This window comes from Aeromonas sp. FDAARGOS 1402 (assembly GCF_019046925.1).
Lineage (GTDB): Bacteria > Pseudomonadota > Gammaproteobacteria > Enterobacterales > Aeromonadaceae > Aeromonas > Aeromonas caviae.
The window spans coordinates 1-57671 of record NZ_CP077202.1; the positions used below are offsets into that span (position 1 = coordinate 1).

53 protein-coding genes and 1 pseudogene (1 of these 54 running past the window's edge) are annotated in these 57671 nt (G+C 50.8%); 23 read left to right on the forward strand and 31 right to left on the reverse strand.

The features are described from left to right. Positions 1–181: 181 nt before the first annotated feature. Positions 182–694: a transposase gene (locus tag I6L32_RS21435; protein ID WP_254203908.1), complete on the reverse strand. Its 513-nt coding sequence runs from the start codon at positions 692–694 to the stop codon at positions 182–184. An 80-nt stretch (positions 695–774) separates the two neighbouring features. Here I6L32_RS21435 and I6L32_RS21440 point away from each other — a divergent pair. The 5 genes and pseudogenes from I6L32_RS21440 (at position 775) to I6L32_RS23560 (ending at position 5438) form a co-directional block, all read left to right on the forward strand. Beyond that, positions 775–1805 (forward strand): annotated as a pseudogene (locus I6L32_RS21440) (IS630-like element ISAhy2 family transposase). A gap of 275 nt (positions 1806–2080) precedes the next feature. Then, positions 2081–3060 (forward strand): IS5-like element IS5 family transposase gene (locus I6L32_RS21445; protein WP_026141915.1). Its coding sequence is split into 2 segments (ribosomal slippage): positions 2081–2816 and positions 2816–3060, totalling 981 coding nucleotides; the frame shifts between segments, so codons are not numbered across the junction. Between the two features lie 385 nt (positions 3061–3445). Then, the gene (locus I6L32_RS23240) at positions 3446–3685 is read left to right on the forward strand and encodes a HAMP domain-containing protein (protein ID WP_254203911.1); all 240 of its coding nucleotides are present in this window, start codon (positions 3446–3448) and stop codon (positions 3683–3685) included. A 77-nt stretch (positions 3686–3762) separates the two neighbouring features. Beyond that, positions 3763–4476: a methyl-accepting chemotaxis protein gene (locus I6L32_RS23245; RefSeq protein WP_234922909.1), complete on the forward strand. Its 714-nt coding sequence runs from the start codon at positions 3763–3765 to the stop codon at positions 4474–4476. A gap of 176 nt (positions 4477–4652) precedes the next feature. Beyond that, positions 4653–5438 carry a hypothetical protein gene (locus I6L32_RS23560; RefSeq protein WP_302056400.1) on the forward strand — a complete coding sequence of 262 codons (786 nt, stop codon included), beginning with the start codon at positions 4653–4655 and terminating at the stop codon, positions 5436–5438. A 161-nt stretch (positions 5439–5599) separates the two neighbouring features. Here the strand turns inward: I6L32_RS23560 and I6L32_RS21460 are convergent, their stop codons facing one another. Further along, complete coding sequence (locus I6L32_RS21460; RefSeq protein WP_216945315.1) at positions 5600–6385, reverse strand: hypothetical protein; 786 nt, start codon at positions 6383–6385, stop codon at positions 5600–5602. A 301-nt stretch (positions 6386–6686) separates the two neighbouring features. Here I6L32_RS21460 and I6L32_RS21465 point away from each other — a divergent pair, with 301 nt between their 5' ends. The 9 genes from I6L32_RS21465 to I6L32_RS23565 all read left to right on the forward strand — a co-directional run bounded on the left by I6L32_RS21465 (position 6687) and on the right by I6L32_RS23565 (position 15554). After that, positions 6687–7562 carry a hypothetical protein gene (locus I6L32_RS21465; protein ID WP_210538245.1) on the forward strand — a complete coding sequence of 292 codons (876 nt, stop codon included), beginning with the start codon at positions 6687–6689 and terminating at the stop codon, positions 7560–7562. 590 nt (positions 7563–8152) lie between these two features. After that, the gene (locus tag I6L32_RS21470; RefSeq protein ID WP_246876657.1) at positions 8153–9049 is read left to right on the forward strand and encodes a hypothetical protein; all 897 of its coding nucleotides are present in this window, start codon (positions 8153–8155) and stop codon (positions 9047–9049) included. A gap of 177 nt (positions 9050–9226) precedes the next feature. Then, complete coding sequence (locus I6L32_RS21475) at positions 9227–10084, forward strand: hypothetical protein (protein ID WP_210538246.1); 858 nt, start codon at positions 9227–9229, stop codon at positions 10082–10084. 570 nt (positions 10085–10654) lie between these two features. After that, positions 10655–11545 carry a hypothetical protein gene (locus tag I6L32_RS21480; protein WP_210538247.1) on the forward strand — a complete coding sequence of 297 codons (891 nt, stop codon included), beginning with the start codon at positions 10655–10657 and terminating at the stop codon, positions 11543–11545. 342 nt (positions 11546–11887) lie between these two features. After that, positions 11888–12490, forward strand: a complete 603-nt coding sequence (locus tag I6L32_RS21485) for a hypothetical protein (protein WP_210538248.1) — start codon at positions 11888–11890, stop codon at positions 12488–12490. A gap of 117 nt (positions 12491–12607) precedes the next feature. Continuing rightward, on the forward strand, positions 12608–12982 hold the full coding sequence (locus I6L32_RS21490) for a hypothetical protein (protein ID WP_210538249.1): 375 nt from the start codon (positions 12608–12610) through the stop codon (positions 12980–12982). A 496-nt stretch (positions 12983–13478) separates the two neighbouring features. Continuing rightward, complete coding sequence (locus I6L32_RS21495) at positions 13479–14387, forward strand: DNA replication terminus site-binding protein (RefSeq protein ID WP_210538250.1); 909 nt, start codon at positions 13479–13481, stop codon at positions 14385–14387. A 6-nt stretch (positions 14388–14393) separates the two neighbouring features. Then, a complete protein-coding gene (locus I6L32_RS21500; protein WP_210538251.1) occupies positions 14394–15107 on the forward strand; it encodes a hypothetical protein in 714 nt (237 codons plus the stop codon). Positions 15108–15422: 315 nt separating this feature from the next. Beyond that, a complete protein-coding gene (locus tag I6L32_RS23565; RefSeq protein ID WP_265216449.1) occupies positions 15423–15554 on the forward strand; it encodes a hypothetical protein in 132 nt (43 codons plus the stop codon). A gap of 47 nt (positions 15555–15601) precedes the next feature. On the opposite strand, the gene I6L32_RS21505 is transcribed toward I6L32_RS23565, so the two are convergent. Continuing rightward, a complete protein-coding gene (locus tag I6L32_RS21505; protein WP_216945317.1) occupies positions 15602–15835 on the reverse strand; it encodes a hypothetical protein in 234 nt (77 codons plus the stop codon). 200 nt (positions 15836–16035) lie between these two features. On the opposite strand from I6L32_RS21505, the gene istA (I6L32_RS21510) reads away from it, so the two are divergent. The 4 genes from istA (I6L32_RS21510) (at position 16036) to I6L32_RS21525 (ending at position 20976) form a co-directional block, all read left to right on the forward strand. Further along, positions 16036–17589, forward strand: coding sequence for an IS21 family transposase (gene istA / locus I6L32_RS21510; RefSeq protein WP_216944339.1), 1554 nt, complete (start codon positions 16036–16038; stop codon positions 17587–17589). 9 nt (positions 17590–17598) lie between these two features. Next, a complete protein-coding gene (gene istB / locus I6L32_RS21515) occupies positions 17599–18345 on the forward strand; it encodes an IS21-like element helper ATPase IstB (protein WP_008950208.1) in 747 nt (248 codons plus the stop codon). A gap of 215 nt (positions 18346–18560) precedes the next feature. Continuing rightward, a complete protein-coding gene (msr(E), locus tag I6L32_RS21520; protein WP_000052512.1) occupies positions 18561–20036 on the forward strand; it encodes an ABC-F type ribosomal protection protein Msr(E) in 1476 nt (491 codons plus the stop codon). Positions 20037–20091: 55 nt separating this feature from the next. Then, positions 20092–20976, forward strand: a complete 885-nt coding sequence (locus I6L32_RS21525) for an Mph(E) family macrolide 2'-phosphotransferase (RefSeq protein WP_000155092.1) — start codon at positions 20092–20094, stop codon at positions 20974–20976. Positions 20977–21334: 358 nt separating this feature from the next. Here the strand turns inward: I6L32_RS21525 and I6L32_RS21530 are convergent, their stop codons facing one another. Then, positions 21335–21817, reverse strand: a complete 483-nt coding sequence (locus I6L32_RS21530) for a plasmid replication DNA-binding protein (RefSeq protein ID WP_254203910.1) — start codon at positions 21815–21817, stop codon at positions 21335–21337. 31 nt (positions 21818–21848) lie between these two features. Here I6L32_RS21530 and istA (I6L32_RS21535) point away from each other — a divergent pair, with 31 nt between their 5' ends. The 4 genes from istA (I6L32_RS21535) to I6L32_RS21550 are packed head-to-tail and all read left to right on the forward strand — an operon-like array spanning position 21849 to position 24751. Beyond that, positions 21849–23402 (forward strand): IS21 family transposase, encoded by a 1554-nt coding sequence (gene istA / locus I6L32_RS21535; protein ID WP_216944339.1) that lies wholly within the window; start codon positions 21849–21851, stop codon positions 23400–23402. 9 nt (positions 23403–23411) lie between these two features. Beyond that, positions 23412–24158 (forward strand): IS21-like element helper ATPase IstB, encoded by a 747-nt coding sequence (istB, locus tag I6L32_RS21540; protein WP_008950208.1) that lies wholly within the window; start codon positions 23412–23414, stop codon positions 24156–24158. Between the two features lie 27 nt (positions 24159–24185). Continuing rightward, positions 24186–24470: a hypothetical protein gene (locus tag I6L32_RS21545; RefSeq protein WP_216945319.1), complete on the forward strand. Its 285-nt coding sequence runs from the start codon at positions 24186–24188 to the stop codon at positions 24468–24470. Continuing rightward, a complete protein-coding gene (locus tag I6L32_RS21550) occupies positions 24467–24751 on the forward strand; it encodes a hypothetical protein (protein WP_216945321.1) in 285 nt (94 codons plus the stop codon). Before I6L32_RS21545 ends, I6L32_RS21550 begins: the two co-directional genes overlap by 4 nt. Before the next feature lie 28 nt (positions 24752–24779). Here I6L32_RS21550 and I6L32_RS21555 read toward each other — a convergent pair whose 3' ends face one another. The 27 genes from I6L32_RS21555 to I6L32_RS21685 all read right to left on the reverse strand — a co-directional run bounded on the left by I6L32_RS21555 (position 24780) and on the right by I6L32_RS21685 (position 49999). After that, a complete protein-coding gene (locus tag I6L32_RS21555) occupies positions 24780–25784 on the reverse strand; it encodes a TraU family protein (RefSeq protein WP_210537792.1) in 1005 nt (334 codons plus the stop codon). A gap of 64 nt (positions 25785–25848) precedes the next feature. Continuing rightward, entirely contained in the window at positions 25849–26502 is a 654-nt protein-coding gene (locus I6L32_RS21560) for a DUF1525 domain-containing protein (RefSeq protein WP_210537794.1), read from the reverse strand. Further along, on the reverse strand, positions 26502–29471 hold the full coding sequence (locus tag I6L32_RS21565) for a conjugative transfer ATPase (RefSeq protein ID WP_210537796.1): 2970 nt from the start codon (positions 29469–29471) through the stop codon (positions 26502–26504). The genes I6L32_RS21560 and I6L32_RS21565 overlap by 1 nt, the downstream gene beginning before the upstream one ends. Positions 29472–29480: 9 nt before the next feature. Further along, positions 29481–29927, reverse strand: a complete 447-nt coding sequence (locus tag I6L32_RS21570) for a hypothetical protein (RefSeq protein WP_210537804.1) — start codon at positions 29925–29927, stop codon at positions 29481–29483. Continuing rightward, a complete protein-coding gene (locus tag I6L32_RS21575; protein WP_210537806.1) occupies positions 29881–31401 on the reverse strand; it encodes a TIGR03752 family integrating conjugative element protein in 1521 nt (506 codons plus the stop codon). The genes I6L32_RS21570 and I6L32_RS21575 overlap by 47 nt, the downstream gene beginning before the upstream one ends. Next, the gene (locus I6L32_RS21580) at positions 31398–32330 is read right to left on the reverse strand and encodes a TIGR03749 family integrating conjugative element protein (RefSeq protein ID WP_210537808.1); all 933 of its coding nucleotides are present in this window, start codon (positions 32328–32330) and stop codon (positions 31398–31400) included. The genes I6L32_RS21575 and I6L32_RS21580 overlap by 4 nt, the downstream gene beginning before the upstream one ends. Next, positions 32330–32983 (reverse strand): DUF2895 family protein, encoded by a 654-nt coding sequence (locus I6L32_RS21585; RefSeq protein ID WP_210537810.1) that lies wholly within the window; start codon positions 32981–32983, stop codon positions 32330–32332. The genes I6L32_RS21580 and I6L32_RS21585 overlap by 1 nt, the downstream gene beginning before the upstream one ends. Positions 32984–32985: 2 nt before the next feature. Continuing rightward, positions 32986–33384, reverse strand: a complete 399-nt coding sequence (locus I6L32_RS23695) for a DUF3487 family protein (RefSeq protein ID WP_210537813.1) — start codon at positions 33382–33384, stop codon at positions 32986–32988. Between the two features lie 10 nt (positions 33385–33394). Further along, the gene (locus I6L32_RS21595) at positions 33395–33736 is read right to left on the reverse strand and encodes a DUF2976 domain-containing protein (protein WP_216945323.1); all 342 of its coding nucleotides are present in this window, start codon (positions 33734–33736) and stop codon (positions 33395–33397) included. Positions 33737–33790: 54 nt separating this feature from the next. Continuing rightward, positions 33791–34165 carry a DUF2976 domain-containing protein gene (locus I6L32_RS21600; RefSeq protein ID WP_210538633.1) on the reverse strand — a complete coding sequence of 125 codons (375 nt, stop codon included), beginning with the start codon at positions 34163–34165 and terminating at the stop codon, positions 33791–33793. A 281-nt stretch (positions 34166–34446) separates the two neighbouring features. Continuing rightward, on the reverse strand, positions 34447–34824 hold the full coding sequence (locus I6L32_RS21605) for an RAQPRD family integrative conjugative element protein (protein ID WP_210538634.1): 378 nt from the start codon (positions 34822–34824) through the stop codon (positions 34447–34449). Between the two features lie 267 nt (positions 34825–35091). Further along, entirely contained in the window at positions 35092–36111 is a 1020-nt protein-coding gene (locus tag I6L32_RS21610) for a trypsin-like serine protease (RefSeq protein WP_210538635.1), read from the reverse strand. Between the two features lies 1 nt (position 36112). Beyond that, positions 36113–36367 (reverse strand): hypothetical protein, encoded by a 255-nt coding sequence (locus tag I6L32_RS21615; RefSeq protein WP_210538636.1) that lies wholly within the window; start codon positions 36365–36367, stop codon positions 36113–36115. 1878 nt (positions 36368–38245) lie between these two features. Next, a complete protein-coding gene (locus I6L32_RS21620; RefSeq protein ID WP_210538352.1) occupies positions 38246–38734 on the reverse strand; it encodes a hypothetical protein in 489 nt (162 codons plus the stop codon). Positions 38735–38767: 33 nt separating this feature from the next. Next, on the reverse strand, positions 38768–39688 hold the full coding sequence (locus tag I6L32_RS21625) for a type II secretion system protein (RefSeq protein ID WP_210538353.1): 921 nt from the start codon (positions 39686–39688) through the stop codon (positions 38768–38770). Further along, a complete protein-coding gene (locus I6L32_RS21630; protein ID WP_210538354.1) occupies positions 39688–40194 on the reverse strand; it encodes a prepilin-type N-terminal cleavage/methylation domain-containing protein in 507 nt (168 codons plus the stop codon). Before I6L32_RS21630 ends, I6L32_RS21625 begins: the two co-directional genes overlap by 1 nt. 63 nt (positions 40195–40257) lie before the next feature. Further along, the gene (locus tag I6L32_RS21635; RefSeq protein WP_216945327.1) at positions 40258–40776 is read right to left on the reverse strand and encodes a prepilin-type N-terminal cleavage/methylation domain-containing protein; all 519 of its coding nucleotides are present in this window, start codon (positions 40774–40776) and stop codon (positions 40258–40260) included. 14 nt (positions 40777–40790) lie between these two features. Next, the gene (locus I6L32_RS21640; protein WP_210538356.1) at positions 40791–41828 is read right to left on the reverse strand and encodes a type II secretion system F family protein; all 1038 of its coding nucleotides are present in this window, start codon (positions 41826–41828) and stop codon (positions 40791–40793) included. Continuing rightward, positions 41825–43423 carry a GspE/PulE family protein gene (locus tag I6L32_RS21645; RefSeq protein WP_210538357.1) on the reverse strand — a complete coding sequence of 533 codons (1599 nt, stop codon included), beginning with the start codon at positions 43421–43423 and terminating at the stop codon, positions 41825–41827. The genes I6L32_RS21640 and I6L32_RS21645 overlap by 4 nt, the downstream gene beginning before the upstream one ends. After that, positions 43362–44090 carry a hypothetical protein gene (locus I6L32_RS21650; RefSeq protein ID WP_210538358.1) on the reverse strand — a complete coding sequence of 243 codons (729 nt, stop codon included), beginning with the start codon at positions 44088–44090 and terminating at the stop codon, positions 43362–43364. Before I6L32_RS21650 ends, I6L32_RS21645 begins: the two co-directional genes overlap by 62 nt. Continuing rightward, on the reverse strand, positions 44087–45211 hold the full coding sequence (locus I6L32_RS21655) for a hypothetical protein (RefSeq protein WP_210538359.1): 1125 nt from the start codon (positions 45209–45211) through the stop codon (positions 44087–44089). Before I6L32_RS21655 ends, I6L32_RS21650 begins: the two co-directional genes overlap by 4 nt. A 4-nt stretch (positions 45212–45215) precedes the next feature. Continuing rightward, the gene (locus tag I6L32_RS21660) at positions 45216–46721 is read right to left on the reverse strand and encodes a hypothetical protein (protein ID WP_210538360.1); all 1506 of its coding nucleotides are present in this window, start codon (positions 46719–46721) and stop codon (positions 45216–45218) included. A gap of 2 nt (positions 46722–46723) precedes the next feature. Further along, positions 46724–47629: a hypothetical protein gene (locus I6L32_RS21665; protein WP_210538361.1), complete on the reverse strand. Its 906-nt coding sequence runs from the start codon at positions 47627–47629 to the stop codon at positions 46724–46726. Continuing rightward, positions 47620–48189 (reverse strand): hypothetical protein, encoded by a 570-nt coding sequence (locus I6L32_RS21670; protein ID WP_210538362.1) that lies wholly within the window; start codon positions 48187–48189, stop codon positions 47620–47622. The genes I6L32_RS21665 and I6L32_RS21670 overlap by 10 nt, the downstream gene beginning before the upstream one ends. Positions 48190–48334: 145 nt before the next feature. Then, positions 48335–48661 carry a hypothetical protein gene (locus I6L32_RS21675; RefSeq protein ID WP_210538363.1) on the reverse strand — a complete coding sequence of 109 codons (327 nt, stop codon included), beginning with the start codon at positions 48659–48661 and terminating at the stop codon, positions 48335–48337. 313 nt (positions 48662–48974) lie between these two features. After that, entirely contained in the window at positions 48975–49244 is a 270-nt protein-coding gene (locus I6L32_RS21680) for a hypothetical protein (RefSeq protein ID WP_216945329.1), read from the reverse strand. A gap of 353 nt (positions 49245–49597) precedes the next feature. Continuing rightward, positions 49598–49999 (reverse strand): H-NS family nucleoid-associated regulatory protein, encoded by a 402-nt coding sequence (locus tag I6L32_RS21685; RefSeq protein WP_210538364.1) that lies wholly within the window; start codon positions 49997–49999, stop codon positions 49598–49600. A gap of 3452 nt (positions 50000–53451) precedes the next feature. Here I6L32_RS21685 and I6L32_RS21690 point away from each other — a divergent pair. Beyond that, positions 53452–57671, forward strand: the 5' portion of a protein-coding gene (locus I6L32_RS21690) for a helicase-related protein (RefSeq protein ID WP_210538610.1). Its footprint extends 787 nt past the window's final position; only the first 4220 of its 5007 coding nucleotides appear in the window; its start codon is at positions 53452–53454; its stop codon lies off the right edge, out of view.

Consider the following 57671-nt stretch of genomic DNA (forward strand, 5'->3'; position numbering starts at 1 on the left):
CAATCAGAATTTTCCGGCAACGCCGACTCCAAGAAGTGTAATTCCAGTCTATTTCTGCCGTCAACCCCTGATTCGCGTTAATGCGACAAAGCTCAAACACATAACTCCCCACGAAGCCATATAAACTCCGATTTCGAGGTGTTATCCTGTTCCGCATAAACTTCGTTTTTGGGTATTATACCTACACCAAAGCAAGCTCAGGAGGTGAACGAGCACAGACGGCCACTGGCTGCTCCCGTTCCTGCTGCTTTGCCCAGTTAATAATCTTGGCAAGCTCCTTGGGATCCTCGATTATCGCCACAACCGACATTGTTCCCTGGCATTTTGGGCAAACAAACGGGTCAACTTCATAGACTTTCTGTAACAACCGTGCCCAACTTTGTTTGCGCAACTTGGACCAGGCATCGGAAACTTGGACAGTTTCCGGTTTCTCCTGAGGTATGGCTGGAACAATTTTGGATTCGCGTGGATGACCTTTTTGCCAACTTTCTGGGGCCAGGCTATAAATATTGGGGCGCTCTTGCCACTGCTTGCGGACTTTGCCCGCATATACGCCATAGCGACGAAGCAATTGAACCCGCCTTGGTGGTAAATGGGCCACAAGCTGGTCGACGAATTCAAAGCCTTTGAAGGTCTCTGTTTTTCCTTTGTAGAATCCCTTTGGGCTAAATAGCTGTTCCGAATAGTAGATCACCGGAGGAAGGGAACTCAGTCCAGTTTGTGCGATCTGATTAGTCGCTAAACAAAACAAGCCACACCCAAAGGACTGAGTTGATGCCTATCCTACCACCTCTGCCACGACCACAACGGCGCCGCATTCACAAAATCATCCATGCCACCCGTGATAAAGGACATGCTCGTCGCTTGATGGCCATCTTGCTGTTACATGAAGGACGCACGATCACCGATGTTCATCACCTTACCGGCGCTGCGCGCTCGACCATCGGTCGTTGGCTTCGGTGGTATCGAGATGAAGGCATAGATGCGCTAGAAGCCTTACCGGCTGGCCGTGCCCCAGTCTTACCTATCGCCAAGATTGTCACCTTACTGGTGCTGCTCATGCAGTTTTCTCCGCAAGATTTTGGTTATCAGCGCAGCCGTTGGTGTACCGAACTATTGGCTATAAAAATCAATCGGTTAACAGGGCTCAATGTGGCAGCCTCCACGCTCCGCCGATGGTTACCTCGTATGGGCATTGTCTGGCGCAGGCCCGTGCCGACCTTGCGGATAAAAGACCCAGCCTATCAGGAAAAAATGGCGAATATCGACGCCGCGCTGGCCCGCTGTGATGCCGATAATCCGGTGTTTTATGAGGATGAAGTCGATATAGACCTCAATCCCAAATTAGGAGCCGACTGGATGTTCAGAGCGCAGCAAAAGCGGGTTGTCACACCGGGGCAGAATGCCAAGCATTATCTGGCAGGCGTTCTCCACGCAGGCAACGGAAGGGTACTTTACGTCAGCGGGATCAAGAAAAACTCATCGCTGTTTATTGCCATGCTGGAAAAGCTGCGCCACCACTACCGACGAGCCAAAACCATCACGTTGATCCTCGATAACTACATCATTCACAAAAGCAAACAGACCGAGCGATGGTTGAAGAAGAATCCCAAGTTCTGCCTGGTGTTCCAGCCAGTTTACAGCCCTTGGGTTAATCACATAGAACGGCTATGGCACAAGTTACATGAAACCATCACGCGCAATCATCAATGCATAGGGATGGCAAACCTGCTGGCCCGAGTGAAACACTTCATGGATACCGTGTCTCTTTCCCGGGGAATGGCTATGGCACAGCGAAGGTGTAGCACTATTGGGATCAGTTATTTAGCTGTCCAGATTATCGTGTCGGAAGCTGGATCATACTGAATTTTTTCTGCACAGGTAGCGCCGCGAACGACATACTGGCCGAGGGCTTCTCGATCGGCCTTGTTGAATAGTCTGGTTTCGCTCTCGATGCTAAAGCCGGAATGCTTCCAGTCTCTGAGCATGTTCACTCGGGCTTGATCTATTAGGGAAGGTGCGAACAAGTCCCTGATATGAGATCATGTTTGTCATCTGGAGCCATGGAACAGGGTTCATCATGAGTCATCAACTTACCTTCGCCGACAGTGAATTCAGCAGTAAGCGCCGTCAGACCAGAAAAGAGATTTTCTTGTCCCGCATGGAGCAGATTCTGCCATGGCAAAACATGGTGGAAGTCATCGAGCCGTTTTACCCCAAGGCTGGTAATGGCCGGCGACCTTATCCGCTGGAAACCATGTTACGCATTCACTGCATGCAGCATTGGTACAACCTGAGCGATGGCGCGATGGAAGATGCTCTGTACGAAATCGCCTCCATGCGTCTGTTTGCCCGGTTATCCCTGGATAGCGCCTTGCCGGACCGCACCACCATCATGAATTTCCGCCACCTGCTGGAGCAGCATCAACTGGCCCGCCAATTGTTCAAGACCATCAATCGCTGGCTGGCCGAAGCAGGCGTCATGATGACTCAAGGCACCTTGGTCGATGCCACCATCATTGAGGCTCCCAGCTCGACCAAGAACAAAGAGCAGCAACGCGATCCGCAGATGCATCAGACCAAGAAAGGCAATCAGTGGCACTTTGGCATGAAGGCCCACATTGGTGTCGATGCCAAGAGTGGCCTGACCCACAGCCTAGTCACCACCGCGGCCAACGAGCATGACCTCAATCAGCTGGGTAATCTGCTGCATGGAGAGGAGCAATTTGTCTCAGCCGATGCCGGCTACCAAGGGGCGCCACAGCGCGAGGAGCTGGCCGAGGTGGATGTGGACTGGCTGATCGCCGAGCGCCCGGCAAGGTAAGAACCTTGAAACAGCATCCACGCAAGAACAAAACGGCCATCAACATCGAATACATGAAAGCCAGCATCCGGGCCAAGGTGGAGCACCCATTTCGCATCATCAAGCGACAGTTCGGCTTCGTAAAAGCCAGATACAAGGGGTTGCTGAAAAACGATAACCAACTGGCGATGTTATTCACGCTGGCCAACCTGTTTCGGGCGGACCAAATGATACGTCAGTGGGAGAGATCTCACTAAAAACTGGGGATAACGCCTTAAATGGCGAAGAAACGGTCTAAATAGGCTGATTCAAGGCATTTACGGGAGAAAAAATCGGCTCAAACATGAAGAAATGAAATGACTGAGTCAGCCGAGAAGAATTTCCCCGCTTATTCGCACCTTCCCTAAGAATGGTTCGATTGTTGAATACCAGTCTGTAAGGACCAAGCCTGAACCTGAGCAGGTTTTGGCTGCGGAAAAATTATATGCTCAATTGAGAAGCGGGAAGGCCGCGAGGCCGAAATTGGCTGCTAGCTTTTCCGTGAAAATACTCTTGCTCATATGGGGTAGTATTATATCAAGCGCAATGGCTGCCGGCATGCTTACTGATACATCAATAAGCAGCTTATTGTTAGCCACTTTAATGTCAGGAAGCTTAAGCTCTGTTAGTGTTTTGGCTATTCTCTCTCCTCTTGGAAGACTGGTTGAAAGAGCCAGGAATATTTCCAATAACCCATTAAGTCAATCCCTCTACACTGGGCGCACCGATGAGTTTGGCCAAATAGAGTTTGCTTTACGAATGATGCAAGCTGAAACAGGCGCCATAGTAGGTCGCATAGGTGATGCATCAAATCGGCTTAGCGAACACACCGAGGCCTACTAAAGGATATTGAGTCAAGCAATGTACTTACAGTTGAGCAGCAGGCAGAGACAGATCAAATAGCAACGGCAGTAAACCAAATGGTGGCAAGCATTCAAGAGGTTGCGAGCAATGCACAGCATGCTGCAGATGCGGCCGGAAGAGCAGACACTGAGACGGCATCTGGCCAGCGTCTGGTAGCCCACACAAGCCAGTCAATCACTGCCCTTGAAGGTGAAATTAGGCAAGCCGCTCAGGTTATTCATGAGCTTGAAGGTCAAAGTAACGAGATATCAAAAGTTCTTGACGTTATACGAGGGATCGCCGAGCAAACGAATTTGTTGGCACTCAACGCAGCAATTGAGGCCGCGCGTGCTGGTGAGCAGGGGCGTGGTTTTGCTGTTGTCGCCGATGAGGTTCGCAGTCTTGCTGCTCGCACACAGCAATCGACAACGGATATTCAAAGCATGATCAGCGCTCTACAAGAGCGAGCGCAATCCGCTGTTACAGTCATGGAGCAAAGTAGTCGGCAAGCGCACACGAGTGTAGCTCACGCAGAGGAAGCAGCTACAGCTCTTGATGGAATTGGCCAACGCGTTAACGAAATTACCGACATGAACGCGCAAATAGCGACTGCGGTCGAGCAGCAGGGAGCAGTAAGTGAAGACATAAACCGCAGTATTATCAATATACGCGATGCTGCTGATACCAATGTACAGACCGGGCAGAATAATTTGCAAAGTGCGAAATCTGTCGCTCAGTTAACTAGCGCTCTGAGCGAACTGGCAAAACAGTTTTGGGAAAAACGAGGATAACGCTTTTCAGTATCTCGACAGGGATAACTTACTTTACCATCGGTTATCCCTTTTAGCCGCACAAATTTTAGCCATGGCTTTTCAGGAAGTCAGGGCTATCAGAATGGCCTTAGAAAGCCTAGTCAAAGAGCTGTCACGAGAACACCGTTAGCTTAGCGTACGATTTTTTCCGAATTCTGCGGTTCCCCCTAGTGGCGGCCCACCGCCTGCAGTTGCCCGAGTGGGTTACCTGGCTTGGACACGAGCTCAATGGATACGGGCCGGATGATGCCATCCCAGTCTATCGGCATGTGCAAGGAGAAGTCCTGATCGATGGGCACCATGGGCTGAAGGGGGTGGTCTTTCCGTCTGCAGAGGCTGCATTTCGATGGCAACTCTGCCACTTTGACACGCCTGTTGACGAGATTGAGGGGTGGTGCGCTGAATCTGACGATATTCATATGCAATTTTCCCCGCGCGAAGCTGATGCTTTGCGGGCGGCATGTGATACGAACTGTACCCCTCTTCGTCGGTTCACGTTGGCCAGCATGAACCGGATCTTGGGGGCGGTCAGAAATCAGGTCTTGAATTGGGCACTGCAGCTTGAAAAGGAGGGGATCTTGGGGGAAGGTATGAGCTTCACTTCCCAAGAGCGGCAGCAAGCCCAGCAGGTGGCGCCGGTGACCCACATTCACATCAATGGAGATGCTCATGGTCTTCAGGTGATGCAAAACTCGCCCGGCGGTCAGCAACAGCAGACTGTGACCAGTGAACAGAAGGAAGCTGCCCTGGCGGCCTTGTTGCCGTGGCTACAACAGGTGATCGCGCAAGGGCAACTGCAGGGAGAAGCGTGTGCGGAGCTGCAGGCCGAGCTGGATACCCTCAAGGCCCAGGCCGCCTCCCCTAAGCCCAAGTGGCCGGTGATCGGCGCCGTGGCCAACAGTGTGCGGGCGATCCTGGAAGGGCCGGCAGCGGGGTACTGACGGAAACAGTGTTGGGCAGGCTGGCCGCCTTGAGCGGCAACTGAGCGATATCCGGGGGGTGGGCGGCCGCCCCGGCATTTGCGGTTTTCTGCTGGGTGAACACGGCTCACCCCCCACGCGAACGCGACCTCCATCGAGCCGTGCTATTGGCTCTCGCTCGCTCACCTTCTGTCGAACGCTACTTGATGAATTCGGCTGTCGACCCAGGCAGTCTGGCAACGAGCTCTGAGCTCCCGTTCCGGCTGGATGCCCTGGCGCCTGTCAGACAGTCTGCGTTTGGCTGGAAGTTCGCCGCCGAGTGCGTAGTCATCGAGTTTTGCTTGGAACGCGCGAAGGACGTCGTACTGTGATGGCTTTCTAGATGAGGTGCCAGCCTCCGTTTCCGCATCGTGGGCATACACCTCCGATTGTTCCGCATCGCTTGCGAGCTCACTGAGCAGGTCTTCGATACTCGGCCAATACTTGTGCTCGTATCTGTGCGTAAGGCGTATAAATTCATCCTGGGGGTACAGGGTATAGAGCGGGTTGTGCTCACCCGCACGATCAAATAGCGCCGCCAGACCGGTTTCTCTTTCACACCCAAATCCCGCTCGATTACAGATGTCCTCTCTCTCCCTCAGCAAATCACCCAAGCGAGTTGCGAGATCCGCTATGTCCTCGTTGATTTGGATGAGCCTGCCACGTTCTTCCCTAGCCTTGCGCATGTCATCTTCATCCCAGAAGGTGAATGTGCTGATCAGCGCATCCAAAAAACTCGTCACGTACCGTTCTAGGGGGAGCAGCTCGCAGAGTTCTTCATAAACGGGGGCCATGGTCCGGCTTTGCCGGAGCAGTACCCTGACCGTGGCGTTGATGGAAGGCCATATGTTGTTCTTCTCGTTGTTTTCTATCTCCTTTCTGAGAATACCTTCGCACACTTCGACGGCATCGATTCTTCTCTTGGTCATTGGGCAAGTCTCCTTCATTGAGTCCATGCCTATGGTACTTATGGCAGGAGCCATGTCGGTATCTATAAGAAAAAACAATCAGAAGAAATAGATACCAGCCTGCCAGCTACTATGATCAGTTGCATAGCCAGCTTGACGCGCTGACCTGCTCTCCGACCCGTTTTGCACTATTGGTCAGTGGCCAAAGCCCGCCCCCAATCGGGTCAGCGAGGGCGAGCGGGGTCCGCCCCGCTTGCAGCGCTGCAAGCGAGCAGGCCAAATCGGGTACACTGGGGCTCTTTTGTCGCCTAGGAGCGCCTCGATGCCTGCCCTACTCCCTGAACTCATCGCCCAGGCCAGCGATCCAGCCGTCAAGACCGCCGATCTGCTGCGCAAGGCCAAGGTGATCGCCCACCGGTGCCAGCTATCCGACCAGTTAGCCTGGATCGACCTGGAGCTGCGGGGCTACCGTGAGTCAGATCCTCTTCCTCTATACCGTTTTATCCGTGCCCCGGTGTACCTGCGGGATGTCCAGACAGGCAAATTGACTGATCTGTTTACGTTCCAAGCTGACGGTGAGATTCCCGCTCAGGCTCACCTCTGTTTTGATTCGATCAGCAAGTTGGAGGTTCTGGGGTCACAAGGCTCCCTCTATGTGCAACTCCCCTCTGGGCATCGCGTTTACGATGGCTTGTCAGCGAAAGCCCGCGATCAGTACCAGGTCGTGCATCAACTGGACGCATCACAACTGCATGCCGTCGTAGTTCAAGTCCGTGACAAGGTGTTGGACTGGGCACTCGAGCTGACCAAGGCCGGGATCGAGGGGGACGAGATGCCCTCCCTACCCCAGCCGTTGGTACCGGTGACCGTTCACATCGAGGGCGGAGTCCACGGTGGCCAAGTCATGGTGAGCTCGCCGGGAGGCCAGCAACAGCAAACCGTCACCGGCGAGCAGAAGGCCGCTTGCCCGTCCGGGTTGGCGCAGGGGAACGCGGATGCACCACTGCAGCCGGCAGACCGCGACACGCGGCAGAACGAGCAGGACACCCTCAAGCCCCAGGCCGCCACCGCCAAACGGAAATGGCCGCTGATCGTCGTGCTGGCCGGTAGTAGCGTGCTGGCCGTGCTGCAAGGCGCCGGCGGCGGGGTGCTGAGCGAGCTGGTGCTGAAGTGGCTGGCCAGCTTGAGCGGCGGCTGATCGCTATCGGTCGGGGTATGAACGGGGCTGCGGCCCCGCTTTGTTTTCTGGGCCAACGGCCAAAGTGCCTGGGAAAATGGAAGCTGCCGCGCTGCTGAAATGATGGCATCTGTTCTGCGTCGTGATCGTAGCATTTCGGTGAGTTGAACATCACGTGATAGCGAGGTTTGTATGTTCGTATCAAAGCAGGACTGGATCGCGATAGACGGTGAAGTGGTTGCCGTGTCGCTGCAAGGCAAAGGATCTTCAGTGAAAGTGGTCGGTCTGTTCAGAGGACACTGGATCACCGGCACAGGCTGCACAGAGTCAGCCGCCAAATCATGTTGGAAAAGGAAAGCCGAGTACGAGGCAAATCGTTAAGGGTGAATATCCCTGACCGTCCAGTGCAGATCTGGAGCGCCGATCATATACCTTACTTTAAACGGGTTATGTGATCCGTTATTGAATGACCAAGCCCCGCGTTTGCGGGGCTTAGTTTTCTTGGTCAGCGGCCAAAGCCCGCCCTCAAACCAGCCAGCGAGGGCAAGCGGGATCCTCACCGCTTGCAGGGCGGCTAAACTAGAGACTCTATCGTCGCCCAGGAGCACTCTATGCCCGCCCTCATCCCCGAACTGATTACCCTGGCCAGCGATCCGGGGGGGGCCACCTCTGATCTGGTGCGCCGCGCCCTGGTGGCCGCCAGCCGACTGCAGCAGACCGAGGCGGCCGCTTGGCTACAGCACGAGCTCGATGGCTACGACACCTTTGATGAGCTGCCGGCCTACCGGCGCCCCCGTGGCGTCTTGTATGCCATCCACCCAGGCGGGGACACCACTCCCTTGCTGGTCGAGGATGGAGGGGTAGCAGAACGCCTGTCGATTACCCCCTTGAACAACCCGCTGCGGGAGCTCGAAACATTGATGGCCGCCGGCGCGTCTGTGCGTTTTCGGCGGCCGCCTGATGAGGTACTGCATATCCAGCAGATACTGAGCACTAACTTGGAGCCGGTGATTGCACTGACTCATGGCCAACTTGCCGGCTGCCTCGATGCGATAAAGAACCGGGTGTTGAACTGGGCGTTAGCCTTGGAGGCGGCTGGGATCCAGGGGGAAGGGATGACATTCACCGCCCAGGAGCAGCAACAGGCGCAGCAGGTGCCCTCGATGAGCATTCACATTGGGGGGAATGCCACCGGTGTACAAGTCCAGCTGAACTCGCCTTGGGGCCAGCAACAGCAGACGGTGACCGGCGAGCATAAAACCGAGGCGCTGGCTGCCTTGTTGCCGTGGCTGCAGCAGGTGATAGACGAGGGGAAACTCTCGCCACCGGTGCAGGCCGAGCTGCAGGCCAACCTGACTGCCCTACAGGCGCTGGCCAATGCCTCTACGCAGAGCTGGCCGGTGATTGGGACGCTGACCAACAGTGTGCGGGGGATCTTGGAAGGGGCTGGCGGCGGGGTGCTGGCTGCGCAGGCACTGGGGTGGCTGGCCACCTTGAGCGGCAGCTGATCGATATCGGAGGGCATGGGCGGGGCTGCAGCCCCGCTTTGTTTTCTGGGCCAACGGCCAAAGCCAAACTGAAATCCAGTCAGAGCGGACCGGCTGGATCCGACCCGCTTGCAGCGTTGCAACTAACCGGGCCAGATCGGGTACACTGGGCCTCCCTCGTCGCCCAGGAGCACCTCGATGTCCACCTCGCTATCTGACCTGATTGCCCTGGTCGGTGATCCGGCAGTTAAGACCACCGATCTGCTCCGCAAGGCCAAGGTGGTCGCCCGTATGCTAAAACAGGCTGAGTGGGCTACCTGGATCGACCATGAGCTGCGGGGCTATCCGGATGATGCCAAGCTGCCCTCCTATCGTGTCATACGTTGTGAGTTGAAAGCTCGGAATCCCTTTCGAGGGCTGATCCCAATCATCATCAACCACCCTGAATTCGCAGAAGTTGTCTCGACATGCAGCATTGGTCAGCCCATCAGCGGGTTGGAGGACGTGGCTATTCCCGGGAAAAATGTGAGCATGGTTCTCCCGCCGGAGATGATGGCCATGCTGATGCAAGACCTGAATATCTCAATGGAGCCAGTACGGGTGGTTGGCGGCAATCAGATCCGCGCACTTGTTGATGCGGTCCGGGACCAACTGTTGACCTGGGCGCTCGACCTGGTTGAGGCCGGGATCGAGGGGGATGAAATGCCCTCCTCACCCCAGCCGCTGGCGCCGGTTACCATTCGCATCGAGGGCGGGTTCAACGGTGGTCAACTGATGGTGAGCTCGCCCGGGGGCCAGCAACAGCAAACCATCACCGGCGAGCAGCAGGCTACGGACCAGCCTGGGGTGGCGCAGGAGATGCCACTGCAGCTGGCAAACGGCAATGTGCTTCAGAGCGAGCTGGATACTACTAAGGCCCAGACCGCCGCCCCCAAGTGGAAATGGCCGGTGATCGCTGCGGTGGCCAGCACTGTTGTGGCGATTCTGGAAGGCGCCGGCGGCGGAGTTCTGAGCGAACTGGTGCTGAAGTGGCTGGCAACCCTTAACGGCCACTGAGCAAGTCCGGCAGAGGCAGCAGGCCACGTTTTCTTCGTGCGGCGGGTGGCGTTGCGAGATACAAGCCAGATCAACTGGTGCCGCCCATATTGTGGGCGCGGGGAATACTTCGTAGATAAACAGGGCTGGTCAAGTATTGGGGGGCGAGTGATGTGATACCAGCGTGAGAATTATATTTTATCTGCATGATTTATCTGTAATTTATGAAAAATGTTGGGGGGCATGGCGTATAATGTCAACACGGGCACAAGAGCGAGTCTTTATGGCTAGCCAAGAGGCCAATAACCCACAGGTGAACGGATTCGCCTGATTTGATATGGAGATCTATATGCTATCAAGCATGATTATCGCTAGCGGTTTGATGCTGATCTGCGTGTATCAAGTGAAGATTTCTCTTCACTTTCACCTACACGTAGGCCAGTGAAACTGGTTCAAAAAGTGACTTTTTGGAGGGAGGCTTCGGCCTCCCTTTTTTTTGACTCGGAGCGGATCCTCTCCGCTTGTAGCACTACAACCCGCACGACCGAACCCGGGTATAATGAGGACCCAATATCGCCCAGGAACGCATTGATGCCCGCCCTTATCCCTCAACTAATCACCATGGCCAGTAATCCCGAAGTCAAGACAACCGATCTACTGCGAAACGCACTGGTGGCCGCACGTAAGCTCAAGCAGCCTGACTGGATTAGCTGGATCAAAAACGAACTTGATGGCTACCCAGAGTCGGCTGTTATCCCTCCGTACCGGATTTTGACGGGGCAACTCTACGCCATTAACCCGGGGAAAGGTCTTGTACTGCTACCGGTCATGAATGCAGAGCTTCACGAGGTGATGACAACATGTCCCTTCTATTACCCCATCGATGGAGTGGAACCATTGGCTTCAGGGACAGAATACGTAGTGTTGCCCATGGACCCGTCTCAATCGAAGATGGTAGCGGCTCTCTATAAAATGCCAATCGCACCACAAGTTCGATTTGGAGCAAACCAGGTCCAGCGTTTGATCGGCGCGGTGCGTACTAAGGTCCTTGAATGGGCACTCGATCTGGATGAGTTGGGGATCCAGGGTGAAGGGATGAGCTTTACAACCCAGGAGCAGAAGCAGGCGGAATCGGTGACCAATATTTTCATTGGGGGGGATGTCATCGGAGGTCAAATGATGTTGGGCTCGCCCGGCGGCCAACAAAAACAGACGGTGACAGGCGAGCAGAAGACCGAGGCGCTGGCGGCTTTGTTGCCGTGGCTGCAGCAGGTGATCGCGCAAGGGCAGCTGCAGGGAGAGGCGTGTGCAGAGCTGCAGGCCGATCTGGACACCCTCAAGGCCCAGGCCGCCTCCCCTAACCCCAAATGGCCAGTGATCGGCGCCGTGGTCGGCAGTTTGCGGACGCTCCTGGAGAGCGCCGGCGGAGGGATACTGACGGCGCAGGCACAGAGTTGGATGGCAACCTTGAGGGGTGGCTAATTCGATCAGGAAACTCTGCACATTTGTAGGGGGGCAGTGCCCCCCCATACATTGCTGCTTTGCCTCGCTTAGGGCAACCTAAGTTGATGTTGATGCTGTTGCTCCTGTTCATGATATTCGGTATCCTGCAGTTGTCCTCGGTGCCCACGTGGGGACAGGCCGCCCGGCCAGGCACCAACTTCAACTCTCCCTGCATTCTGCAGGTACCCCACCTGTCATATATCACCCAAGCCCTAGTTGGCTGATTCTGCATGTCCGTTCACCGGAATTTCTCCGGCGTCAGCGCACATGCAGAAACAGCCCAAGGCTGTCTTATGGCACTCGGTCCGCAATGTGCCACTCGTGACCAACATCAACCCGGGCGTAAAGCCCAATTTCAACGAGGTCCAATTTATGAACCAAGCAATCGATGATGTGCTTTTCGCTCATGCGATGGCTCAAGTATTCCCACATATTGATAAACAACAGTGGCTTTCTGCGTACCAAGATCTTCTGAATTCTGTCAAATCAGGCGATTCCCTATGTAGCTATGTGCCTAGCGAAACCTATGAAAACCTCGCTCTTCCAGAGCTTCTAAGGGTCGTTGAGAGTATCGCGTCGTTAATGCGGAACGCAGTAATCGAGGTCATTGCTCTCAGAGACGGAAAATTTCGGATACCGGCAGTCACTGCCGGCCGTATCTGTCACGTGCTGGAAATCAGCATGCCTGAAACCGTCGGAGATTATGACTGCGCATATGACGTCCCGGAGTGGGATTGGGTGCGTGAGCACGCCTCCTTCTCTCATAAGGGCAACCATCACCATGACAACCCAACTTATGAGTTTCTTTTTAATATGGCGAACTACGACGCCCTCGATGAAGGAGTAATCCCAGAACGATTGTGGCCGGTGTTCAGAGATGCCAGCAAAATCGGAGCAGGATATGTTCTTTTCCATAACGAATAGGTCGTCAGTCTGATTTTTTGGGCGGCTATACCTCTATTTCATCAACTAGGCCAACGGCCTTTCGCCTCAACATTCGTTTTGAAGGCTTAACCAGCCCTCTGGGCTTTTGGAATACAAATGCACAACTCATTGCAAGAAACAGCTACTAACACAATGGCTACCAAACCGATGTTCGATAGCACCATGGGTTACCTGCTTGTTAACACTTGGCAATTGCACTTACGCGACCTCTCAATCACGACAGGGGGGGCAAGCGATATAATGGATGCCTTGGTCACTGCCTGTGGCAAAACCTCAGCCTGGCTTGTTGAGCTAGTTGATTACACCCGTCTTGGATGCATCTTCGACTACGATCATGCGAATAACAATGATGGAGATTGCTTGGCTCAAGTTATTCTCGAGTCTGTACTGAATATAGAGTCAGATCAGAATCTGCGTAAGGCGGTACTGAACTGGCTCAGAGTAAAAGGTTTACCTCTCATTGAGGCCTGATCAACATTGGATGCAGTGATAGACTGATATCCAAGAGAGAGCCCCGCATTGCGGGGCTTTTTTATGTCGTGAGTAGGCAGTGATAACCACTAGGTGGTGCCATAGGGTGGTGGGACTTGCAGAGTAGAGCCGGACGAAGGATGTGGCCAAAACAGAAATCTCAACCAACATTCCTATATCCTTAAATGCTACAAGACACCAACCTGCTGAACCGGTGTTCATTTCGTGTAGCCCGAGAACTAAATTAGGATCTCATTTTTCTCTCTTTCTCTTCATTTTCTCCCCCTTTCTCTTCGCGCGAACGCGGCACAGCAGAAGTGTCGGTTCGAGGTCTAACCTGGCACTCGGGGGCAGGTATAGAACAAAATAGCCCAGGGGGAGCTCACAGCCCGAAGGGCTGTGCTCTGGTTGAAAATAGTCACTAGGAATGTTGGTTGAGAAAGTGCCCTCTACTGGTCATAATAACACCAGCTTGAAACCCTCGATGGAATGCCTCATGAATAAACACGAACTGGCTGCACAGCTCCGCGTTCTGGAGCGGCGTCAACACCAGCTGTTGGCCATGCTGCGAGACTTTATAGACGATAGCGAGCTCATCCAAGGCAGCACCTTTGCCCTCCCCCCGCACGATCCGAGGCAGGATACCCGCCACGACACTCCCTCTATTACGGTGACTCCCGCTCACGGTCTTGAGGCTCTGTATGCTGCTCACCATGCCTGGGGCCATCTCTACGCTGACGCTGGTGAAAACACTCGCCTAGTGTACCGCTTGCCGGGAGCAATTCAGATTCACTCCAGGCACAGCGAGGAGCTGTTCGGTATAATTGAGGCCATAAATGCAGACCGAAAAACCTTCCGAGACTTGGTGACAAACTCAGGTCCGATACTCGGGGGACCCAATACCCGGTGGGAGTTCCTGCATAGCAAAGGCATGTTCGAGGGGTTGATCACTTTGCAGTTTTACCGACAAATCACAATCGCCGGCGACACGGCCCGGTCAATTTCGTTCTGTTGGGCTCATAAAAACACCATGCAGAGAATGACCAAACAACAGATCATCGGTACGCTCAGAGCATCACAGGACTCACCCCCGCGCCATGTACTCGATCCAGCTGGTTGGGTCGCACAGCTAGAGGATGAAATTGTGCTGCTATCCGCCCTCTCCGATGATGCTCGCCTTGTCATCCGGCGCCCCAATCCAGTCCACCCACAAGCCTGGTTGGTGGAAGGAAACAGTCGTCGTATGCAAGTAGCATCGACCCCGGTTCTCATTCTCGGAGCTCAGAAAGTGAAGATCGGTCTTCTAAAGAACTACGACATCACCCAAAAACGCCCTCCGCGGCAAGCAAAAACAACCGCCAATGAGCCGCTTATCTCGCGCCTCTGGCTTTACCAGGAGCAGTAGAAAATCATGAGCATCGCATTTGGCCCTCTACGAGGCTTTGTCGTTGGTACAGTGATCAATGATACAGGTCCCATCGGCACCATCGCAGACATCTCCGGCGTCGATTACTTCATTACCCCTCAAAACTGGCTGGGGGAGACCCCCCCCGAAGTCGGCATGATCGTAGAGTTCAGCGCACGAGCCATACAAAAAGGGTATCTGGCGGTCAACATCAAGCCAATCAACGCAACAACCTTATGTACCCCAGGTATGAGTGCCACCAAACTAGAGATGATTGAAGCCGACCGGCGGGCAGAACGAGCACGGCAGCACATCACTAGGCTGCGCCAGTTTGTCTTCGATATGGGTTACTCTCCAGAGCAAGCGATCCTGGAAGTATTCGACATCACCCCTCCAACAGGCATCATTATTCCAGACGGGCCCAGCGACCGTGACCTGCAGTTTATGGAACTGCTGACGCATAATCGCTCACCCAAAGACAAGCATGAAACAAGCCGCAGACTGTGCCAGGCATTTTGCCTCAGCTTCAACGCCTTGATTGGCTTTATGCGCGGTAGTATCACTTATCGCGTCGCGTTGGATCGGGCCGAGCGTGATAGGCAAGAACGTTCCCGCCGACATTTACCAAACAGTGAACAGAGCCATCCCCTGCCCCTGGAGGGGAAACAAGAACCCGGGATGATCAAGAAATTGGTTACAAACATCATGGGCAATAAATAACTGTCGTTGCATGGCGACCGCATATAGGCTAACTTAGCCAAAGTGCTCATTCTCCTTCGGTTTATCCGCATAGCACACGCAGAAATGCATCGGAGTCACCTCAATCACAAAACGCAGCCTTGGCTGCGTTTTGTCGTTCTCAGACTGTCATGTTTGGCCTGAGCACACTCACATGTGCACAGCCCAAACCGCTCTCTCCCGAGAGTGAGTTGACAGGCGATGGCATAACCAGCCTGTACCGCTAACCGCGGCTGCCAACCTCCAATCCGCCCATCTGGGCTACCTCAACCAGGCCTTTCGGCCAAGGATCTCATTATGTGGATCAACATTGTTTTAGCACTTGAAGTCGTCGGCTTAGCCTTTGCAATTCGTTTCTGGTTTATGTGCCGGGAGGATGCAGCCGCTTTTGAGCGGTCACGCATCCTGCGAATTAAGGCCCGAAGTTAAAAAACAAAAAACCACGCCCATAGGCGTGGTTTTTTTTTGCCCGCAGCTCAGTAGTCAGGGTCTTCAATCGTTCGCTCCAACTCTTCATCATAAGGCATGTCATACTCTGGGGTGTCCATCGGCATAGGGGGAATATCTAGATGACCAGCTGAAGTTCGCGATAGTTCCTCACGAATTTCAAGCTCCCTATTCTGCATTCGATAGGTTAACTTCTTCTGTTCTTCCATTGCTTCTAATTCAGCCCGTTCTTTGTCAAGAGCCCGATAATGACTGTCAATCACCCCCTTTCCGATTACAAATGCATATTTCGGGATGATCTGGCCAGCGATTTCGGCATGAGTCGGCCACCCATTTCGGTATCATCCGGCCACTGATTTCGGCTTCATCCGGCCACCTGTTTCGGTATCGTCCGGCCAGTTTGTTCTTCCTTCGTTTTACGGTCTTTGGCATAACAGTTTTTTAACTGTTTGCCGGAGTAGTCATGACACGTAAAAAGAAAATGGTAAGGACAGATATGCAAACTTATCTGGATATATTCCGCCTCAAATTTGAGGCCAAGTTAAGTGACAGGCAAATCTCTCAGGCGCTAAATATTGGCCGGGCAACCATCAGTGATTTGGTTATCCGCTTTAACAACTTAGGCCTCAGTTGGCCGCTGGCAGCCGACTATCCGCTTGATAGCCTCGACAAACAGTTATTTCCTGGCCGTGATTACAGTACGCAGCGGGTCTTGCCGTCGTGGGTGCAGGTACATCTTGAGCTGCGTAGAAAAGGCGTCACCAAACTGCTGTTATGGCAGGAGTATCAGGCAGAGCACGGCAGTAAAGCACTTGGCTACACGCAGTACTGTGAACATTACCGGCGTTGGTGTGCTGTACAAAAACGCTCGATGCGACAGCATCATGAAGCCGGTGAGAAGCTGTTTATCGACTTCTGTGGCCCGACAGTGCCGATTGTGAACCCAGAAACAGGTGAGATAAAACCGGCCGCTATCTTCGTCGCCACCCTGGGCGCATCTAACTACACCTATATTGAAGCCTGTAAAGGTCAGGATAGGGAATCCTGGCTGATGGCGAACAGTCGTTGCCTGACCTTTTTAGGTGGCGTACCCGCATTATTGATACCCGACAATCTCAAAGCGGCGGTTGATAAAGCGGATAAGTTCGAGCCGGTGATTAACGACAATTACAAAGCGCTGGCCAGACATTATGGCTGTGCGTTGATGCCGACCCGACCACGCAAACCGCAGGATAAAGGCAAAGTCGAATCGGCTGTGCTGATTGTGGAACGCTGGGTATTAGCCCGGCTGCGCCATCAGGTATTTCACTCACTGGCAGCGTTAAATCAGGCCATCCGCGCATTGAATACAGAACTCAATCAGCGGCCAATGAAGCATTACAACGGTGCCAGCCGTGAGCAGTTGTTTAACTTGCTCGATGCGCCTGCATTACAACCACTGCCGCCTTACGCTTATGAGTACACCGATTATCGCATTGCCAAAGTCGCCAAAGACTACCACGTACAATACGACTATCACTGGTACTCGGTGCCACACCGTTTAGTCGGTGAGCGGGTTGAAATCAGTGCAACGCAGACGCTGATAAAGGTTTACCATCAGGCGAAATGCGTCGCTCAGCATCCGCGCAGCTATACCCGCTACCGGCACACGACTGATATAGCGCATATGCCAGAAAACCATGCTGCCCATCTGGAATGGAGCCCTGAGCGCATTCGCAGCTGGGCAACCCATATCGGCACTAACACGCTGGCGGTGGTCTTAGCGGTTGAGCGTAACAAAGACCATCTTATCCAAGCGCAGCGCACCTGCCTGGGACTCCTGAGCGAGCAAAAGCGCTATGGCAGTGACCGGCTGGAAAAGGCCTGCGCACTGGCCATCAGTCGCCAACTACCTTATATACCGGTCATCAAAAAGCTACTGAAAAACGGTGAAGATATGCGCTGGCAACCGGATGAAACTAAAACCATTATCCCTGGCACACACACCAACATCCGTGGCTCAAAATACTACCAATAAGGACCACCAATGGACTCACTGCTTATCCAACTGCGCCAGCTTAAGCTGGCGGCCATGGCCAGTGCGCTGGAGCAACAACGTCTTGCGCCCCATACCTATGCCGAACTTAGCTTCGATGAACGATTGGGATTGCTGGTCGAGCAAGAACATCTGGCGCGGGATAACACCCGCTTACAACGCTTGCGCAAACAAGCCAATCTGCGCCTTAAAGCGACACCAGAAGGCTTACGCTATCCGGCAAAGCGCGGCTTGCGAGCTGAACAAATTACACCACTTATGCAAGGACATCACCTGACGTACCACCAGAATATCTTGATAACCGGGCCCACCGGCAGCGGCAAAACCTATCTTGCCTGCGCCTTAGGTGAGCAAGCTTGCCGACAGAATAAACGCGTGCTGTATTACCGGTTAGGTCGGTTACTGGAAAGCCTGAAAATGGGGCATGCTGATGGTAGCTATCTGAAACAACTGGTACAGCTACAAAAGGTAGATATGTTGATCCTAGATGATTGGGGCCTTGAGGGATTTAAAGGTAAACAAGTCAGCGATTTACTGGACGTCATTGAAGATCGCTACGAGCAACGCAGCACAATCATCGTCAGTCAGTTACCGGTCTCGGAGTGGTACGGCTTAATGGATAATCCAACTGTTGCAGATGCGCTGTTAGACAGAGTGATCCACAATGCCCACCGACTGGAATTAACAGGTGAGTCACAACGTAAAAAAACACTGGTTCAGGGTGAAGAAGTCGGGTAAAAAGAGAGGATAAACGAAGGTCAGATCATGCTGGCCGGATCACACCGAAACGCCTGGCCGGATGAAACCGGAACAGGTGGCCGGACAAACCGAAATACGCACCTGTGGATGAATAGCTTTTTTTTTGGGAGGACACTGTGATGCTAGCTTTTGTTTTCACCTAAATCCTGTTTGCTGCATAAAAAATTTCAAGAGCTAAACAGGAGTAAATAAAAATGAGTTTAATTATTAAAGCGAGAAACATACGCTTGGATTATGCTGGGCGTGATGTTTTGGATATTGATGAATTGGAAATTCACTCTTATGACCGTATTGGTCTTGTGGGTGATAACGGAGCAGGAAAGAGTAGTTTACTCAAAGTACTTAATGGCGAAATTGTTTTAGCCGAAGCGACATTACAGCGTTTTGGTGATTTTGCACATATCAGCCAACTGGGCGGAATCGAAATAGAAACGGTCGAAGACCGGGCAATGTTATCTCGCCTTGGTGTTTCCAATGTACAAAACGACACAATGAGTGGCGGAGAGGAAACTCGTGCAAAAATTGCTGCCGCATTTTCCCAACAAGTACATGGCATTCTAGCGGATGAACCAACCAGCCACCTTGATCTCAATGGAATAGATCTACTTATTGGTCAACTTAAAGCATTTGATGGAGCATTACTTGTTATCAGTCATGACCGATATTTTCTTGATATGGTTGTAGACAAGATATGGGAGTTAAAAGACGGTAAAATTACGGAATATTGGGGTGGTTACTCGGATTACTTGCGTCAAAAAGAAGAAGAGCGACAACACCAAGCCGTAGAATATGAGCTGATGATGAAGGAACGGGAGCGATTAGAATCTGCTGTGCAAGAAAAACGCCAGCAAGCTAATCGATTAGACAATAAGAAAAAAGGAGAAAAATCCAAAAACTCTACCGAAAGTGCTGGACGACTTGGGCATGCAAAAATGACTGGCACCAAGCAAAGAAAACTGTATCAGGCAGCTAAGAGTATGGAAAAGCGTTTGGCTGCATTAGAAGATATTCAAGCACCAGAGCATTTGCGTTCTATTCGTTTTCGTCAAAGTTCAGCCCTAGAACTGCACAATAAGTTCCCGATTACGGCAGATGGTCTGAGCTTAAAATTTGGTAGCCGTACTATCTTTGATGACGCTAACTTTATAATACCGCTTGGCGCTAAAGTCGCTATAACTGGATCGAATGGAACAGGGAAAACGTCCTTGTTAAAAATGATATCAGAACGTGCTGATGGATTAACCATATCTCCAAAAGCTGAAATTGGCTACTTTACACAAACAGGATATAAATTTAACACGCATAAATCTGTGCTCTCCTTTATGCAGGAAGAGTGCGAGTACACAGTTGCGGAAATTCGTGCAGTATTGGCTTCAATGGGGATCGGAGCGAATGATATTCAAAAAAACTTATCCGACTTATCGGGAGGTGAAATCATCAAACTGCTTTTATCCAAAATGCTTTTAGGAAAATATAATATTTTGCTTATGGATGAACCAGGAAACTATCTTGACCTAAAAAGTATTGCCGCATTAGAAACAATGATGAAGTCCTATGCAGGAACTATTATCTTCGTATCTCATGACAAGCAATTGGTCGATAATATTGCTGACATTATCTACGAGATCAAAGACCACAAAATCATCAAGACTTTTGAGAGAGATTGTTAATGATAGCCAATCTAATCCGAACATTAATTATTGAACTCTTTAAAGGAAATTAAAAATGACAATTCAAGATATTCAATCACTTGCTGAAGCACACGGCTTGTTGCTTACGGACAAAATGAATTTCAATGAAATGGGCATTGATTTTAAGGTCGTTTTTGCTCTTGATACAAAGGGGCAACAATGGTTGCTGCGTATTCCTCGTCGTGATGGCATGAGGGAACAAATCAAGAAAGAAAAACGCATTTTAGAATTGGTAAAAAAACATCTTTCTGTAGAGGTTCCTGATTGGAGAATTTCATCTACAGAATTAGTGGCTTATCCCATACTTAAAGATAATCCTGTTTTAAATTTGGATGCTGAAACCTATGAAATAATTTGGAATATGGACAAAGATAGCCCGAAATACATAACATCTTTGGCAAAAACCTTATTTGAAATCCATAGTATTCCTGAAAAAGAAGTTCGGGAAAATGATTTGAAAATTATGAAACCTTCAGATTTAAGACCTGAAATAGCAAACAATTTGCAGTTAGTAAAATCTGAAATTGGTATAAGTGAGCAATTGGAAACCCGCTACAGAAAATGGTTGGATAATGATGTTCTATGGGCAGATTTCACCCAATTTATACATGGCGATTTATATGCTGGGCATGTACTAGCTTCAAAGGATGGAGCTGTTTCAGGCGTTATTGATTGGTCAACAGCCCATATAGATGACCCAGCGATTGATTTTGCTGGGCATGTAACTTTGTTTGGAGAAGAAAGCCTCAAAACTCTAATCATCGAGTATGAAAAACTAGGGGGTAAAGTTTGGAATAAACTATATGAACAGACTTTAGAAAGAGCAGCGGCCTCTCCTTTGATGTATGGTTTATTTGCCTTAGAAACTCAAAATGAAAGCCTTATCGTTGGAGCAAAAGCTCAGTTGGGAGTTATATAATTTAAAAATATGATTGCTGAGAACTGCCTTGTTTTGAAACTTGGTTGGCTTTAATTAGTTTTTAGTATTCTTTATAGAAAATGCCTCGATCAAGGGGCATTTCTAACAATCATTTAACATAAAATTTCTTATACGAAATGCTTGATATTTCTCTTTAAATATCATTATATTAACGTAAGCCGTTCTGGAGTATAGGGCACCAGAACGGCTTTTTATTGATTATTCATGTTCCACGATCACTAATTGAGCGATGTTCCACGGTTTTATTCAGTTTTAATAAACATCATCCGGTTTTTTGAGGAGTCATTATTTCAAGTGCTTGCACTGAAATTGGCTCTTCAAAAAACTGGAGTCTTGGCTAACCATATGGAAGGAAAAAGCGGCTTAGGAAGCCTCTCTTCTTCTGTTCTGGTTCAACATGCTCCGGGATAGGAATACGCTTATTGTCTTGCTGAGGAGTAGTCAATTCGTCATAGTTCGTTGCTAGTTCCGACCGAGGATCCGTTGCTATATCCTGTTTAAAGCTCTGATCGGTAAAGGTAGTCATATTGGCTTTTGGTGCTTCTAGTAAGCGCTGCATAGCTTCAATCTGTTCTTGATAAAACGATTCACGTTCTAAAGATTGATTTTCTCTCTGTATTGCCTGATTTAATTGTTTTTCCAGTATGTCAACTTGACGTTTTAGTAAGTTGCATATTTCGGGATGATCTGGCCAGCGATTTCGGCATGAGTCGGCCACCCATTTCGGTATCATCCGGCCACTGATTTCGGCTTCATCCGGCCACCTGTTTCGGTATCGTCCGGCCAGTTTGTTCTTCCTTCGTTTTACGGTCTTTGGCATAACAGTTTTTTAACTGTTTGCCGGAGTAGTCATGACACGTAAAAAGAAAATGGTAAGGACAGATATGCAAACTTATCTGGATATATTCCGCCTCAAATTTGAGGCCAAGTTAAGTGACAGGCAAATCTCTCAGGCGCTAAATATTGGCCGGGCAACCATCAGTGATTTGGTTATCCGCTTTAACAACTTAGGCCTCAGTTGGCCGCTGGCAGCCGACTATCCGCTTGATAGCCTCGACAAACAGTTATTTCCTGGCCGTGATTACAGTACGCAGCGGGTCTTGCCGTCGTGGGTGCAGGTACATCTTGAGCTGCGTAGAAAAGGCGTCACCAAACTGCTGTTATGGCAGGAGTATCAGGCAGAGCACGGCAGTAAAGCACTTGGCTACACGCAGTACTGTGAACATTACCGGCGTTGGTGTGCTGTACAAAAACGCTCGATGCGACAGCATCATGAAGCCGGTGAGAAGCTGTTTATCGACTTCTGTGGCCCGACAGTGCCGATTGTGAACCCAGAAACAGGTGAGATAAAACCGGCCGCTATCTTCGTCGCCACCCTGGGCGCATCTAACTACACCTATATTGAAGCCTGTAAAGGTCAGGATAGGGAATCCTGGCTGATGGCGAACAGTCGTTGCCTGACCTTTTTAGGTGGCGTACCCGCATTATTGATACCCGACAATCTCAAAGCGGCGGTTGATAAAGCGGATAAGTTCGAGCCGGTGATTAACGACAATTACAAAGCGCTGGCCAGACATTATGGCTGTGCGTTGATGCCGACCCGACCACGCAAACCGCAGGATAAAGGCAAAGTCGAATCGGCTGTGCTGATTGTGGAACGCTGGGTATTAGCCCGGCTGCGCCATCAGGTATTTCACTCACTGGCAGCGTTAAATCAGGCCATCCGCGCATTGAATACAGAACTCAATCAGCGGCCAATGAAGCATTACAACGGTGCCAGCCGTGAGCAGTTGTTTAACTTGCTCGATGCGCCTGCATTACAACCACTGCCGCCTTACGCTTATGAGTACACCGATTATCGCATTGCCAAAGTCGCCAAAGACTACCACGTACAATACGACTATCACTGGTACTCGGTGCCACACCGTTTAGTCGGTGAGCGGGTTGAAATCAGTGCAACGCAGACGCTGATAAAGGTTTACCATCAGGCGAAATGCGTCGCTCAGCATCCGCGCAGCTATACCCGCTACCGGCACACGACTGATATAGCGCATATGCCAGAAAACCATGCTGCCCATCTGGAATGGAGCCCTGAGCGCATTCGCAGCTGGGCAACCCATATCGGCACTAACACGCTGGCGGTGGTCTTAGCGGTTGAGCGTAACAAAGACCATCTTATCCAAGCGCAGCGCACCTGCCTGGGACTCCTGAGCGAGCAAAAGCGCTATGGCAGTGACCGGCTGGAAAAGGCCTGCGCACTGGCCATCAGTCGCCAACTACCTTATATACCGGTCATCAAAAAGCTACTGAAAAACGGTGAAGATATGCGCTGGCAACCGGATGAAACTAAAACCATTATCCCTGGCACACACACCAACATCCGTGGCTCAAAATACTACCAATAAGGACCACCAATGGACTCACTGCTTATCCAACTGCGCCAGCTTAAGCTGGCGGCCATGGCCAGTGCGCTGGAGCAACAACGTCTTGCGCCCCATACCTATGCCGAACTTAGCTTCGATGAACGATTGGGATTGCTGGTCGAGCAAGAACATCTGGCGCGGGATAACACCCGCTTACAACGCTTGCGCAAACAAGCCAATCTGCGCCTTAAAGCGACACCAGAAGGCTTACGCTATCCGGCAAAGCGCGGCTTGCGAGCTGAACAAATTACACCACTTATGCAAGGACATCACCTGACGTACCACCAGAATATCTTGATAACCGGGCCCACCGGCAGCGGCAAAACCTATCTTGCCTGCGCCTTAGGTGAGCAAGCTTGCCGACAGAATAAACGCGTGCTGTATTACCGGTTAGGTCGGTTACTGGAAAGCCTGAAAATGGGGCATGCTGATGGTAGCTATCTGAAACAACTGGTACAGCTACAAAAGGTAGATATGTTGATCCTAGATGATTGGGGCCTTGAGGGATTTAAAGGTAAACAAGTCAGCGATTTACTGGACGTCATTGAAGATCGCTACGAGCAACGCAGCACAATCATCGTCAGTCAGTTACCGGTCTCGGAGTGGTACGGCTTAATGGATAATCCAACTGTTGCAGATGCGCTGTTAGACAGAGTGATCCACAATGCCCACCGACTGGAATTAACAGGTGAGTCACAACGTAAAAAAACACTGGTTCAGGGTGAAGAAGTCGGGTAAAAAGAGAGGATAAACGAAGGTCAGATCATGCTGGCCGGATCACACCGAAACGCCTGGCCGGATGAAACCGGAACAGGTGGCCGGACAAACCGAAATACGCAAGTGCCGATGAATTGGGACATGAGCTACCCAGAGATGGCGAAAGCGATTCAAGGGCAATTGCAGGCACTAGATCTTGATTCAGCCGAAGCATCTGCACAGGTTGAAGGGTTGTATTGCATGATGGAGCTGATCGCGCTCATCAATCAAAAGCAACCAGGGGATAACCAGGCTAAGCAGCGGCATGTTCAGAGAGGTGCATTCAAAAAGTGAAAAAACCTGAACCCAGATTGGATCGTGAGGCTGTCATCTCCACAATTGGTACATATATCAAGTTACGAGAGAGCAACGAGGTGCTTGCATCGAGTAATCTTGAAATGATTGTTGCTCGTGTTACCCCCTTTATTGATGAACCAGATGCCGTTGCCCTGATCGAAAAATTCATGTCGGCTCGGCACACTTCATCTACGCGCATGCTGACCGATATTTACGATCTTTTGTCTACAACAGGTTGGCAAGTATCGATAGGCCCCTTGATATCAGGTTCCCGATAATATAAGGGCCCATTATGGGCCCTCTTCATTAAATACGATATAGGAAAGTTCCTCTCCTGGCACAGCACTCATACCGTCGCCAAAGTGTGTAGAGGTAATTATGGGTTGGAGAAAAGTCATCCTCGCTGTACTTGTACTCCTCGCTCGAATCTGCAGGGAATGCCTTACATCCAGTCTTACCGCGTGGATAGTTTCTTTGCCATTTGGCCGTTTCATCATCTCCTTCACGGGGAGGGACTGGAGCCCATACTTTGGCAGAACCAGCAGTGTCTGGTAATTTCTGATATATGTGTGCATTCAATGATGTGACAATATCAGCGGCCCGCTGGGCAATTACTGTTGAACCGGTATATCTGTTCGGATTAACGATGGAACCAATTCTGGGGAATATGTGCCCGAAGCGTTCACTCGACTGAACTATGTCGCCATACCCGCCGAGTGCGCTTCCTACAGCCCCGCTAAGTGCATCTCCGCTCTTTGCAAAGATCTTGCGATTGAAGTTGGATGGAAGTACCAATAATGGGGCTTCCAGAAGTCCCATCCGCCACTCCGGATCAAGAGTCGAAACGAAGTAAGGGTTGAACGGCATGACATCACTATTACAAAATCCAGACAAACTCAACATGCTTCCCACGAGATCCCTGAAACCGAGTAAGGCAGGGTTTCCATAGACATTCGTATCGAAGAAGTTCTTATTCGTTGCAGTACCAGTAGGCGATCCGCGGACGCCAGTCCCGACATCGAACCCATGATTCAGACCCCTTGCTAGTGGATCTGTTACTTGTGACATTGGTTTCGTCAACCAGGTGAGTGGGTAGGCCTCCCTATTTGATACTGTCTCGACTATGACATCTGGGTTGTAATGACTGACCACACTAGATGTTCTGACCCTACAATATGGGCCGGCACAGTGAAGCCAGAAGCATACTCCTTTGATTTTGTAGTCGACACATGAAAGGTCCATTGTGTCCGTTATTAGATCGAATATTTCGACCTTCTTATCACCATGAGGAAGAGTGTTATTGGCGTCCATGGCCATCGCCTTTCCACTTATGACCATGAGGCACAAAATTGCAATCCGCGCGCCTAGAGATAGTTTATTCACCATTCCCCCTTGTCGAGCCGTTCAACTCTCCACGGCTTCGCATCATTTCAAAGACCGAGTAGGCCTGTAGCGGATCGAGGCCATACACAATCCATTTTTTATTAAACACAACTGCAGGTACCTTCTCAACATTTAGAGACCGAGCCATCGTCAATGACTCTGCTGTAGTAGCATATTTATCAAGGACACTCTTTTTACTCAGCTTTGCGAACCGTTTGGTGGCGATTGCTGCAGCCTCCGCTTCAGAGGCGGGAAGTCCGGCACTCAATTCCATCTCAAGCTTGTAGATTTCATCTATCTGCCGGATGTGCACTGGTACGATCAACTTTTTAGCTAGTTGAGCACCTTCCACGTCATATCGAAGGCCATCCACGGTAAACACATCTACTTGAGTAACCTGCACTTCAGTAGCTTTAACTTGCGAGCTCAAGAGCGGGATCAGGATGACGAAAACCGTCAAGCTATGTCTAATCATCTGCCGTTCAACCATGCCATTCCGGCCATCCCCGAACAGGACCATTGCGTTAAGCTCAAGTGCTGCAGGCTGCTGATATGGGATATCAGTATCAGGCCCTCGGTTCAGAGTGTTTGTGCGCTTCATCCAGGCTTTCTTCCATGCGGTCCAGGGCCATCTTGCCAGCATCATCAGGAAGCCTCCTGTAGGCGTTGAGAGCGGCTCACGGCGTCCGAGCTGCGAGCCCTGATCTTTAGCCCCCGCTTGCGGTTCAGTTCTTGAGCCATCATCTCTGCGGCTTGGTACTGGGAAGACAACCCATACTGTTCCATCAGGGCACGCCGTTCGCTCTTTTCGTTCGGGTCTGTCATGGCGAGAGTCAAGAATATTGATGGTGGCACCTGACGAACCAACATTTCGCCAACAGTCTTGGGGTTACCCATCACAACTCCCTCTGTGTAGGCCCGTTGCTGCTTAGAGCAGCTCAAGATCATGACTTTCTGTTCAGGGGTCAAATTTCGGTACTTGCTAAGATCCTCCACCTCCTTGAATTCCATATTCAGCAAGAACCACCACTCGAATAGACCAAGCACCTTCTTGATGTCGTCACCTTTGGAGAAGTCTTCTACGTTCTGAGTGGCCAACAACATCCAAAGGCCTATCTTACGGGCAACTTTTACAGCAAATGCTATTTGGTACCCAAGAAGGGGGTTACCGGTGTAGAGGTGAGCTTCATCCACAATATTCACGACATCACGACGTTGGTTCTGTGTTTCTTCCGCCTTGTTAATTACTCTCTGCATGTAGCCAATGTAAGCAAGAGCAAGCTGAGCTGGATATCGGTCCGAACCGTAGACGCCAACATCAAGCACTGTTACATCCGCATCAGGCCAGGGTTCACCAACAGTATTGAACATTCGAGCATCCAGCTCGCCAGTGCAGTACATTTCGAGCGAGGCCGCTAGCTCTTTTAACCGGGTACGCTGGTCAGGTTCCAGCTTGGCCTCCCGTTCCGCGATCTCGAGCATTGCTTCTCGAACATCCTGGGTCAGTGTTTTCTTTCCATCACGGTAACTCTTAATCCCTGCAGCTAAAATGGCTGCACGCATAAGTGCTTTATCCAGCTGAGTGATCCGGGCGTATGCTTCCATATTGCCGCCTGTCACCATGATATAGAGGGACTGCTCCATTTCACCCAAGGGATCCCGTGGTGCATCATCTTCATCTTCATCTTCATCCTCATCATCAGCCGGCGTCTCATGCTGTGCTGTCATGGCTGCCGCCTTAGCTTTCGCCTTGGCTTCTTCGATTTGCTTCACAACTTCGCCGGCATCGAGGAATGGGCATAGCGAAAACTTGGCAGACTTGTTGATCCGCATGTAGTTAACCGTCAGGCCATGCTGGGCGAAATATTCACTCAACAGCTCAAACGACCCACCTTTATCCAGGATGAAAAGCCGTGGCCTATGCACAGCCATCACCGAGGCGGCCATATAGTTCAACGAGGCTGACTTACCTGAGCCTTGGGGTCCGATAACCACCCCATGAGCAGCCCGAACCCGGTCTTTGCCAAACATGTCAAACGTAAGGGGCTCACCCCCTCGATTCCATACCACAAGCCCTGGATTCCCTGTTCCCTGTTCGCGACCAAAGATCGGACACATGTTGGCCAAATGCTGGGAGTAGTAGAGCTGCATGTACTGGCGCTTCGTATCCAACTCTGGCTGGAAACAACCAGGTAGGTGCAGCGGGTAAGATTCAGTGATCAAGGGGTCTGTGGATGCGTCGAGCGCCATGACTCCGTTAGAGAGGAGGTTGTTTTTGAGTGACTTGCACCGGTCCTGCAGATCAACCAAATTTTCGCCGCGCACGTATACGCCCTGCGAAGCATAGAAAACGTCCTGATCATTCTGACGTTGGAGTTCAACTTCATTGAGTGCCTGCTGGGCCCGCTGCGCCTCCTGGGTCTCCCCCTTTTGGGCCGAACTCAAGCTCATGAGGTGCGAATCAATTTTCGTTGGGCTGACAAAAATAATAGTCTGAACAAGCATTGCACCGGCTGGTACAGAATCCATGAGGCAACTCGATCGTTGATTTTTCCCTGTACCTTTAGAAACCTCACCAGTCAATTGCCCCATATCCGGAGCCTGAGTTAATCCCTTAAAACGCATGAATGTATGTGGCATATCATCAAACCACCAACATCCATTGTCAGGGTCAGATATAGGCTCGGAAAACAAAACACTCTCAGCCAGATTAAATCCAAAAGGCTTATCCTTTTTCCGCTTAGGGTAGCCTACCAGTCGATAAAGTGCCTCACGATCACCATTAGTAATCGGTGGGTTGGGATTAAACCAATCCGTTAACCACCGAAATACAGTCTCGCCATCTAAGCGGCGAATCTTTACGCCAGAAGATGACAATAGATGAGAAAAACGATCCGCAACCTCATTAATATCATTTATCGGGTCAAAACTTGCCGACTCCATTTCTATCTTCGTGCAGCGCCTGTAGATTACACAATAAGTTCTCCGCATTTGGCCACGCCATTGTTTGCCAGTGACCTGAACATCCTTAAAAATACCTTCGGCCTGGTTAATGCCACGAAAATGATCCTCAAGAACATCAAGGAACTGTTCTGTGAATTCAGTATCACGAACTTCCTCATGAATAGATGCATATATATCATCAACATATCTATAAAGGTCATCATCCTTCCATGAATATATCTGAAGAACCCAATCAGATCCTCCATGAGCTATTCCGAATGCTTGCTTAAATGCAGCTTGAAGAGTATTCCTAAGTTCAGCAATTTGGTCTTTGGAGCGCCCCTCTGTTGCGATTGGAGATGCAGCGAACACTACTGCTTGAGAATAACAGTCCTCAAGCATAAAGGTTTTACTTTCTTCTAGGTATTCGGTGATTGAAAGCCTATCGGCAAAGCTATTAGGGTTGCGTCGATAATGTGACTGGACCAGTTTTTGTGTAACCGGCCCAAGCTTTCTTGCAAATGATGGCTTACGGGACTCATCAACATAAGATACTTCTTTGGTTTCATGATCCACTTCTGTTTGTACACTGCAGTGTTTCAGGTTTTGCTGAGCAGATGATTTTTTTGCTTGCGGAATAAATATATCTTTAATTTCCTGAAATAAGCTCACGAGTTCACCTTAGTCTTGATATTGCTGATTATCTGCCGCAACTTTACTCTGATCATACCGAGCATCCATTAACGGATAGAGTTCACCAGGAAGAGCATACTCGTCACGTTCAAACATTTTTGTTTCAGTGATGTACGCCGGGATCGGGGATCGCCCCTTTCCCGTGAGATGTGCAGGTACAAAAATATAAAGCGTTGGATTCGGGAGCACCTGATAACGTGGTTTTGGTGAGTTATGCAACTCATACACATCAATGTCAGGTTGGACGCCAACCATTTGAGGGGTTGTCATAATGCGATAATCACGCGCACTTGCGCCACCCCCCATGGTCTGATCAAAAACCATTTCAGCGGTGATGTCAGATTTTGGAATTACATCGTCCTTACTAGCACAACCAGCAAGGACGGCGTTAATCAAAACCACGATTGTTGCTGTAGTGATTCGTTTGTTGAACATGGGATACCTTGCGTCCTTTTTTATCATAATCAATGTCTATTTGGCTGGTAAGGTGAATTTCTACTCTGGTTCCAGGAGGTACGTAAACAGCGTCATATGCCCCTTGCTGACGTTCAGCAAGTGCTTCAGACCCTGATTGGACCCCCTTTCCAATTCCTTTCCCAAGCATGTAATTTATGCTGTTACTTTCGCCGACTATTGACGAACTTGAACTACCATCAGTATTCTTTGTAATCTCCGCTTGCCCATTCGCAAATGCTTCAGCCGCCCCGGCGAATGTATTAATGCCCATTGTCTGAGCTAGATAGGAGGGTAAGTTAGTAATGTACTTACCAGATATGCAAGGTACACCTTGGTAATCAGCTAAATATCCTATCCCTCCTTCTTCCTTACCTTTGCTAGAAACAGTGCGAATGGTCCCATCAGTAAAGGTGTAGGTGACGCTGTTAATCTGTCCATATAAACACTTTAAGGTATAGTCTCCTCTTGCTAAGCCGGATACTACCATCCCTTGAAGGTTTGGGATTTTGATACCGTTGGTAGCCAGGTTTTTTTGGCCTACTACAACTTTGAATGGGAATGGATCAGTTACTTGATTATTAAGTGGAACTCGACCTATCAATGCTGTAGCGCCTACAGAACCGAGAAAACTGGAGTTTTCTGGAATTGTATAAATTGGTATCAAGCTATCCTTTTTCTCATCATCAGAGAGTGTCATAAGGTTTGAGTTGGTACCCTTTGATGTGTGCAGATTCCGATAACCGGAGCCTTTGAACTTAGGGTATTTGAGTACGTCTTTCCCAGTCTGTTCATCAACGACTCGCTGAGCATCTGATGGTACAATCCACTCCAAACTCTCGTCTCCATCAGCAGGCAGTGATATAGGGCCAACAGATTGTGATCCGCTCCCATTTGGGTTAAATAGGTTTGGCACCGTAGGCAAGTCAATGGTTTTTCTTCCATTACCTGCAGGCGTTTCATCTTGTTCCAACCCGAAATCTTTCCCTGGTTGGGTTCGCTCTGGATAAGGGTCCACGACCGTTTCAGTCGCCGCCGGCTGCTGTGGTTCTGAATTCTCTTTGGTCGACAGCTTCATCTCCAGCTCTTCGATCTTTTGCTTCAGCGCTAAAACAGTCGGGCTATCGGCCTCCATGGGCGGTGCAACTGGAGGCGGTGAATTCCTTGAAGTATTCTTCCCTTCTTCAACCTGTACTAAGCGAGAGCTCAAGTCTGTTACTGCTTTAGCTAGTGCTTCAACAGATGTTTCTGGCGTATCCGCGTCAGCACCAAGGCGTGTGTGCCTGCGGTCAATGGTAACCTTTCCCTCCCCCTCCCCCTGCTCCGCTTTAATAGTGTCAGCATGGTTATTCTCTGGAGCGGTGAAGGCCGCGTATCCAGCTACGATGGCGCCCACTAACACCGCTCCAGCGCCAATCTTGAGCATTGGGTTTTCCCCTACCATTACACCACTCATTTATTGCTCCCCTGGCGGTGATACTGATTCACAGCTGGTTGTGATGACGCCACAGGAGCCCATGGAGCAGGGCTTTCATACCGGGAGTCACTAAAGGGGCGGTCGGAGATTACATAAAGCATGGTAGTGTCTCCAGGTACGTTATTCTGATTCAGCTGGATATGTTGTGCGGCAGCATAGGAATATTGCATATTCAAATGAAAGGGATTTACTTTGACCGGGGACGATTTACGGTTAACCAATTTTATAGCAGTCAAATACTGACCGGAAGTGCTTTGCCAAGCTGCTATTGGAGTTGCATCGAAAATACCATATGAGGTATCGATAAATAGATCTCTCATATCTTCCGCACTATTAAGTGCTGTTCGATTTAATCTTTGGTCGTTGGTTCGTAAACGAGGTGGGGCATAAAACTCCCTAGCTGCAAACTGGATCATTTCCTCTGGAGAAATTGCGGCATCTCCAGATGTGTCGAATGGTGTACCTGCAAGGGGATTGTCATCAACAGGTGCCGACTTCTGAGAGCCGGTACCTGTCCCCGAGATGGCCTCCGCAGCCGCACCGGTACCGGCCTCGGACCCTGGCACGGAGATCAGCACTTCATCGAGCGGAGCACCAGCCTTTGGCACTGCAACGAGCTCGAGCAATACAATGTCTCCTGAGTCATTCAACTTCACCTTCACCTGGGTCGGAGCAAACTCATCCTGGGCTGTTAAGTAGAGGGTTCCCTGCATACTGTCCGCATCGAGTTTGTCTGCTAGCGATCGAGGTCGTCCAAATACAACGTGGTCCGGGAAATGTATGAGGCGTTGTTCTCCAACTTGCAGTGGGATCTTGATCGGCTTGCTACGCCATTCAATTGGCTCTACTGCAAATACGGAGCAGGACATAACTAGCGCTAAGCTTGACGCAAGGATACTTATTTTCATCACTGCGCTCCCCCCTCAAACTCAATTCGAAGAGGTTGATTAATGGCAGTGATTCGCATGTTGAATGGGTTGCACACAGATCCAGAGTTGTCAGCAGCAACACGGACACGGTAACGAAGAGCGTGATCCTTTACTGGGGTTCCCTCTAACGATTCGATCAGACGCAAGTCCAAATCAACATCCCAAATTCCCGCGCCAACAAAAGACACTGATCCTTCAACATCCTTTAGATCTGTAATTTCGCTTAATCGTCGAGTTCTATTTGCAGACTGACCATCGCTAACACGGAGAGCGTGCAAAGCGAGTTGTTCGCTTTTCACGCTCTCAGAAATATAGCAAGCATAACGGTTCAGATTCTCTGGCATTTCCTTGTCGCCATTTTTTTTCCAATAGTTTATAGACCTCACAACTTCACTTGCGAAAAGGTATACATTGGGCTTGGGGATGGTGTTGCTATCAAACTGTGCGCCGGCCGATAAATCAGGGGGAATGTGCACAGTAATATCATTCTGGCGGAGTGCACTTAAGACTATCTGAGCTATCAGGATCAATAGTAAAACTCCTGATATGAGCTGCCAGTCCTTAACCCTAGCATCGCTTCTATCCAATGCATTTCTCGCCCTACCTTTATTACGACCAAACACATTGTTCATTATTACTTCCTTACCGGGCCAATGTAGTTAATATTTTTACTCTTTGACAGACGAGTGTCCCACTTGATTTTATCTGTCATCATCCCGTCAAATTTCATCCAGCCACGTTTTTGGGTGTATCGTTTTAACTTGAGCCACATCAAGGGACCATGCCTCTTTTTGGCTGATTCTATCTTCCCTGCTACAAGGGGGATTACGCCAAGGCTTACAATCATCCCAATAACAAATCCTATTAGCCCTTCGCTAATTAACAGTGAAAAAACAATTGCACTTGTACTACAACAGATCACAATTGCTGTGCATGTAACAATTAGCAACTCATCTATTGTTAACCCTTTCCATAGAGCTGGCTTTTTATCAAGCCGCTCTAAGGTAGTCTGTATAGTGTGCTCTCGCCCCATTTTCACAGCCCTATAATATATTAAGTGCCATCACGCCCAGTGATATCCCGAGCGCAACCAAAAGTGCACCAGCCACGATATTGCTTACCAGATCACGCCATGTAACCTTGCTACCTTGCTCGCCGATCTGGTGATACTTTTGCCATGCGTTCTTCGCAACAGTTAACAGAAGAGCTACGATGAGCAGCATGACTAAAAGGTTCACACCCAACAAGACAAGACTGATAACAAGATTATGTGGATTTTCACCGGCGCCATTTCCATTAGGAGGAGTTATTGTTGGTATACCCACAGCACCAGCAGGGAAGGAAATCACTGCAAGGCTACAAGCCTGCGTACAAAGCCTTTTCATTCACTTATCCCCATTTAATAGGCAGGTAATACCTGCCTATTATATATTTTCGAATTAGCTAATAGCACTCGCGCCGAACACACCAACCGCATAATTGGCCATTGCAACACCAAGACAGATCAGCAACGCCCCGGCAACCAGGTTGCTCGCCAAGTCACGCCAAGTCACCTTACTGTTCTCCTCCCCCAGTTGGTGGTATTTTTGCCAACCGTTTTTTACGACGGTAATAAACATGAGCGCTACCAGTAGAAAAGCAATGACTGTAAGCCCCCACTTAAAGAGGTTTACTATCAATGTGAATGGATCATTACTAGCTGAGCCTCCTGGGGCATTTATCGTGGGTAGGCCAACCGCATTAGCCTCGCTGGCCATGAGAGCAACCATAAGACACGCCCCCCTCAGTCTATTACTAACCTTTTTCATTGGCATCCCTATACTCCTCACTTAAATTTATTAATGCACAATTGCTTGAACAACCAGCAATATCAATGCGCTCAAAACTACGGCGGTAATAACAGCCTTGAACATTCCATAATATGTTACCTTGTCAGTCCCCAATCCTTGATAACAGGCATAGGCTACGAACAGAATAAATATGAATGCAGCCGCGTACATACTACCTTGAAGCAAAATTGATGTTTGGCTGAATGTGGAATTAGCTCCGACAGCAGCCATGCATTGAGATACATTTCCACCTGAACAAGATGCGCTCATTTCTTATACCCCATTGGTAATGCGCGTTCGCGAGACAAATTTGCGTCCGGCCGGGGTAACGCATGCGCTCTTTGGTAATCCGTGTAGCCACCATCCAGGGGGACTATGGCTGCCGGATCCATGGGTGCAGACAGGTATTGCAAGATCCCGTCTTCGACGGTGCTTAGGTCGGCACGAATGCTTCCATACTCCATACGTAGCCGACTTTGGTTATTCATGCCCGCGTTCTCAGCTTCGTCGAGCAACTTGTTTACCCGAATCAACTGCTCTCGGACACGGCTCAGGATCTCACGCTCTTGCCAGGCATCAGCTACCGATGCTGTGGAAAAAAGGGCTAACACCCCAACGCTGATCACCGTCTTCAACAATCTCACTCAACACTCTCCATTTGCTTGGATCCGTGACACCGTAAAGTGCTAGGTCCCAGTGGTGCGGTCTTTGAGGCGTGGCATGTTTGTCAGTCAACTATCCACAATGGGATTCTAACTCGGGGCCTTGGGATAAAATGAGCGCTTAAAAATGAGGGGGTTTTCTGGCTGGGGTGGCAAGAGCCTTCGATGCTTCGCATCTTAAAGATCTATCAATAAAAAAGGGAGGCCTTAGCCTCCCTCATTGCAAATTGCCATTTTTACCAGTAGGTATCAACTACTTGCGGCTTGCTTAGCTATGAAACGACGTGCCATTGCTACCAGTGCCAGCCCTATCAGGCCAACTGGGCCGGTTGAACCACCACCACCACCACCATTTTCTGTAGGCTCCGGAGTCGGAGTGACAGGCGTTGTCTTTTTATTCACCTCAACCGGATCGTTACCTGTAATGAACAACTTGCCGCTTCCCTTCACAACAACTGTGCACTCCTCAAGAGGGGCGGCCGTCCCGCTTTTGCAGGTATTCGATTCGATTGCGAGATCCCCTTCGGTATAAGGGGCGAAAACTTCCGGGTCCTTGTGGAAGGACTGCACCTTGATCGTAACACTCCCCTCGCCCTTCACCTCGACCGGATAAGACCATGCAGCGATTGTTTCAAGCATCCATGCAGTGGTTTCTGCTTTATAGAACGCTTGGCACGATTGAATGAAAGTTCCATCACCTTGACCAGCAGAACCTTGAATTACCCCCCAAACCCCAGCTTCGTTATAGCAAGGACCGCCGGAGTCACCGGGCTGCGAGGTGCCAGTACCAATCCCGTTTACGGTGTCATATTTCAGTTCGTAAGCATCTGGTGACCATCTTGCGTCTGCTTTACCTACAGTCACATTTGAAGCACCTTTCAGTTTTCCACCAGAGAGGCTAGACCAGCCAGCAATTAACTGGGTAGAGCCGACCGCTGGTTCTGTGTTAATAACTTTTGCTGTTGCCGGCATTTTTTTATCCAGCTCCAGCAATGAAACATCATATACACGCGGCACGCTGCCATCATGCATAGGATGAATTACTGTGCGCTTAATATTCGCCACACTTACATCGATGTTACTGACAGTCTGGCCTGTCAGATCACCACAGTGGGCCGCTGTTACAACCCATTTCCCAGCGATTACGGTCCCAGAGCAAGTCCCACCCACCCGCACAAACTCAGGTGAGTTAATTTCTGCGCCATTGAAAATGGCGTGAGCAGGCGTAATTGCAGACATAAGCAGCGCGGCAACAACAGTCTTTTTCATATCATCCCTTATTTTGTTCAAATTTATCTTTCATTGCCAGTGACGTTCTAATTAGATTATCCAGTTTTATTACACTTCCTTTTAGCCTTGACACTTGTGATTGAGAGGAAAGGCCGTATTTCTTAGCTGTTTGCTCTTGTGCAAGACCATAAAGTAAATGATCTACCAGCGCATCAGCAACCGCTGGGTTTGTACTCTTAGTGTTTTCAATCAACAAACGAATATATTTTTCATCCATTAGCAGTAGCTTTTTCACTTTGCCCCACTCCTAGATTTTGATCCGCAGAAATAGAATATGACTATCATCATACATAGTCAACATTTAATTTCAGTTTTTGGCTTCATTTGCTCCCTCTGAATTACTGATGAACCCTGACTGCCAAGATGCCCATAGGCTATTCGCCGATTGCCCATGGTGTGGCTTCCTCGGCAGTCTATAAGCACCCTGCCACTCGGTGTCTGGTGAGATCCGCGCTAGTGGCCTCTACCAGCTGCTCGGCACAAAGGTCCTTTACGCCGCCGGAGAACACAAGGCCTATCTCAAGCTTCCGGGTGGCCACCGTCCAGAACATGGGGCATCACCGCGGCCGGCGAGCCCAAGGCCTATCCCTGCCGCCCGGGTGGCCACCGGCCGGCACCAGGGGCCCTACCGCGGCCATCGAGCCCAAGGCCTATTCCTGCCGTCCGGGTGACCACCGGCCAGAACAGAGGCATCACCGCGGCCGGCGAGCCCAAGGCCTATCCCTGCCGCCCGGGTGGCCACCGGCCGGCACCAGGGGCCCTACCGCGGCCATCGAGCCCAAGGCCTATTCCTGCCGTCCGGGTGACCACCGGCCAGAACAGAGGCATCACCGCGGCCGGCGAGCCCAAGGCCTATCCCTGCCGCCCGGGTGGCCACCGGCCGGCACCAGGGGCCCTACCGCGGCCATCGAGCCCAAGGCCTATTCCTGCCGTCCGGGTGACCACCGGCCAGAACAGAGGCATCACCGCGGCCGGCGAGCCCAAGGCCTATCCCTGCCGCCCGGGTGGCCACCGGCCGGCACCAGGGGCCCTACCGCGGCCATCGAGCCCAAGGCCTATTCCTGCCGTCCGGGTGACCACCGGCCAGAACAGAGGCATCACCGCGGCCGGCGAGCCCAAGGCCTATTCCTGCCGCCCGGGTGGCCACAGGCCGGCACCAGGGGCCCTACCGCGGCCATCGAGCCCAAGGCCTATTCCTGCCGTCCGGGTGACCACCGGCCAGAACAGAGGCAGCACCGCAGCCGGCGGGCACAAGTCCTATCCAGGGCTCCAACCGACCAGCGACAGGCACCGATGAGCCAAAGCTTATATGTCCTTCCCTTAGCCATGCGCCCGTTCATGTGCCCTATGCTCGTTTGCTCCCATCATCCTGGTCACTGACATTAGCTGGTTGAATTGTTGGCAATCAAACCAGGGTTGACTCCACCCCCTAGTTTCAGGATCCGCTTTGCAACAGTGTCATGTAGAAAAATGAGTAGCGCGATAATGACCCTTCTCGCTACACAAGCAACATGTTAACAGTAGCGTTGCTGGCTTGTTACGGTGGGGCCGTGACAGCAAGCGTGGATGATATTTGGGCCACCTCGCCGGCGACCCAGGACATTTTGTGGGCGCAGCAGTATGCCAAGCCTGTTAATCCTGCGAATAGCATGTCCCTGATTACCTTCAGTACAACTGACGATTCTTCGATAAATAGTGGTGTTTCATACACCAACACGACTGGCAAACCGATGTTGATGACGGTCCGAGGTTCTATCGGAAAGGATATTCCTTGGGCAATTGATCTCTATGTGAACGGTGTACGTGGAGCGTCGTTCGGAAGGGGGGATGGTGCTGGCGGAAATTGGGTCTCGAGTGGCACGGTAATGATTCCGCCTGGAGCAAGTTATAGGATCAATAAGACTCCTTCTGAGGTAATCCACTCAACGATACGCTGGTATTAGATGCCCGCTATCGATAACTATCGGTCATTATGAACCACACTACCTCTCCAACCAGTGTGGTTCTCGTCCCATCAAATACGACTTGGGGCTCCTAGGTTGGCTACATGATTGCCAAGCTGCTCGCCCCCTGGTGATGAAAATGGGCTTGTGGGGGCCAGCTACAAGCCCTGCTATAGACTGTATCCTACAACACGTTTTATTACTGGAGCGCCAGTCCAAACGCCTTGCCCCTGCAGCGTCACCCCCACACCAGACCGGCTCACTTTGATGAGAGCGTCATAGGGCCTATCAGCGTTTTCACCTCCCCGGTTGTAGATTCGCACATCCCCTCTAGTGACGGCTTCTTGAAGGTCGAACATCAACTGAGTGATTCCCCGACCATCTAAGTCAAAACTGACATAGAGCACATTGACGGTGGAAGGCACAGTGATACTCACTGCCGTGGAGGATCCGCTATAGAGGTCAACTCGACCGCCCGTTCCAGAAAACGAGGGATTGACTGCGGCAGCATAGGCTTGAGCCCACTGGGTATCATAAGTTGCCGGCGAGGCCGCCCAAACTTCATCGACGCCAGAGTACGCTTTGCCACAAAATAACAACGTTATCGCAATAATTGCCAAGCTATATCGAGAAGGGTCATTATCGTTACGAAGCTTCATTCAGATCTCCTTTATTGGTGTATTTATAGCCAGTTATTTGCTGCATTGTTGTTGGACCAAGACGGATGCATTTGCAGGAGCAGGAATAAACCATGCCTGAGTTCCATTCTGGTCAGTCTCCCATATTCGGACATATGCCCTGGTCCCATCAAACCGCCCTTCCACAGCCCCCATGTTGTTAAACGGGAAACCGTTTTTGCTATATGACAGAGGGATCACATTTACTTTTCGAGTTCCACGATTTGCTGGACAAGAGACAAGTGAAACAACTTGGTTGTTTTGTTGAACATTCCCCCATGCCAGCCCGGAAAGTACGGTACGGTTTGTTAGACCTGTGATTGAAAGATCCTTTACGTTCTCGATAGCATAACCAGCTGCATTCATGTCCCCTTTTAGCGCCCTTGATCCATCCAGCATATAAAAGTTATCGTGAGAAACTTCGGTGCCTGGCCGACCAATTTCGGCAACAATATTTGTGCCAGATACTGTAGCAAAAGGCAGAGATGACAGTAATCCAGCGGCAACATCATTTCGGTGGTCAGCTGGGACCTTTGCGAGTGGAATGGTCAATTCGAACCGTGGAATTGTTGGATTCCCAGCAACCCCATAAGTTCTAACAGATATAGCATCCCCCCAAAGAGTCTCTGTCATTGGCCGGCAGTTACCCGCACTCGCGTCACTTGCAGTACAGTTCCTAATGTACCCTTCATTAATTAGTACCTGGATAGAGGATGGAAAGTTGGTCGGCGTGACAGTGTTATTACTTTTTGCCAAGACCTGATACCTTTCAGCCGCTTTTGAAAACAGCTCAGTAATGCGATTGCCTTGCTGCACAGCAGCAGATTCAATTCTTTGTTGTCTCAGCTCATTGAAAATGATCATGCCGACAAAAATTAAAACTGGAAGAACTATTGAAAGTTCAATGAGCGTAAATCCACTCTGGCTCCTACGCATTATTTATCTCCAATGCCATGTGCCCAGCAATTTGTTGAACTCCTATACATCTCTCCAAACGAAGATAGTCTCGGAGACTTAATAGGAAACTGATATGATAATGTGCTAGCTGAAATATAGTCAGCACCTGAGTCAGTATATAGCTCACCGGCAAGAGCAGCATTTCTTACATCTATTGAAACGATAACAGAAACAGGTTCACCCCCACGATATCCAAAAGCGAAACTTGTCACCCATGGCGCAGGATATACAGACGTTTGTGGCACACCTGTTGTAATTAAATCAGTATGGGAAATGCTAATGCTAGTCAGGCAACCACTTGACACCTTAAGTCGCAGGGTAGTGTTAATTCCCGAATTCACATCAGAGGCAATACCATGAACCTTTATAGATTGCTCAACGATGTCAGCGTTATACCTAATAGCAGCCACGCCAAATGAGATAGTGACAAAAACAGCTATAGCCACCGAAAACTCAATCAACGTGAAACCACTATATTTTTTCATAAATTGACCTGTCATGTTCAAAAAACATGGAGGCGGCAATGCCACCTCCATAGCAAAGATAATTTACATCGTTCCCTTAACACTACTACCAGTGACGGTAATGGTTGTGCAGCCTGTAGCCGTCTGACAACGCCCAGTAGTCATAGGGGCCAAGGTGTCTGCAAGATCGGTAATGTAATCTGCCGGCAGGCCCGCCATAGTGATATCAACCAGACTGGGGTTAGTGGTATTAGCTACAACCGTGATATCACCACCAAAAGCATTTGCCGCCTTACCATCTTTGGCTGTACCACAGACGCTGGCATCAAGCAGTTTAGAGCCAGTCGCACATAGGACGCTCATGCTCACACCGTTTTTATTCGGTCTTCCTTTTTTCCAACGCTCCGTTGCTGTTGTAATTTGCTGCATCTGCTTTATGAGAGACTCTTGCTTAGTTTGATATTTGACACCTTCAGCAACTTGAAGAACGACCACCAAGAGGACGGCCGCAATAGCTACCACAATGGAAAACTCGATCAATGTGAAGCCGCCTTGTTTTTTTGAAACCATTTTTTTATTGTTCTGACTTACGTAGTTCATCATTCAACCCTTATATATTAATAAGTAACTCTAGCGGACTGCGCCACTACGAGATATATACCACCGGCCAATACAGCCATACCGCAACCTGCAGCCATCATAGTCAGCAAGTTTGCCAACTTTCCCAAACTAATAATCTGTTTTTTAAGCCTCCTTCGCTGTCTCATCGAGCTTTGCATTAGCACCGATGGAATGTCTTCACTATTACTTAAAATCTTAATCCTTTGAATTTCAGCTTGACCAAGCAATCCCACATCAAAAACATCACCATAGTTTTTCTTCCCTGATGCAATCTTCAACTTTATCTTCTGAATTTTTGCTCGCAGCCAACGACTTGAGCCATGCCCAATAATGCTCAAGCAATCATTAATGCCGACCCCGGCCCTCATAAGACTGGACACGCTAGCTAATACAGCTATCGCATTCAGATCCCTATACTGCTTAAATACAATGGAGTTATCAAGTGACTCTCTGTTAGAAACATTAGGTAACATCCACATCAATCCTATGAGGCCTGTGATGCTCATACATAACATCGAGAACATCCAGTTGTGACTGAATTCAGCAAGGCCCCATGCCACTTGTGATATACCACCCCATTTGTAGAGCGGTAGTCTATTTTGCATGTCCAGCATATATTCATAGGACGGACCACCCGCCACTATCAACAGCCCGACAATCATTAATGCTGGATACTTTACTGCATTTAAAATATCTAAAGTTAATCCAGATGCATCTCTGATGGTGTTGATTCCAACATCAAGCCCCATGTCTATGTCACCGGTTTCTTGACCGGCTGAAATTGTAGATATTATTATTGGAGAGAACCACCCTTGCATTCCAGATGTAACCGGCCGACCATTTCTGATAGCCATCAGCATGTCACCTGCGAGCGCCTTGGCTGATGCAGAACCGAACTCAACCAAGTTGATGCATATATCCTTTTCATCAATGCCAGAGTTTATTAGCTCCCTAAAATCCTCGAGGAATTCAATTTGGTTGGTTTTAAAAAAAACCAACTGGAGCCACTTCTTTGAAATAGTGTCAAAATTCACAGCAGCTCCTTAACTTGCTCGGCAGCAGAATGAATATCGCAAATACCATCCCTTACTTTCTTAAGAGCATAGTGCCGGATGTTTTTCCACCCGTTTTGTATTAAATGAATCTTCCATGCCAACGCATCACCTTTAGCTATAAATTGGCGGTCATCATCAGTTAATACAATGACCTCCATTACCAATGTTCTTCCCTTTTCACCTGAGACACATTTGCCGCAGCCACTGCTATTTTTCACTCTAGCGTGGCCCAGGTCATCGCCTAGTGCTTTGCGTAAGGTGGTCTGCTGCTCCTCAGTTGCCTTTTCATGTGGTATTGAGCAATGCGGGCAAAGAACTCTTATTAACCGCTGATGCGAGAAAACTGAAAATACATCAGGGCTACTTGCAATAACTGATGGAACACGTAAGTGCTCTACCAGTTTTGTTGCAATACCGGTCGCACTTGACGTATGTGTTGTTCCGATTAACAAGTGCCCGGATTCAGAAAGGTGAGTAAATTCCGCAGCACTTTTCTGGTCACGCACCTCGCCAAAGTAAATCACATCAGGATCTTGCCTGAGCATAACCTTCCCGTAATACGCAAAGTCTCGTTCTTTACCTTTCTTCGTAAGACCATAATCGATTCGCGTTTGAGATACCCCGTCAAGAGTCCATTCGGGAGGGTCTTCAAGGGTATTAATGTTTCGGCCATCCTCAATTGTTGATAATCCAGCCATAGCAACAGTGGTTTTACCTGAACCGGTAGGCCCAGAAAATAGAATGGCCCCTTGAGGCTGTTTAAATGCAAGCTCGATGATTTTGACATGATCATCATCCATCCCCATATCTGCGAACGAAGGAATATCATCTCGAATGGGAGTCAACAATCTCAGTACGGTTTTGGTACAATCTTTGTCATCGCTACTGCTGCTAACTGGTAGCATTGATGTCCGCCAGTCCCATGCCTTCTGAACATTATTCACAGCTATGATCTTGCTAAAGCTTCCTGCATTTGGGATTAATGCTGAATAGCTTTCCTCTGAGCCACTGTGACCATTGAACACATAAGCCGTCAGTTCTGCACCATATTCCTTTGTCTGTGGCGCAGATATGTCAACTAGGCGCCCATCAATACGGCACTTTATTAGTGTTTTCTGTCCTTTCACTAAAATGTGTATATCAGAGCCACCCATTTTGATGCATCTAGCCAGCAATCCCATCAAGCGGTCTTCAACTTGGGTTGGTGCAACATCAGTGGCGTGCTTAGTGCTCTGGTGGGTGGACTCGACACTTAGAGTTGAGCCAACCTGTAAGGCATTCAATACTACTTCGCTGTCGGCCAGATTAATCTTAGGTTCCTTGCCATGCAGCAGAACCTTAACCTTAGCAATTATTGTATTTAAGTTGTCGCTCTTTGGATCTGAGGTGTAAACGACCCAGTTCTCATCAACAAAGCAACTTTTGTCCTCCCGGCAAAGAGCTAGGATTTCATCATCATCAATTAAAGACACTGTGCTTTTAATTGCCATATTCATATAAATACCCCAACCGTCAATAGGCCATATTAATGCAGCGAGCCAATTTTCCTTGGCTTGCACATAACTGCCTGTCATTCAGGGAAGTAATCTTGATCCCGTCGATTGTCTTACCTATCTGAGCAGGGGTCATTCTTCCAGACTCACCAATTGATACATACGCGGTCAATATCCCATCTACGCGGGCCGCATATCGCAGAGTGAGTCTGTCAAGTTTGCTACCGGGGGAATCCATCACCTTGGGCTCATTAAATGCGATCCCCGTTCCAACAGGCATTGGAGCACTTGGTGACACGGTTGCGCCTACAGGCAATTCGTCCTGTAGCAAGAAGGCCCCAGGAGGGGGGGAGCTTTTGGCAGGCTTCTCGGATGCAATTTTTTTCTTGGCGGCGTTACTCTCAACCAACTCTTCCACCGTGCTTGTTGCCAGTAAAGCCTCAGCCTTAGCCCTTCTTTCACCGAGGCGCATCAGCTCCTGGATGTTTTCCGGTAAATTCGGCAGCCTTACTGCTGACGGGGGTTCAATCACGTTTTGGCTTGAGACATTGCTCCCTGAATCAACCGGAGTTGATGCCTGGGAACGCTGCTCTGACTGTGCGATAAGCGCATTAAGTCGCTCATTTCGTTTAGCCTGTCTATTTTCTTGAGCCTGATATAAATAAACCGCACTTGCACATGCTACAGAAAGCAGCCCTAAATAGGTCACCAATTTTTTAGTGCTAATTTTTTTATTTTGTTCGTTCATTGTGCGCCACCTCCAAACTGAATTACCGCATTATTTAGGGTGCATTCCCCTTCCTTGCTAATGCTAAATGTCGCTGATTCTAACTTAATTGGCATTCCTTTCAGGGCATTACCAAGCTCGTTAATGAACCAAGGATTTGCTTTCGCGATGGTCAGACTGGCCTTTCTGCTTGCCCATACTCCATTAGTTTCAATGGGTTCATAGCTAGCTTTCAAAGCCGAAATTAGTGAAAGCTTTGAAAATATCTCAAAAACTTTGTCATCAAGCGCCTTGAAACTGGTGTGATGTGAACTCCAATAGGAACTCAGAGGGACAGGCACGCGAATAAATGGTGATGACCCACTGAAAGACATAGCTAGGATATTTTTTTCCGCCCATGCATTTAACACATTTCTATCGATCACAACGTCAGGCAATACCATATTAATGCTGCCTGGCTCGATTGTCCCCACAGGTAAATCCGTGACTACAGGGATAGTTCCAAATTTCGCGCACGTCACACCTAACTCACTAACCACATCTCCAGCAAGCTGCACATCTGTCCATGCTGCGCGATAGGCATACCAGGGATCCATCACTTCCGGCGGAGGCGGCGGCGGCGGTTCAGGCCATAGAAACCATGTAGCTGCCGCAATACCTGCTAAACAGACAAGAGATGGCTTAACCATTCTTGACAATGCAGACCCACGAAACTCTATGAGTTCAAAGTCATCAGGCTTTAGATTTAAAGCCTCAATTATCGTTGTCTCTACACCCCGAACAGGCAATTCAGTTGTAGAAAATATGCGCTCAGATGGATGTACCTGTAACCATTCAGACAGTTCCGTTGCATCGACAACTTCATCACGGCGAATTTCCCCGGCCTCCCAGAGCACGCAGCGATAGGCACGGTCAGAAGCAATTATGCACACCCACTTCCTAGGGGTGTCTTTCACTTCTTCAATGAGAGCCTCGGCAATACACTCGCCCCAAGCTATATCAGCTTCATCGGAAGCGACCCGCGTGATCAGGTCCCCATTCTCGAATATCCGCTCAAACTTAGCCGGGTACTCGACTCGCCACCGCTTCAGGACTTCCTTTGGCTTGCTGCCATGCGGCAGCGTTGTTCTGATAGTTCCCATAACTTTATATCCGCTTAGGGGTGATCAGAACAATAGTTTCTGTCATGCTGCTTGCGCCTGAATTCCCGCCCAAGAACGGATTCTTGAGTACAGATGTCTCATCTGATTTATTCGACTTCTGCTTGTATCCATTGAGCACGAGAGTCTCACCATATTTAAGACCAACATCTTGATCGAATTTTATTTCTTGCACCTGTGGTGCACGAATAGTGACGCCACTCACTTCTGTATCTTCCCAATTGATAACCTTGGATAGAACTCCAGAAATTTGAAGGTTTACCATGTCATCTGAAATATTTGGCATAACTGACATGGTGAGGCCATCACTAACTACAGCATCTTCTACTTCAACGCTTGCATCAGCATTTTCATTCGGCGTAACTGTCACTCTCGCAATATATGTCAGCTTTTCAGAGTTATCGATGGATGCAACTCTGTTATTTCTTGCAACAGTTCTCGGCTCATATTCGACACCAACATGCCCTTGAGTTTGTAGCGACTTCATCAGAACGGTCGTACCATCCCATTTTGGATTTGTCGAAGTAAATGAAAATCCATAATTCCCTGTATCGCCCAGGGTTGGCAGTGACGGACCAGCAAACTGCAGCTTTCCTTCTGAAACATTGCGAATAACATTCCAGTCAATGCCAAATTCAGATCCTTTACTCCCTTTGAATTGAAGCACCTTGACTTCAATCATTACCTGCCGTGCTATTGCCTGTTTTCTTGATGAAATATAGCTCTCAACCAAACTCATCCGATGCGGAGTTGTTCTAACCAGAATTGAAGCAGTCGAGGATGTTACAATTACATTCCCTTCCAATGGGTTCTTATCGTCCTTACTTACACCGTCACGACTCAGAATTGACTTTATAGCCGCCAAATAGTCATCAAAGGGATTTATGTCTACCACTTCGGTGGTTGCGTAAGTATCCGAATTACCAAGGGAGCTTGTAACAGTTCGGTTTGCCAATCCCTCACCGCTATTATTAACTGAGTTGGCTTTTCGTCCAAATAGGAATGAACTTTTACCCAAAAGTGAATTTAACTCGAATACTTTGGTTACATATCGTTCAAAATTTATTTTGTTCCCATGAACACTTACTGAGATATCAGCCTTTGCTGCTATCTCGTTCAGTGCCCCATTGATATCTCCCTGATAGTCTACTGAAATAATTTTGTCCTGGACCACATCAGGTCCATAGTTTACTGCAATTTTCTGATTTGCCGATTGCAGCAGGTTCCTTACTGCAAAGCTAAGCGGTATATCTTGCCCTTGAATTGCGGCGGGCTTTCTGACCCACCAAGGAGCCCCCTCCCCAATTGTCGGGTTCAAGTCCAAAGGGGGCTTATCGATGTAGATGCTTTTAGAGGATTCTTGTTTACCCTCATATGCCTTGATTTGGCCAAGTGTATCGTTAGCAGCATCTTTCTGCTCCAAATGGTCCATAGCACCACACCCTGAAAGAGCGATGATGACAGCCATTGCTATAGCGCTACGCGTTTTCATAATCAGTTCCCCTGCACAAAATAAACGTGTTGTGTTGACTTCAGTAGCTGTGGTTGCACTGGGTATGATTCGATCAACGCATTAAGTGCTGATGCTATATCCCCTCGTTCCGTGACGATTGGCCAGCTTGACGGAACGTAGTAATCATCCTGAGGGCGCCAGTCTTGTGCTGTCGTATTCCATCCATAGGACTCTGTTAGTCGAATTGCATTTGCTTTTAGGCTGCCGGCAGCGACATTAAATGTCTGCACCAACACCCCCGGAACATGAATTACTGCACTTTTATTCATAGCGTCATAACTAACAATGAACTTTCCATTTGTTTCATTGCCAAACGAAATCTGTGCTGCGGATATTGCCCCTTGGAAATCATTCGCGGAGAAATGCGTTTTCTTTGGAATGGATGTAAAACCAGTAGGCACTCCACCGGGAAAATAATAGAGAACTGTTTGATAACCGTTATCTCTGAACCATCTCGAGAATGCACGCTCCCAAGTTTCACCGGCTCGAACAATCAATGACGTTTTTTCTACTGTGACGACAATCGGTTTTGTTTTATTAATGGGAACGAATACCTTCCCACTCGTCACAATAGGTGCCTGGGATTTCATCAACACTGTGGGCGTGTTTACTATGGGGTTCGTTGCTGATTCAAGCATCGGCTTCATGGTACTACTTGCAGTCGCAACAGAAGCCCATTCGTGCCTAGTTGTTGCTTTCTCAACCTTTTGTTGAACAGCAGCAGCCAAGTCATTTTGCCCAGCTCCAACAGGGTTTTGTGCGACGGTGTTGGTTTGGTTGCGTGTCGACACGATCTGTGGGGCGCTGTGATCTTTATACACGTTGCTCGGGCTGCACCCTCCCACCAAGGCTGCGGCTACCGCCACCGACAGGAGCTTCAGTCGCACTTGATGATCTCCGTCGCTGTGATTGTCGCAGATCGATCCCTTTCATGAATCTGTGGCAGAAGCGGCAGTCCAGCCAGGAACGCTTCAAGAGCCTTTATCGGCTCTCTTTTATCGACCTCGAATCCGGCATCAAACTGCCAGTCGCAGTGAGCCGGGACGGTCTTAGACCAACGGATTGCCTGCAACCCCAACGCAAAGCGGAGGCTCTCCAACTGCCCACGTAGCGATCCCGGATGCACGCTGAAGTAACGTTGTTCGCGGTCCCGACGAATAAAATTGATCGCCTGCTGACGGTCATTGATGATGTGTCGTAGACGAGTGATCTGGCCGGTGATCCGAGCGTTATGCTTGGCATACTCATCACGCAAAAGGGCCAGGTCGTTCTGTAACAGTTCGATTTCAGTGTTGAGCTCTATGAGCGTCTTGTCGCCATAAGTATCTCGTGCCATCTCCGTCATTGGCAGAGTTCTTCTCTCAGGTCGAGAGTCGCCTGGCGAAGCCTGCACCTGCGGTATCCCCAGCAGGGCAACGACACTGAATGCCAAAATACTTTTTCTCATAGACGCCACCGTATAGAAAATCCTAGGTGGCGTTATACCGCACTCAAGCGGGAATAATTGCACAGCAAAAATGGGGGGGGTTTTCTGAGCGGTCTAGAGATCCGAGTGAAAAAAAACCCGCCAATTACTTAGGCGGGTTCTGGGTTTATGTGTTTTCCATCTGGCGTTGTCGCTGATGGATTCGGCTTGGCGTGAACTGACCCGACCATACTAGTCCTGTGTCTATCGTGACCTCTTGCCGTATCCTGACCTTCATGCTCTCACCACTCATGTCTTGGATCGTCGCAAGTAATCGACTCTCAACAGAGTACAGGAACTCGAGATCCTTCATAGCAAGTTTGAGTAAGGCTTTCTGTCGTTCTTCTTGCATTTTCGCCTTGCGATTTCGCATCTCAAAAATGCAAGGGATCGCGACAGCGATTACTGCGAAGAACCCGGAAATCAAGGCCACCGTGATACTTACGCTTTCCATGGTGTCCTCCCTTAGTATTCATCACTCAAGATGATTGTTGTATTCCGACGATCACCCTCCGTGATTACCCATATGAAACATTGGCTTTGCCCTGCTGGCAGGCTTGATAGGACTCGCTCCCCAGTCCTGATTGCATCAAGGTTTTGCAGTCCCTGTGTATGGTTCCACAGTAACCCCTCTCTATGTGAATCCAGCAAATCAGATGATGCTATCCCTAGCCGTTTCAAGGCTTCCAAAGCGGGTAGAGTTGCAGTACACATTCCTAACTTGAACATATTGAGCTCCTGATTCTGTGCCCTTGTGGCTTGAATTGTTAAGCCACCTTCTCTGCTAGCGCGTTGGCAAGCAGCAAGGGCCATGTAGGATCAACACCGTTCAGTGCATTTATGACTTGATCAGCATCTAACACGCTAGATGTGAAAGTTGAATTAAGTAGGTCTATGTCTGCGGCCGGCGTCCTTACAACAGTTTTTATGAAATTGCTTCCTTCACCTGGGCTCACACTTGCATAGAGGTTAGAGTTCCCCAGCCTTACAAGCTGGCCATTAGATATGAGTTTTCCAGTATTTGTTACTTCGAACATGATTTAGCCTCGTTGAGTTGGGGATTTGCGCCCGAGTTGGTGTTGGTCACGAGTGGCACATTGCAGACCGAGTGCCATAGAGACAGCCTTGGGCTGTTTCTGCATGTGCGCTGACGCCGGCGAAATACCGGTGAACGGACATGCAGAATCAGCCAACGAGGGCCTGGGTGATAGATCACGGGTGGGAATGCCGGCGCAGGGCTGGGGGATTGATGTTGGTACCTGGCCGAGGATGGCCTGTCCCCACGAGGGCACCGAGGACTAATACAGAGTAACCTAGAGGGCCAATATCTGGCAATCAGGTACAGATTCAAAAGTTGATGGCCATGCCAATTTTGGCATGGCCATCACCTTCAGATGAGGAAGTCGTCCAGTGATCGCCCTTTAGCAATCTCTTCGGCCAGGTACTTCGGGGTGCGCCCCTGCCCTGTCCAAGTTTGTTCGATTCCATCGACGACATAGCGATACTTGGGTGGTCTCGGAGTGCGCTTTTTCTTGGAGCTAGTATCCACACCTGCAGTATCCCCAAGAAGCTCTTTGGGATCGATGCCGGCCTGGGCAAGCAACTCCTGGAACTCGGCCAACTTGCTCTTTCGTTCTGATTGAGCAGCTATTTCTTTGTCTGCCTGAGTCTTACGTTCCAAGTACACCAACTCGAATTTCTCGTGGGCCTCTTGTACTTGTTCAAACGGCAGGTCACGAAGAGCAGCCCGGAGGCTTCGAATATTCAACAGAGTTTTAAAAAATTCTTGCATGCAACAGTCCTACTCAAAAGAACTAACTGGAAATTGCCAGCTATTAGTTCATGGTTTCGATCGTTCTCTGTAAACCCAATAAAGCCGAAGCCCTGAAGATGAGCTTTTCGCTTCAGTTTTCAATCATATCGTTATCACCGTTAAAATAAACGCGATATTTCTAACATGGCGGAGGGGCATCTCAACACTTCGTCAGTCTCACAGATCACCCCAATATTCCTCCGGGTCAGGGACTCTGGGTGCGTGTGTGGCGTGTCTCTGCTCCTCAACCCCATCGTCATAGCTCTCTTGCCACACCCTATATGGTTCACCCCCGAGCAATTCTGGATGAAATGGTCCTTCTCTTTGTTCTCCAAGACGCCGACCATTTGAATCGTTCCATCCCTGCCTGCGCCCTTCTGTTCGGCAATACCGGGAAATCTGCTCGATTTGCTCGCAGGAAAGTTGATTCACTTGAGCTCCACTCCAGCTCTCATCACCGAATGCATTTGAGGAAATCCGCGGCAACACCATTGGATCGCCGGAATTGATAATCAGTATTCCCATGTATCCCTCACACTATGAAATCTGGGTCGACAATCCAAGTCACACCTTTGCTCACAACCGCTATTGGTTTTACACGCAATACATATAAGGCATTCCGGATTGTTAATCTCCCAGTCACGAGATACCTAATTACTCTCAGAAAATATCTCATCTTTCCTTCCGGTGAGAATAAAATGTTGTCCTTCAGTCAGTGGACATAGCTACACAACATCTAGCCAGACCACCGACTTGATTATCCTCCATCCGTTACCCCATTTCATCCTCTTCCTTTTTGTCCATGGTCTGCTGCTAAATCACCACCTCGCCGCCGCTGGCCACCCTGGGTGCCGAGCTCATCGGCGACCCGGGGCACCAGGTCCCGACACCGGCCAGGGGGCCACCTGCAGCACCGGTTCACCCGCCCGGCCGCCGGCAATGGCCATCCTGGGCGCCGAGTACGCGGCGGCCCGGGGGCCACCTGCAGCACCGGTTCACCCGCCTGGCCGCCGGCAGTGGCCACCCTAGGCGCCGAACCCGCGGCGGCCTCGGGGGCTCACTGCGTACCGGATCCCGGCACCGGTCCGGGGGCCCACTGCGCACCAGATCACCCAACCTCCGCCGGTGGCCACCCTGGGCGCCGAGCTCATCGGCGACCCGGGATCCCGTACTCAGCATGCACACCGACAAAACCCCACCACCACCCAGGCCCCTCCGCTCCCCGGCGCCGGCCGGGGGCCCACCGTGCACCAGATCACCCACCCGCTGCCGGTGGCCACCCTGGGCGCCGAGCTCATCGGCGACCCGAGGCACCAGATCCCGACACCAGCCCGGGGCCCACCGCGCACCAGATCACCCACCCGCCGCCGCTGGCCACCCTGGGCGCCGAGCTCATCGGCGACCCGGGATCCCGTACTCAGCATGCACACCGACAAAACCCCACCACCACCCAGGCCCCTCCGCTCCCCGGCGCCGGCCGGGGGCCCACCGTGCACCAGATCACCCACCCGCTGCCGGTGGCCACCCTGGGCGCCGAGCTCATCGGCGACCCGAGGCACCAGATCCCGACACCAGCCCGGGGCCCACCGTGCACCAGATCACCCACCCGCTGCCGGTGGCCACCCTGGGCGCCGAGCTCATCGGCGACCCGAGGCACCAGATCCCGACACCAGCCCGGGGCCCACCGCGCACCAGATCACCCACCCGCCGCCGCTGGCCACCCTGGGCGCCGAGCTCATCGGCGACCCGAGGCACCGGATCCCGGCACCGGTCCGGGGGCCCACTGCGCACCAGATCACCCAACCGCCGCCGCTGGCCACCCTGGGCGCCGAGCTCATCGGCGACCCGAGGCACCAGATCCCGACACCAGCCCGGGGCCCACCGCGCACCAGATCACCCACCCGCCGCCGCTGGCCACCCTGGGCGCCGAGCTCATCGGCGACCCGAGGCACCGGATCCCGGCACCGGTCCGGGGGCCCACTGCGCACCAGATCACCCAACCGCCGCCGGTGGCCACCCTGGGCGCCGAGCTCATCGGCGACCCGAGGCACCAGATCCCGACACCAGCCCGGGGCCCACCGCGCACCAGATCACCCACCCGCCGCCGCTGGCCACCCTGGGCGCCGAGCTCATCGGCGACCCGAGGCACCGGATCCCGGCACCGGTCCGGGGGCCCACTGCGCACCAGATCACCCAACCGCCGCCGGTGGCCACCCTGGGCGCCGAGCTCATCGGCGACCCGAGGCACCAGATCCCGACACCAGCCCGGGGCCCACCGCGCACCAGATCACCCACCCGCCGCCGCTGGCCACCCTGGGCGCCGAGCTCATCGGCGACCCGAGGCACCAGATCCCGGCACCGGTCCGGGGGCCCACTGCGCACCAGATCACCCAACCGCCGCCGGTGGCCACCCTGGGCGCCGAGCTCATCGGCGACCCGAGGCACCGGATCACCCACCCGCCGCCGCTGGCCACCCTGGGCGCCGAGCTCATCGGCGATCCGGGGCACCAGGTCCCGACACCGGCCCGAGGGCCCACCGCGCACCAGATCACCCATCCGCCGCCGCTGGCCACCCTGGGCGCCGAGCTCATCGGCGACCCGAGGCACCAGATCCCGACACCGGCCCGGGGACCCACCGCGCACCAGATCACCCACTCGCCGCCGCTGGCCACCCTGGGCGCCGAGCTCGGCAGCGACCCGACCCGGGGCACCGGATCCCGGCAGCGGTCCGCCGGCCACCTGGACAATGCATCAGATCCCCCTCGGCAGTGGCGGCAGTGGCCACCATGGGCCCCGAGTTCGTCGGCGGCCCGGGGGCCACTGCAGCACCAGCCAGCTGGACACCCTGGGCGCCGAGCTCCTCGACGACCCAGGGCACCAGATCCCGGCACCGGCCCGGAGACCAACTGCGTACCGGTCCGCCGGACACCGCACCAGATCACCCGCCCGCCGCCGCTGGCCACCATGGCCCCCGAGTTCGTCGGCGGCCCGAGGGCCACCTGCAGCACCGGCCCGCCAGGCGCAGCACCGGATCACCCACACCGGCACTGGCCGCCCTGAGCGTCACCGGAGAATCGGAACCGCAATTCAGCATGCACACAGACAAAAGCTTCGACCCAGCGCACCAGCGGGAACATCCTGGCCACTTGCAGCACCGCGCCGCCGCTCTGCAGAACGATGCCGCGAGCACATCGATGGTGCAGGCCAACTCAGTGACCCACACATCGGTTGGGACTGGGGGCAACTCAGTGCCGGTATTCGGCGTGTGTTCAGGAGGTCATGGCTGGCGGGCTCGCCTGTGAATACCTGCAAACCTGGATCTACTTGCTAACGGAATGGATTAGGCCATCAGTCCTCTCATGGCTCCAGTTGCATTGTGAAGATCTGAGGGATGATCGACGTAAGCAAAAAATCGTCTACGGGTGCTATAAATGTCCTTTTTGAACGCAACAGCTTTTCTTGATTACTTGTTTTGCCCTCCCCTTCCTGGGCACAAAACCACCGTCATCGCAAAAACGGTGTCACAAAAAATCAGGAACAATCTTGAAGCGATCAAAATTGTAAAGCGGTGTTTGGCTGATGGCTCGCTGGCTGTATCTGACGTCGAGCGCGATGTCCTTACTCAGTATGCCGGATGGGGTCAACTATCAGGACTCTTTGAGCCAGAACACCCCCAGCATGCCGAATTGAAATCTCTTGTCACTCAAGCAGAATTCACGGCGTTGGAAGCATCTGTATTGACCTCCTATTACACCTCCGAATGGATTATCGATGCCATGTATCGTTCCGTCGCACGCCTTGGTGTGCAGGACGGTCCATTGCTCGATTTTGCTACAGGGTCCGGTCACTTCTTGGCGAGTCGCCCGGCGACTCTTTCAGCGATGAAATCCTTTGCTGTTGAGCTGGATGGCCTGACAGGGACTATCGCCCGCTTATTGAATCCTGCAGCCAAGATCTATGTCAACCAGCCGTTCGAGCACGTAAAGCTCCCGTATAGTGGCGACTTTTCCTTAGTTATTGGGAACCCGCCATACAGCTCTGTTCCTGCCAGGGATAGAGCATTTGGCACACTCCCACTACATTCCTACTTTCTGATTAGAGGGTTGAGCGAACTGCACCACGGCGGGCTTATGGCTGTTGTCGTATCAAGCTGGGTAATGGACTCCAAAGATAGCGATGCGCGGCTATCTCTCTCGGCCCGGGGAAATTTGGTTGCAGCCTGTCGTCTGCCAAATTCGGTGTTCAAGGGTGAAGGGGCCAACGTTGTTACCGATATTCTGGTCTTTCAAGCCTGCCAGCATCCGGAAGAAAACCCTTCATGGATCGACACCGTAGAGGTCCACGACGAAGCAGGCTCGGTATATCGTGTGAATCGCTTGTTTGTGGATCGTCCTGAACTCGTCGCCGGCAAAATCTCAGCACCTGGCACCTTCAATGTGTCTTGCAACGTTGCAGATCCTGGCCGTGATCTTGCGAGTGTTGTAACTGAAATCCTCGATATCCAGACCTCCAACCCTTTGTTTTTCCGTAAGTCTACTGCTCCGGTTGCAAGGAAAGGTGTCGTTTCTGCCCCCGCAGGTATGGACGATGTTGGACCATATGAATTTTGCCAAACTCCGGCGGGTGAGCTGATGCGTCGAGTGGCAGATCATGTTGATGAAAACGGGGTTAAGATGCCCACGTTCCAACAGTGCGAGTTTAAATCAGCCAAAGATAGGCTACGTGTAACGGCCATGCTGAGAGTTAAGAGGGTGTTGGCATCACTCATCAACGCAGAGCAGGGCAATCAGCCAGACGCCAACTTGCGAGCTCTTAGGGCTGATCTCAATGCGACCTATGACCGCTTTACTGCCGACTTCGGTCCGTTCCACGCTTCCAAGAACAAATCCGTTCTTGGGGAAGATCCCTGGTATTACCGCTTGCGAGCTCTCGAGTTGGACTACATCGCGCCGATCAGTGCCACGGTTGCCGAAAAAGAGGGCATCGCAGAGCGTAAAGAGCAATGGAGTAAGGGGAATTTGTTCACCCGCCGCGCAATCACCCCATTGATCACTCCCAGCCATGCCGCGAACCTTGCCGACGCCGTTCTAATCTCCGTGAGCTACAAGGGTGAGGTCGATCTTTCATACGTTCGGGATCTGGTCCGCTTTAAAGGAACAGATCGAGAACTTTTGCATCAGTTGGCCGAACAATCTCTGGCATTTGCCGACCCCGAAAGTGGCAAGCTGGTCATTGCGGCAAAGTACCTTTCAGGTTACATCCCCAGCAAGATTGAGGCTGCACAAGGGGCGGCCGAATCCGACCCTCTGTTTGCTATCAATGTTGCCAACCTGCAGCGAGTAATGCCCTCACCCATCAAGGCGGTAGACATTTTTGCACCGATGAACTCCCGTTGGCTGCCTAACCATTTCCACGCCGATTTTATCCGCCATCTGGTCGGTCATCCAAAATTGAAAGCACAAGTTACCCTTATCGACAACGAGTATCATGTTTCGCATGACTCTCTCCCTCAGACCGTCTTAACTTCTGAATGGGGTACGCAGCGCCGCGACATGACCTCCTTGATCATTGCGCTTTTGAACAATCGCACCATTGAGGTACGCGATCCACATCCGAGCATATCTAATACGACTGTTCCGAACCCGGACGAAACAATGGCCGCCCAGCACAAAGCAGAGGAAATTAAGGCGGCTTGGGAGTCGTGGGTGCTGGATGATGCCGAACGCCGCAACGATATTGAGCTTGCTTACAACGCACATTTCAACGGCTTTGTTGCCCCGAAATACAATGGCTCACACTTGCCTTTAGCTGGTAGTGCAGTTGACCTATATCACACACAGAGAAACGCCATTGCTCGGATCATTCATGAGTCGTGCACTTTGATTGATCACGCTGTCGGCGCCGGAAAAACGTTCACAATGATTGGTGCGGCAAGCGAACTAAGACGCATTAACAAATGTGAGCGTGTAGTGCTGGTCGCTCCCAATCACCTCGTCGCGCAGCATGCCACCGCCGCACAGTTCATTTTTCCAGGCATGAATATCTTTGTGCTCGATAAAACTATGATGACCCCGACCACCCGCCGCACAGCCTTAGCCCGCCTTGCAATGACAGACTTCGATCTATGCATCATTCCGTTGAGTGTGTTCGGGCTAATCCCAGCCCCTCACGATCTCTTGGTCGAAATGTTGGAAGCAGAGATCGATGATCTTCACCGGTGTTTGTCGGAGCTGAAACATGAGCGGTTATCTGTACGCCGGATGCAGACGCGGATCCAGCGCAAAGAAGCTGACCTTGCAGAACTTGTGAACAAACACACTGATGAAATGCTCGACTTTGCGGACCTGAGGGTCACAACTCTGATCATTGATGAGAGCCAATTCGGTAAGAACCTTAGCTATTCTTCATCCCTGCAAAGCGTTGCCGGAATGGGCCAGGCATCAGGCAGTAAGCGAGCCTTTGATCTATTTGTCAAAAGCCGTGCTGTTCTGCGAGCCGGTGGTCGTTATGTTGAGGCTACCGGAACACCAATCCTCAACTCTGTGGTGGAAGCACATCGACATCTGCGAGTGATGTCCCAAGATTTTGCTCAGTCAGCAAAGCTGACCCACTTTGACGCATTCAGTGCAGTCTTCGCTCAGCCAGTGACAGATTATGAATTGGCGGCGTCCGGGCGTGGCTACAAGATGAGAACTCGCATTAGTACATTCACAAATTTGACAGAGCTTCAAGCTATCTACTCAAGCTTCGCTGATGTAGTTACTTCTGAGCAGTTGCCAAATGTCTTGCCAAAACTAGCTGATGGCCGCAGTGCTATCCCTCCCCTCACGGGGGGCAAGATCATCGAATTGGTGATTGAACCCAATGAGCACCAGGAAAACGGCTTCGCTGAAATCGTCAGTGCATATTCTCGAGTCGATAACCGGGAGAACAACCCCCTAAAATTGCTCAACCGTGGGCGAATGCTCTCTCTCGATGCTCGGCTTGTGTACCCAGACGCACCGGACTACCAGGACAGCAAAATCAATACCGTAGTGCGCTATCTGCTCGATAAATATCAAAGTACAACTAGCGTTCGCGGTACTCAGATGGTCTTCATGGATCGTAGCATTCCCGCTCGCCATCGTGCCGGAGCTTCGAAAGAGTGGGCGGCAATTTTCAACCTTGCCAGACAGGGTGATGAAGAAGCGTTAGAGCGTATTGAAGGCCTAGACGAACTCGAACTTACCGCCATGGTCGGCAGTTCATTCAGCCTCTACGATGAGCTGGTAGAAAAATTGGTTGTGGGCGGCATCCCCCGCAACGAGATCGCAGTTATCCACGATTACCGGACAGACGCGAGAAAGGAAGCGTTGCGTGACATGATGAATGAGGGGCAGATCCGAATTTTGCTAGGCTCTACCGAATTGGCAGGCTCTGGGCTCAATATCAACCGGCGTTTGGTTTCGTTGGTTCACTTCGATCTCCCATATCGACCCGGTGATTTGGCTCAACGAGCTGGCCGCATTGAGCGCCAAGGCAACCTGTTATGGGCGAATGATCCCGAGTTCACCATTGATATTGTCGTGCCAATCACCCGTCGCTGTCTTGATGCTTGGCAACTGGGATTACTCAACACCAAGCAGCGTTTTATCAGCCGGTTCCGTCAACT

Coding starts and splice junctions, on each gene's coding strand:
- I6L32_RS23240 (WP_254203911.1), top strand. CDS start 3,446: ATGTCAGGAAGCTTAAGCTCTGTTAGTGTTTTGGCTATTCTCTCTCCT.
- I6L32_RS23245 (WP_234922909.1), top strand. CDS start 3,763: ATGGTGGCAAGCATTCAAGAGGTTGCGAGCAATGCACAGCATGCTGCA.
- I6L32_RS21460 (WP_216945315.1), bottom strand. CDS start 6,385: ATGACCAAGAGAAGAATCGATGCCGTCGAAGTGTGCGAAGGTATTCTC.
- I6L32_RS21465 (WP_210538245.1), top strand. CDS start 6,687: ATGCCTGCCCTACTCCCTGAACTCATCGCCCAGGCCAGCGATCCAGCC.
- I6L32_RS21470 (WP_246876657.1), top strand. CDS start 8,153: ATGCCCGCCCTCATCCCCGAACTGATTACCCTGGCCAGCGATCCGGGG.
- I6L32_RS21475 (WP_210538246.1), top strand. CDS start 9,227: ATGTCCACCTCGCTATCTGACCTGATTGCCCTGGTCGGTGATCCGGCA.
- I6L32_RS21480 (WP_210538247.1), top strand. CDS start 10,655: ATGCCCGCCCTTATCCCTCAACTAATCACCATGGCCAGTAATCCCGAA.
- I6L32_RS21490 (WP_210538249.1), top strand. CDS start 12,608: ATGCACAACTCATTGCAAGAAACAGCTACTAACACAATGGCTACCAAA.
- I6L32_RS21495 (WP_210538250.1), top strand. CDS start 13,479: ATGAATAAACACGAACTGGCTGCACAGCTCCGCGTTCTGGAGCGGCGT.
- I6L32_RS21500 (WP_210538251.1), top strand. CDS start 14,394: ATGAGCATCGCATTTGGCCCTCTACGAGGCTTTGTCGTTGGTACAGTG.
- I6L32_RS23565 (WP_265216449.1), top strand. CDS start 15,423: ATGTGGATCAACATTGTTTTAGCACTTGAAGTCGTCGGCTTAGCCTTT.
- istA (WP_216944339.1), top strand. CDS start 16,036: ATGACACGTAAAAAGAAAATGGTAAGGACAGATATGCAAACTTATCTG.
- istB (WP_008950208.1), top strand. CDS start 17,599: ATGGACTCACTGCTTATCCAACTGCGCCAGCTTAAGCTGGCGGCCATG.
- I6L32_RS21525 (WP_000155092.1), top strand. CDS start 20,092: ATGACAATTCAAGATATTCAATCACTTGCTGAAGCACACGGCTTGTTG.
- I6L32_RS21530 (WP_254203910.1), bottom strand. CDS start 21,817: ATGCCAAAGACCGTAAAACGAAGGAAGAACAAACTGGCCGGACGATAC.
- istA (WP_216944339.1), top strand. CDS start 21,849: ATGACACGTAAAAAGAAAATGGTAAGGACAGATATGCAAACTTATCTG.
- istB (WP_008950208.1), top strand. CDS start 23,412: ATGGACTCACTGCTTATCCAACTGCGCCAGCTTAAGCTGGCGGCCATG.
- I6L32_RS21545 (WP_216945319.1), top strand. CDS start 24,186: ATGCTGGCCGGATCACACCGAAACGCCTGGCCGGATGAAACCGGAACA.
- I6L32_RS21555 (WP_210537792.1), bottom strand. CDS start 25,784: ATGGACGCCAATAACACTCTTCCTCATGGTGATAAGAAGGTCGAAATA.
- I6L32_RS21560 (WP_210537794.1), bottom strand. CDS start 26,502: ATGATGCTGGCAAGATGGCCCTGGACCGCATGGAAGAAAGCCTGGATG.
- I6L32_RS21570 (WP_210537804.1), bottom strand. CDS start 29,927: ATGTTCAACAAACGAATCACTACAGCAACAATCGTGGTTTTGATTAAC.
- I6L32_RS21575 (WP_210537806.1), bottom strand. CDS start 31,401: ATGAGTGGTGTAATGGTAGGGGAAAACCCAATGCTCAAGATTGGCGCT.
- I6L32_RS21580 (WP_210537808.1), bottom strand. CDS start 32,330: ATGAAAATAAGTATCCTTGCGTCAAGCTTAGCGCTAGTTATGTCCTGC.
- I6L32_RS21585 (WP_210537810.1), bottom strand. CDS start 32,983: ATGAACAATGTGTTTGGTCGTAATAAAGGTAGGGCGAGAAATGCATTG.
- I6L32_RS23695 (WP_210537813.1), bottom strand. CDS start 33,384: ATGGGGCGAGAGCACACTATACAGACTACCTTAGAGCGGCTTGATAAA.
- I6L32_RS21595 (WP_216945323.1), bottom strand. CDS start 33,736: ATGAAAAGGCTTTGTACGCAGGCTTGTAGCCTTGCAGTGATTTCCTTC.
- I6L32_RS21600 (WP_210538633.1), bottom strand. CDS start 34,165: ATGCCAATGAAAAAGGTTAGTAATAGACTGAGGGGGGCGTGTCTTATG.
- I6L32_RS21610 (WP_210538635.1), bottom strand. CDS start 36,111: ATGAAAAAGACTGTTGTTGCCGCGCTGCTTATGTCTGCAATTACGCCT.
- I6L32_RS21620 (WP_210538352.1), bottom strand. CDS start 38,734: ATGAAGCTTCGTAACGATAATGACCCTTCTCGATATAGCTTGGCAATT.
- I6L32_RS21625 (WP_210538353.1), bottom strand. CDS start 39,688: ATGCGTAGGAGCCAGAGTGGATTTACGCTCATTGAACTTTCAATAGTT.
- I6L32_RS21630 (WP_210538354.1), bottom strand. CDS start 40,194: ATGAAAAAATATAGTGGTTTCACGTTGATTGAGTTTTCGGTGGCTATA.
- I6L32_RS21635 (WP_216945327.1), bottom strand. CDS start 40,776: ATGATGAACTACGTAAGTCAGAACAATAAAAAAATGGTTTCAAAAAAA.
- I6L32_RS21645 (WP_210538357.1), bottom strand. CDS start 43,423: ATGACAGGCAGTTATGTGCAAGCCAAGGAAAATTGGCTCGCTGCATTA.
- I6L32_RS21650 (WP_210538358.1), bottom strand. CDS start 44,090: ATGAACGAACAAAATAAAAAAATTAGCACTAAAAAATTGGTGACCTAT.
- I6L32_RS21655 (WP_210538359.1), bottom strand. CDS start 45,211: ATGGGAACTATCAGAACAACGCTGCCGCATGGCAGCAAGCCAAAGGAA.
- I6L32_RS21660 (WP_210538360.1), bottom strand. CDS start 46,721: ATGAAAACGCGTAGCGCTATAGCAATGGCTGTCATCATCGCTCTTTCA.
- I6L32_RS21670 (WP_210538362.1), bottom strand. CDS start 48,189: ATGAGAAAAAGTATTTTGGCATTCAGTGTCGTTGCCCTGCTGGGGATA.
- I6L32_RS21675 (WP_210538363.1), bottom strand. CDS start 48,661: ATGGAAAGCGTAAGTATCACGGTGGCCTTGATTTCCGGGTTCTTCGCA.
- I6L32_RS21680 (WP_216945329.1), bottom strand. CDS start 49,244: ATGTTCGAAGTAACAAATACTGGAAAACTCATATCTAATGGCCAGCTT.
- I6L32_RS21685 (WP_210538364.1), bottom strand. CDS start 49,999: ATGCAAGAATTTTTTAAAACTCTGTTGAATATTCGAAGCCTCCGGGCT.